General features: G+C 68.7%; 52 protein-coding genes and 1 pseudogene (1 of these 53 cut by a window edge). 33 read left to right on the forward strand and 20 right to left on the reverse strand.

From position 1 onward, the window contains the following. Positions 1-269 precede the first annotated feature (269 nt). Entirely contained in the window at positions 270-1,445 is a 1,176-nt protein-coding gene (locus tag ABD089_RS00860) for a MalY/PatB family protein (protein ID WP_343884254.1), read from the forward strand. A 45-nt stretch (positions 1,446-1,490) separates the two neighbouring features. Here the strand turns inward: ABD089_RS00860 and ABD089_RS13765 are convergent. Beyond that, positions 1,491-1,727, reverse strand: a pseudogene (locus ABD089_RS13765) (RNA polymerase sigma factor); the annotation flags it as partial. Positions 1,728-1,829: 102 nt separating this feature from the next. On the opposite strand from ABD089_RS13765, the gene ABD089_RS00865 reads away from it, so the two are divergent. From ABD089_RS00865 to ABD089_RS00875, 3 genes are read left to right on the forward strand one after another with little or no spacing between them, the layout of a single operon-like run. Next, on the forward strand, positions 1,830-2,441 hold the full coding sequence (locus ABD089_RS00865; RefSeq protein ID WP_343884255.1) for a biotin transporter BioY: 612 nt from the start codon (positions 1,830-1,832) through the stop codon (positions 2,439-2,441). Then, on the forward strand, positions 2,438-3,142 hold the full coding sequence (locus tag ABD089_RS00870) for an energy-coupling factor ABC transporter ATP-binding protein (protein WP_343884256.1): 705 nt from the start codon (positions 2,438-2,440) through the stop codon (positions 3,140-3,142). The genes ABD089_RS00865 and ABD089_RS00870 overlap by 4 nt, the downstream gene beginning before the upstream one ends. Further along, a complete protein-coding gene (locus ABD089_RS00875) occupies positions 3,139-3,759 on the forward strand; it encodes an energy-coupling factor transporter transmembrane component T family protein (RefSeq protein WP_343884258.1) in 621 nt (206 codons plus the stop codon). Before ABD089_RS00870 ends, ABD089_RS00875 begins: the two co-directional genes overlap by 4 nt. A 53-nt stretch (positions 3,760-3,812) precedes the next feature. Here ABD089_RS00875 and ABD089_RS00880 read toward each other — a convergent pair whose 3' ends face one another. Further along, a complete protein-coding gene (locus ABD089_RS00880) occupies positions 3,813-5,000 on the reverse strand; it encodes a zinc-dependent alcohol dehydrogenase (RefSeq protein ID WP_343884260.1) in 1,188 nt (395 codons plus the stop codon). Between the two features lie 141 nt (positions 5,001-5,141). On the opposite strand from ABD089_RS00880, the gene ABD089_RS00885 reads away from it, so the two are divergent. Together ABD089_RS00885 and ABD089_RS00890 are read left to right on the forward strand one after the other, a co-directional pair. Then, positions 5,142-5,858 carry an AIM24 family protein gene (locus tag ABD089_RS00885; RefSeq protein WP_343884262.1) on the forward strand — a complete coding sequence of 239 codons (717 nt, stop codon included), beginning with the start codon at positions 5,142-5,144 and terminating at the stop codon, positions 5,856-5,858. 546 nt (positions 5,859-6,404) lie between these two features. Beyond that, positions 6,405-6,878: a DUF559 domain-containing protein gene (locus ABD089_RS00890; protein ID WP_343884263.1), complete on the forward strand. Its 474-nt coding sequence runs from the start codon at positions 6,405-6,407 to the stop codon at positions 6,876-6,878. Between the two features lie 72 nt (positions 6,879-6,950). On the opposite strand, the gene argF is transcribed toward ABD089_RS00890, so the two are convergent. Further along, positions 6,951-7,934 (reverse strand): ornithine carbamoyltransferase, encoded by a 984-nt coding sequence (gene argF / locus ABD089_RS00895; protein WP_343884264.1) that lies wholly within the window; start codon positions 7,932-7,934, stop codon positions 6,951-6,953. Between the two features lie 43 nt (positions 7,935-7,977). Between argF and ABD089_RS00900 the strand changes: the two genes are divergently transcribed. From ABD089_RS00900 to ABD089_RS00925, 6 genes are all read left to right on the forward strand, one after another. Continuing rightward, entirely contained in the window at positions 7,978-8,343 is a 366-nt protein-coding gene (locus ABD089_RS00900; protein ID WP_343884265.1) for a phage holin family protein, read from the forward strand. A gap of 38 nt (positions 8,344-8,381) precedes the next feature. Then, entirely contained in the window at positions 8,382-8,843 is a 462-nt protein-coding gene (locus ABD089_RS00905; protein ID WP_343884266.1) for a low molecular weight protein-tyrosine-phosphatase, read from the forward strand. Between the two features lie 61 nt (positions 8,844-8,904). Continuing rightward, on the forward strand, positions 8,905-9,801 hold the full coding sequence (locus ABD089_RS00910; RefSeq protein ID WP_343884267.1) for a Type 1 glutamine amidotransferase-like domain-containing protein: 897 nt from the start codon (positions 8,905-8,907) through the stop codon (positions 9,799-9,801). Next, a complete protein-coding gene (locus ABD089_RS00915) occupies positions 9,798-11,036 on the forward strand; it encodes an MFS transporter (protein WP_343884268.1) in 1,239 nt (412 codons plus the stop codon). Before ABD089_RS00910 ends, ABD089_RS00915 begins: the two co-directional genes overlap by 4 nt. Positions 11,037-11,082: 46 nt before the next feature. After that, positions 11,083-11,769, forward strand: a complete 687-nt coding sequence (locus tag ABD089_RS00920; protein ID WP_343884269.1) for a response regulator transcription factor — start codon at positions 11,083-11,085, stop codon at positions 11,767-11,769. Continuing rightward, positions 11,766-13,214 (forward strand): ATP-binding protein, encoded by a 1,449-nt coding sequence (locus ABD089_RS00925; protein WP_343884270.1) that lies wholly within the window; start codon positions 11,766-11,768, stop codon positions 13,212-13,214. The genes ABD089_RS00920 and ABD089_RS00925 overlap by 4 nt, the downstream gene beginning before the upstream one ends. 12 nt (positions 13,215-13,226) lie before the next feature. Here ABD089_RS00925 and ABD089_RS00930 read toward each other — a convergent pair whose 3' ends face one another. After that, positions 13,227-14,189 carry a DNA-3-methyladenine glycosylase family protein gene (locus tag ABD089_RS00930; RefSeq protein ID WP_343884272.1) on the reverse strand — a complete coding sequence of 321 codons (963 nt, stop codon included), beginning with the start codon at positions 14,187-14,189 and terminating at the stop codon, positions 13,227-13,229. Between the two features lie 25 nt (positions 14,190-14,214). On the opposite strand from ABD089_RS00930, the gene ABD089_RS00935 reads away from it, so the two are divergent. The 6 genes from ABD089_RS00935 (at position 14,215) to ABD089_RS00960 (ending at position 18,124) form a co-directional block, all read left to right on the forward strand. Further along, positions 14,215-15,462, forward strand: coding sequence for a YibE/F family protein (locus ABD089_RS00935; RefSeq protein ID WP_343884273.1), 1,248 nt, complete (start codon positions 14,215-14,217; stop codon positions 15,460-15,462). Positions 15,463-15,628: 166 nt separating this feature from the next. Continuing rightward, complete coding sequence (locus ABD089_RS00940) at positions 15,629-16,255, forward strand: sensor histidine kinase (RefSeq protein WP_343884274.1); 627 nt, start codon at positions 15,629-15,631, stop codon at positions 16,253-16,255. 6 nt (positions 16,256-16,261) lie between these two features. Beyond that, the gene (locus tag ABD089_RS00945) at positions 16,262-16,537 is read left to right on the forward strand and encodes a sensor histidine kinase (RefSeq protein WP_343884389.1); all 276 of its coding nucleotides are present in this window, start codon (positions 16,262-16,264) and stop codon (positions 16,535-16,537) included. Next, positions 16,534-17,214: a response regulator gene (locus ABD089_RS00950; RefSeq protein WP_343884276.1), complete on the forward strand. Its 681-nt coding sequence runs from the start codon at positions 16,534-16,536 to the stop codon at positions 17,212-17,214. The genes ABD089_RS00945 and ABD089_RS00950 overlap by 4 nt, the downstream gene beginning before the upstream one ends. Before the next feature lie 173 nt (positions 17,215-17,387). Beyond that, positions 17,388-17,594 (forward strand): hypothetical protein, encoded by a 207-nt coding sequence (locus ABD089_RS00955; protein ID WP_343884277.1) that lies wholly within the window; start codon positions 17,388-17,390, stop codon positions 17,592-17,594. Continuing rightward, positions 17,570-18,124, forward strand: a complete 555-nt coding sequence (locus tag ABD089_RS00960) for a TlpA family protein disulfide reductase (protein WP_343884278.1) — start codon at positions 17,570-17,572, stop codon at positions 18,122-18,124. Before ABD089_RS00955 ends, ABD089_RS00960 begins: the two co-directional genes overlap by 25 nt. 33 nt (positions 18,125-18,157) lie before the next feature. On the opposite strand, the gene ABD089_RS00965 is transcribed toward ABD089_RS00960, so the two are convergent. Continuing rightward, positions 18,158-18,793, reverse strand: coding sequence for a DUF3267 domain-containing protein (locus tag ABD089_RS00965; protein ID WP_343884279.1), 636 nt, complete (start codon positions 18,791-18,793; stop codon positions 18,158-18,160). Between the two features lie 60 nt (positions 18,794-18,853). Here ABD089_RS00965 and ABD089_RS00970 point away from each other — a divergent pair, with 60 nt between their 5' ends. The 3 genes from ABD089_RS00970 (at position 18,854) to ABD089_RS00980 (ending at position 24,105) form a co-directional block, all read left to right on the forward strand. Then, the gene (locus ABD089_RS00970) at positions 18,854-19,456 is read left to right on the forward strand and encodes a phosphoribosylanthranilate isomerase (RefSeq protein WP_343884280.1); all 603 of its coding nucleotides are present in this window, start codon (positions 18,854-18,856) and stop codon (positions 19,454-19,456) included. 111 nt (positions 19,457-19,567) lie between these two features. Then, positions 19,568-20,845, forward strand: coding sequence for an LssY C-terminal domain-containing protein (locus ABD089_RS00975; protein ID WP_343884282.1), 1,278 nt, complete (start codon positions 19,568-19,570; stop codon positions 20,843-20,845). 131 nt (positions 20,846-20,976) lie between these two features. Continuing rightward, the gene (locus tag ABD089_RS00980) at positions 20,977-24,105 is read left to right on the forward strand and encodes an efflux RND transporter permease subunit (RefSeq protein ID WP_343884283.1); all 3,129 of its coding nucleotides are present in this window, start codon (positions 20,977-20,979) and stop codon (positions 24,103-24,105) included. Positions 24,106-24,253: 148 nt separating this feature from the next. Here the strand turns inward: ABD089_RS00980 and ABD089_RS00985 are convergent, their stop codons facing one another. Then, positions 24,254-24,715 (reverse strand): GNAT family N-acetyltransferase, encoded by a 462-nt coding sequence (locus ABD089_RS00985; protein ID WP_343884285.1) that lies wholly within the window; start codon positions 24,713-24,715, stop codon positions 24,254-24,256. Between the two features lie 9 nt (positions 24,716-24,724). After that, positions 24,725-25,462, reverse strand: a complete 738-nt coding sequence (locus tag ABD089_RS00990) for a class I SAM-dependent methyltransferase (protein WP_343884287.1) — start codon at positions 25,460-25,462, stop codon at positions 24,725-24,727. An 844-nt stretch (positions 25,463-26,306) separates the two neighbouring features. Between ABD089_RS00990 and ABD089_RS00995 the strand changes: the two genes are divergently transcribed. Further along, positions 26,307-28,046: a cytochrome c oxidase assembly protein gene (locus ABD089_RS00995; protein WP_343884289.1), complete on the forward strand. Its 1,740-nt coding sequence runs from the start codon at positions 26,307-26,309 to the stop codon at positions 28,044-28,046. A gap of 236 nt (positions 28,047-28,282) precedes the next feature. Here ABD089_RS00995 and ABD089_RS01000 read toward each other — a convergent pair whose 3' ends face one another. From ABD089_RS01000 to ABD089_RS01010, 3 genes are all read right to left on the reverse strand, one after another. Then, positions 28,283-30,424, reverse strand: coding sequence for an MMPL family transporter (locus tag ABD089_RS01000; RefSeq protein WP_343884290.1), 2,142 nt, complete (start codon positions 30,422-30,424; stop codon positions 28,283-28,285). 65 nt (positions 30,425-30,489) lie between these two features. Further along, positions 30,490-32,910 (reverse strand): YhgE/Pip family protein, encoded by a 2,421-nt coding sequence (locus tag ABD089_RS01005; RefSeq protein ID WP_343884291.1) that lies wholly within the window; start codon positions 32,908-32,910, stop codon positions 30,490-30,492. Beyond that, positions 32,910-33,656, reverse strand: coding sequence for an ATP-binding cassette domain-containing protein (locus ABD089_RS01010; RefSeq protein WP_343884292.1), 747 nt, complete (start codon positions 33,654-33,656; stop codon positions 32,910-32,912). The genes ABD089_RS01005 and ABD089_RS01010 overlap by 1 nt, the downstream gene beginning before the upstream one ends. Positions 33,657-33,822: 166 nt before the next feature. On the opposite strand from ABD089_RS01010, the gene ABD089_RS01015 reads away from it, so the two are divergent. Genes ABD089_RS01015 through ABD089_RS01025 form a run of 3 tightly spaced genes read left to right on the forward strand, consistent with a single transcriptional unit; the run spans position 33,823 to position 37,779 of the window. After that, positions 33,823-34,857, forward strand: coding sequence for a hypothetical protein (locus tag ABD089_RS01015; protein WP_343884293.1), 1,035 nt, complete (start codon positions 33,823-33,825; stop codon positions 34,855-34,857). Further along, positions 34,854-35,483 carry a GNAT family N-acetyltransferase gene (locus ABD089_RS01020; protein WP_343884294.1) on the forward strand — a complete coding sequence of 210 codons (630 nt, stop codon included), beginning with the start codon at positions 34,854-34,856 and terminating at the stop codon, positions 35,481-35,483. The genes ABD089_RS01015 and ABD089_RS01020 overlap by 4 nt, the downstream gene beginning before the upstream one ends. A gap of 22 nt (positions 35,484-35,505) precedes the next feature. After that, positions 35,506-37,779, forward strand: a complete 2,274-nt coding sequence (locus ABD089_RS01025; RefSeq protein WP_343884296.1) for a heavy metal translocating P-type ATPase — start codon at positions 35,506-35,508, stop codon at positions 37,777-37,779. A gap of 161 nt (positions 37,780-37,940) precedes the next feature. Here ABD089_RS01025 and ABD089_RS01030 read toward each other — a convergent pair whose 3' ends face one another. Genes ABD089_RS01030 through ABD089_RS01040 form a run of 3 tightly spaced genes read right to left on the reverse strand, consistent with a single transcriptional unit; the run spans position 37,941 to position 39,858 of the window. Beyond that, positions 37,941-38,759, reverse strand: a complete 819-nt coding sequence (locus tag ABD089_RS01030; RefSeq protein ID WP_343884297.1) for a hypothetical protein — start codon at positions 38,757-38,759, stop codon at positions 37,941-37,943. Beyond that, on the reverse strand, positions 38,756-39,493 hold the full coding sequence (locus tag ABD089_RS01035) for an ABC transporter ATP-binding protein (RefSeq protein WP_343884298.1): 738 nt from the start codon (positions 39,491-39,493) through the stop codon (positions 38,756-38,758). Before ABD089_RS01035 ends, ABD089_RS01030 begins: the two co-directional genes overlap by 4 nt. Continuing rightward, positions 39,490-39,858, reverse strand: coding sequence for a GntR family transcriptional regulator (locus ABD089_RS01040; protein WP_343884299.1), 369 nt, complete (start codon positions 39,856-39,858; stop codon positions 39,490-39,492). Before ABD089_RS01040 ends, ABD089_RS01035 begins: the two co-directional genes overlap by 4 nt. 207 nt (positions 39,859-40,065) lie before the next feature. Between ABD089_RS01040 and sucC the strand changes: the two genes are divergently transcribed. Together sucC and sucD are read left to right on the forward strand one after the other, a co-directional pair. Next, on the forward strand, positions 40,066-41,250 hold the full coding sequence (gene sucC, locus ABD089_RS01045) for an ADP-forming succinate--CoA ligase subunit beta (RefSeq protein WP_343884300.1): 1,185 nt from the start codon (positions 40,066-40,068) through the stop codon (positions 41,248-41,250). A gap of 10 nt (positions 41,251-41,260) precedes the next feature. Beyond that, positions 41,261-42,145, forward strand: coding sequence for a succinate--CoA ligase subunit alpha (sucD, locus tag ABD089_RS01050; RefSeq protein ID WP_343884302.1), 885 nt, complete (start codon positions 41,261-41,263; stop codon positions 42,143-42,145). A 142-nt stretch (positions 42,146-42,287) separates the two neighbouring features. On the opposite strand, the gene rplI is transcribed toward sucD, so the two are convergent. From rplI to ABD089_RS01075, 5 genes are all read right to left on the reverse strand, one after another. Next, positions 42,288-42,737 carry a 50S ribosomal protein L9 gene (gene rplI / locus ABD089_RS01055; RefSeq protein WP_343884304.1) on the reverse strand — a complete coding sequence of 150 codons (450 nt, stop codon included), beginning with the start codon at positions 42,735-42,737 and terminating at the stop codon, positions 42,288-42,290. A gap of 17 nt (positions 42,738-42,754) precedes the next feature. Continuing rightward, positions 42,755-42,994, reverse strand: a complete 240-nt coding sequence (gene rpsR / locus ABD089_RS01060) for a 30S ribosomal protein S18 (protein WP_343884306.1) — start codon at positions 42,992-42,994, stop codon at positions 42,755-42,757. Positions 42,995-43,108: 114 nt separating this feature from the next. Continuing rightward, positions 43,109-43,681, reverse strand: a complete 573-nt coding sequence (locus tag ABD089_RS01065) for a single-stranded DNA-binding protein (protein WP_343884308.1) — start codon at positions 43,679-43,681, stop codon at positions 43,109-43,111. 148 nt (positions 43,682-43,829) lie between these two features. Further along, positions 43,830-44,120 (reverse strand): 30S ribosomal protein S6, encoded by a 291-nt coding sequence (rpsF, locus tag ABD089_RS01070; RefSeq protein ID WP_343884309.1) that lies wholly within the window; start codon positions 44,118-44,120, stop codon positions 43,830-43,832. Positions 44,121-44,222: 102 nt separating this feature from the next. Next, positions 44,223-44,489, reverse strand: a complete 267-nt coding sequence (locus ABD089_RS01075) for a hypothetical protein (RefSeq protein ID WP_343884310.1) — start codon at positions 44,487-44,489, stop codon at positions 44,223-44,225. Positions 44,490-44,613: 124 nt separating this feature from the next. Here ABD089_RS01075 and ABD089_RS01080 point away from each other — a divergent pair, with 124 nt between their 5' ends. After that, entirely contained in the window at positions 44,614-45,240 is a 627-nt protein-coding gene (locus ABD089_RS01080) for a GNAT family N-acetyltransferase (protein WP_343884311.1), read from the forward strand. 25 nt (positions 45,241-45,265) lie between these two features. On the opposite strand, the gene ABD089_RS01085 is transcribed toward ABD089_RS01080, so the two are convergent. Beyond that, positions 45,266-46,681 (reverse strand): GH1 family beta-glucosidase, encoded by a 1,416-nt coding sequence (locus tag ABD089_RS01085; RefSeq protein WP_343884312.1) that lies wholly within the window; start codon positions 46,679-46,681, stop codon positions 45,266-45,268. 224 nt (positions 46,682-46,905) lie between these two features. On the opposite strand from ABD089_RS01085, the gene ABD089_RS01090 reads away from it, so the two are divergent. The 4 genes from ABD089_RS01090 to ABD089_RS01105 all read left to right on the forward strand — a co-directional run bounded on the left by ABD089_RS01090 (position 46,906) and on the right by ABD089_RS01105 (position 51,230). Further along, the gene (locus ABD089_RS01090) at positions 46,906-48,216 is read left to right on the forward strand and encodes an ABC transporter substrate-binding protein (protein WP_343884313.1); all 1,311 of its coding nucleotides are present in this window, start codon (positions 46,906-46,908) and stop codon (positions 48,214-48,216) included. A gap of 79 nt (positions 48,217-48,295) precedes the next feature. Beyond that, positions 48,296-49,303, forward strand: coding sequence for a carbohydrate ABC transporter permease (locus ABD089_RS01095; protein ID WP_343884314.1), 1,008 nt, complete (start codon positions 48,296-48,298; stop codon positions 49,301-49,303). Further along, the gene (locus ABD089_RS01100; protein WP_343884315.1) at positions 49,300-50,220 is read left to right on the forward strand and encodes a carbohydrate ABC transporter permease; all 921 of its coding nucleotides are present in this window, start codon (positions 49,300-49,302) and stop codon (positions 50,218-50,220) included. The genes ABD089_RS01095 and ABD089_RS01100 overlap by 4 nt, the downstream gene beginning before the upstream one ends. Beyond that, positions 50,217-51,230, forward strand: a complete 1,014-nt coding sequence (locus tag ABD089_RS01105; RefSeq protein ID WP_343884317.1) for a LacI family DNA-binding transcriptional regulator — start codon at positions 50,217-50,219, stop codon at positions 51,228-51,230. The genes ABD089_RS01100 and ABD089_RS01105 overlap by 4 nt, the downstream gene beginning before the upstream one ends. Before the next feature lie 20 nt (positions 51,231-51,250). On the opposite strand, the gene ABD089_RS01110 is transcribed toward ABD089_RS01105, so the two are convergent. Next, positions 51,251-51,634: a rhodanese-like domain-containing protein gene (locus ABD089_RS01110; protein ID WP_343884318.1), complete on the reverse strand. Its 384-nt coding sequence runs from the start codon at positions 51,632-51,634 to the stop codon at positions 51,251-51,253. A 226-nt stretch (positions 51,635-51,860) separates the two neighbouring features. Here ABD089_RS01110 and pulA point away from each other — a divergent pair, with 226 nt between their 5' ends. Beyond that, on the forward strand, positions 51,861-57,122 hold the 5' portion of the coding sequence (gene pulA, locus ABD089_RS01115) for a pullulanase-type alpha-1,6-glucosidase (protein ID WP_343884319.1). The gene runs 480 nt beyond the window's last position; only the first 5,262 of its 5,742 coding nucleotides appear in the window; it begins with the start codon at positions 51,861-51,863; its stop codon lies beyond the right edge, outside the window.

Below are 57,122 nucleotides of genomic sequence, written 5' to 3' on the forward strand. Positions count from 1 at the left end.
CTTTTGCGGCCGTGCCTGCGCGTCCGAATGAGCGTCAACCGGGGTGCGATCGCCAACGCATCCCGCACCCGGTGAACGCGCCCGGTGCACGGGTGGCGTTGACGAGCTGCCGGCGGCGTTGACCGTCTCGACGGCATGGCCTCAAGGCTGAAGGCGCTCAGGCTGATGGCGTTCAGGGGTCGGAGTTCAGGGGTCGGAGTTCAGGGGTCGGAGTTCAGGAAGTGGACCCCCGACCGACCTCCGGCGAGCCAGCTGCGCAGAATGGGACGGTGACCGACTTCACCTCGATGACCCCTGACCAGCTGCGCGCCCGTGGTTCGCAGAAGTGGAACAACTACCCCGCCGACGTGATCCCGCTGTGGGTCGCGGAGATGGACTTTCCGATGGCGCCCGCGGTCACCGAGGCGATCAACGCGACTGTCGCTGCCGACGCCTTCGGCTATGCCGTGAAGACTCAGGAACTGCCCTCGGCCTTTGCCGCCTTCGCCGCCCGTCGTCTGGACCAGCAGATCGACCCGCAGCTGACCACGATCATCCCGGACGTGCTGACCGGCGTCGTACTCGCGATCCAGGCCCACTCCCCCGCTGGCAGCCCGGTCGTCGTCCCCACCCCGAGCTACATGCCCTTCCTTGCCATCCCGGGTGAGCTGGGCCGCGACCTCGTCCCGGTGCCGCTGGTCGAGCACACCGAGGCCTCCGATGCCCACCTCCGCTGGACCCTCGACCTGGCCGGCATCGACGCCGCCTTCGCCGCCGGTGCCCGGACGCTGATCCTTTGCCAGCCCTACAACCCGGTTGGGCGGATGTTCACTCCCGACGAGCTGCGGGCACTGGCAGAGGTCGTCGACCGGCACGGGGCCTGGGTGGTCTCGGACGAGATCCACGCCCCGCTGACGATGCCCGGGGTGCGCCACGTCGGATACGCGGGGGTCAGCGACATCGCCGCCAGCCACTGCTCGACCATCACCAGCGCGTCCAAGAGCTTCACGATGCCGGGCCTGCCCTGCGCCACCATCACCCACCACACCGAACAGGCGAACGAGCAGTGGACGACCAATGCCCCGGCCGGACGGATCTACGGCGCCACCACGCTGGGCATCAACGCGAACATCGCCGCCTTCACCCGGGGCGACGAGTGGTTGGACGGCGCGATGGCGCAGGTGGCGGAGAACTCCGCGACATTGTCGGCCTGGCTGGCCGAGCACGCGCCCCAGGCCCGCTACCTCCCCGGAGAGGCGACCTACTTCGCGTGGATCGACTGGCGTGAGTGCGGGCTGGGCGATGCCCCGGCCGAATGGTTCCTGGAGCACGCCAGGGTGTGGATGAACTCCGGACCGGCCTTCGGCGAGGTGGGCAAGGGCTTCAGCCGGCTGAACCTGGCAACGACCCCGGCCATCCTGTCCGACGCTCTCGGACGGATGGCCGGGGCCCTCGCCTCCCGCTGAGCCCTCGACGGGCCCGAGGCCAGCGGAAAGGGTGCGAAGTTTGGCGAGTGCCCAGTGCACATGTGACCGGGCCGCCGCCTCGGGAATCGCGAGGGTGCGCGCGACGTCCGCGAAGGAGCAGTCCTCCCGAAAGCGCAGCACCTCACACGCGCGCTGCTGCGGGGCAAGGGCCTCGCACAGGCGCCACGCCGGGTCGGCGTCGTCGTGGGCGACGGTGAAGTCGGGGACGGGATCACCCACCGGACGACTCCTTCGTTGCAGTTTCCGGCCAGCGGAACCCATCCTTGCGTCCACCTGCGCCTCCCTGGTGCGAAAACCGCCGTCGGGGCACTAGGCTCGCCCCGAATTGAACACTGTTCAAGCCCACTCCAGGAAGCAGAAACAATGAGCCGCCGCAGCCCCGCCACCGACCTCGCCCTCATCGCTGTCTTCGCGGCACTGATCGCCGCCGTCACGGTCTTCGTGCCGGGCTTCAACGTGGCCGGCAGCACCGTCCCGATCACACTGCAGACCCTGGTGATCGGTCTGACCGGCCTGGTGCTCGGCCCCTGGCGCGGTTTCCTCGCCACCCTGCTCTACCTGGTGATCGGCTTCGCTGGCCTGCCTGTATTCGCCCAGGGCGCCGCAGGGCTGTCGGTGCTGCGCAGGGGTTCAGCCGGCTACCTGCTCTCGTTCCCGATCTACGCCCTGGTCGTCGGCGCCCTGGCCTACGCCTACCTGCGCCGCGGCCGCGCCGGAAACCCCGTCCGGGCAGCCATTGCGCTCGTCCTGGCCGGGATCATCGGTTCGATCCTGATCGTGCACCCCATGGGCATCGTCGGCATGGACATGAACATCGCCAACATGAGCTTCGGCGCCGCCGTCAAGGCCGACCGCCTGTACTGGCCCGGCGACCTGGTCAAGACCGTCGTCGCCGCGCTGGTCGCCCTGGCCGTGCACCGCGCCTTCCCGTGGTTGAGCCTGGGCCGCTCCAGCGTGAGCGTGACCAACCGTTGATCGAGTTCAGGGCGGTCGATGTCGATGTCCCCGTCTGGGGCGAGGGCGGACGCCAAGCCACCAAGAGCCTGCTCAGCGGCGTGACCGTCACCCTGCCCGAGCAGCGCGTCGCCGTGCTCGGGGCCAATGGTTCGGGCAAGTCGACGCTGTTGCGGCTGCTGAACGGGCTGGTCGAGGCCTCGTCCGGGCAGGTGCTGGTGGACGGGATCGACGTCGGACGCGAGCCGAAGAAGGCGAGGGCCCACGTCGGATTCGTCTTCACCGACCCGTTGAGCCAGCTGGTGATGTCAACGCCCGCGGACGACATCGAGCTGAGCCTGCGCAAGCACGTCAAGGGACGCAATGAGCGGCGCGCCCAGGCTGTTGGGCTGCTCACCGAGCGTGGGCTGGGTGAACTGGCCGACCGTTCCATCTATGACCTCTCCGGTGGGGAGCGCCAGCTGGTGTCCCTCACCACCGTGTTGGCCGTCGAACCATCCGTCGTCGTCGCGGACGAGCCCACCACGCTGCTGGACCTGCGCAACCGCGGCGAAGTCACCCGGGCGCTGATGTCGCTGGAACAGCAGGTCGTCATCGCGACGCATGATCTTGAGCTGGCCGCCGCCTGTGATCGCGGCTTGGTCATCGACGAGGGACGGCTCGTCTTCGACGACGGCGCTCCCGAGGCGGTCGCCCACTATCGGGAGCTGATGGGCGCATGAGCGCGCATGACCAGCTCTTCGGCGCGTACATCCCGGGGCATTCCGTGATCCACCGGTTGCCCGTGGGAGCCAAGTACCTGCTGGTTCTGGCGGGAACGATCCCGGCCTTCTTCACCCGGTCGTGGATCGCCTCGCTGGTGCTGCTGGCTTGCTCGGTGGCGCTGTTGATGCTGACCCGGCTGCCGTTCGGCCGGGCGGTCGGCCTGGGCGGCGGCATCTGGATCCTGGTGGTGATCCTGATGGCGTGGAACACCTTCGTTGGGCGTCCGCTCGACGGCGTGATGAACATCGCCACGATCGTCGCCTGCATCTACCTGAGCCGGCTGCTGACCCTCACCACTCCCGCCCCGGTGCTGGTGGACGCGCTGGTCGCGGCCGCCCGCCCCTTGGACCGCGTCGGTTTCAACTCCGAGCGATTCGGTCTGTCGGTGGCGCTGGTGCTGCGCTCGATCCCCTACCTGGTGTCGCTGTCGTCGGACGTCCGCACCGCCGCCCGGGCGCGGGGGCTGGAGCGCAACTGGTTCGCGAACCTCACCCCGGTCGTGATCGGGGCCGTCGCCTACGCCCAGCGCACGGGCGACGCGCTGGTGGCCCGTGGGCTGGGCGAGGACGACTGATCGAAGGGACGCTTGAACGAGGGGGCTGGCCGGTGGGGCCCCCTCGTCACGGGTCAGGGCTTGAGGACCACCTTGAGGCACTCGTCCTGCTTGGTCTGGAAGGTCTTGTAGGCCTCGGGTGCTGCCTCGAGCGGCAGGCGGTGCGTGGCCAGGGTCTCGAGCCCGAGTTCGTCGTCCGGGCGGTTCGCGATCTCGAACAGCTCGTCAGTCCAGCGCTTGACGTGGCACTGGCCCATCCGCACCGTGATGCCCTTGTCGAACATCGTCATCAAGGGCATCGGGTCTGCCGCGCCGCCATAGAGGCCGCTGATGGAGACGGTCCCTCCGCGACGGACCAGGTCGATGGACGTGTGCAGCGCCGCCAGCCGATCGATGCCGACATTCTCGAACGCGGCTCGCGCCACCGGCTTGGGCAGCTTCGAGGTGAGTCCGATGACCCCCTCCGCGACCGGGTTGCCGTGGGCCTCCATGCCGACCGCGTCCATCACGCCATCAGCGCCACGCCCGTCGGTCAGGTCGAGGACGGCCTTCTTCAGGTCCTTGGTCTTGGAGATGTCGATGGTGGTCGCCCCAGCAGCCTCCGCCTTGCGCAGACGGTCGCCGACCAGGTCGAGCGCGATCACCTGCTCGATGCCGCGCAGCTTTGCCGAGCGGACCGCCAGCTGGCCCACCGGGCCGAGGCCGACGACCACCAGCGATCCCCCCTCGGGGACGTCGGCGTAGTCGACACCCTGCCAAGCCGTCGGGAGGATGTCGGAGAGGTAGAGGTAGCGCTCGTCCGGATGCCCGTCATGGGGCAGCTTCACCGGGCCGAAGCCGGCGTGCGGAACGCGCACGAGCTCGGCCTGGCCACCGGGCACCTGCCCGTAGAGCTTCGTGAAGCCGAACAGCGCGGCGCCCATGTCCTGCTCGCGCACCTGGGTGGTCTCGCACGCCGCAAACAGGCCACGCTGACACATCCAGCAGTGGCCGCAGGAGATGGTGAAGGGGACGACGACGCGGTCGCCGGGCGCCAGGTTCCCGACGCCGGAGCCGACCTCCTCGACGATGCCCATGAACTCGTGCCCGAGCACATCGCCAGGGGACAGGAAGGGCGCAAGCACCTTGTACAGGTGCAGATCGGAGCCGCAGATCGCGGTCGACGTCACGCGGACGATCGCGTCGGTGGGCTCTTGGATTTGTGGGTCGGGGACCTCGGTGATGCGAACGTCCTCGATGCCGTGCCAGGTGAGTGCCTTCATGGGATGCCACGCTATGCAGCACCGGTCGGGTTCGTCCTCCCCCGCAGGGGGGGTGTGGGCGGTGGCGGCACGATGACCCGGTTCTTCATAGTCTGGGGGTGTGCGTCCGATGAGGGGCGCCGATGACCGGGAGGCCACGCCATGCCGCTGTACGGACCGCTGTTCCAGGACTACGCCGAGAAGGAGTCCAAGCACCAGTTCTCACTGCAGAGCAAGAAGATGCTGAAGGTCGAGATGTCGCAGGGCCCGGTGTGGGCGCGGCAGGGCTCGATGGTGGCCTACCAGGGGCAGGTGCAGTTCATGAACAAGGGCGCCGGTGGTCTGGGCAAGCTGTTCAAGCAGGCCGTCACCGGTGAGGGCGTGAACCTGATGCAGGCATCGGGAAGCGGCGAGCTCTTCCTCGCCGACGAGGCGGCGGACGTCCAGATCATGTACCTGGAGAACGACACCATCAGCGTCAACGGCGGCAATGTACTTGCCTTCAGCCAGTCGATCTCCTGGGACGTGAAGCGGATCCAGGCGCGCGGAGCCATGATGACCGGCGGACTCTACAACGTGGTGCTCTCCGGAACGGGCTTCGTTGCGATCACCACCAAGGGTGAGCCGGTGGCCCTTGACGTGGCGCAGGCCCCCACCTTCGCTGACGCCCAGGCCGTGGTGATGTGGACCGATGGCGTGCAGATGGACATCAAGGTCGACACGGGTGGTTTGAAGTCCATGGTCAGGGGCGGCACCGGCGAGATGCTGCAGATGGCCTTCCAGGGCCAGGGTCACGTGGTGGTCCAGCCCTGCGAGAACGTGATCGCCACCCCGAACGGTGACGGCGTCGGCGGGACGATCGGCAGCTTCTTCAGCTGACCGACGACCTCCTGCCGCTGAGAATCGGACGAAACGGCTGGTTTGCACGATCCAGACGCGGAACGGTCCCGTTGACGTCCGATTCTCGGCGGCACCTTCGGTTCCACAGCCGGCGGGTCTTGGAGGAGTTGTCCACAAGGCTCGGCCAACGGTGGCAGAGGATGCTTCGGGATTCCTATTGGTATTGGTGTGAGTTTCGACATCAGAGGGGCCGGGGTGGTCAGCCGCAGGCAGCTGATCGCGTGGGGCGACACCGATACAGACATCAGGCGCCGGACGCGGACCGGTGATCTTCGCCGCCTGCGTCCGGGTTGGTTTGCGCTCCCCCAAGCGGACGAACGGGTGGCACAGGCAGTGGCGGCCGGCGGGACTCTTGGCTGCGCGTCCGCCCTGCGCTGGTATGGGATCTGGGTACTGGACCGTCGCTGGCACGTCCGCGCTCCGAGGGACGGCTTGAAGCGTGTTCCTCCGGGAGCCACCGTCTGCCGCTGCCCCGCCTCCCGTCAGGTACCCAGAGCCCCGATCGACGACCTGGGAACTGCCCTGGTGACCGCATCCAGATGCCTCGCCGGAGAGGAGTTCGTCGCGGCACTCGACTCGGTGGTCAACCTTGGGCTCATGCATCCTGAACAGGTGGCGCTGCTCTTCGCCAACGCTCCCGTCCGTGTTGGAAGGCTCGTGGCCATGATGGACCGTGCCGAATCGGGAACCGAGACCCTGGTGCGCCTCCGGCTACGTGCGCTGGGGATCGCTGTGCGAACCCAAGCACAGATCGACGGCGTTGGTCGGGTGGACCTGCTGGTCGGCGACTCGCTCGTCATCGAGGTGGACAGTGTCCAGCACCACACGTCCGCGTCGGCCTATCAGGCTGATCGCCTGCGCGACCGTCGGCTCCGCGCTCGCGGCTACGTACCAATCCGGCTCACCTTCGAGCAGGTCATCCACGACTGGGGCTCGGCCGAGGCCGACATCCGCGCGGCGATGGCCCGCCGGGACCACCGCCGCCGGGTGTTCCGCTGAAAACCGGACGCCAGCGGCACGGATCGGCGATTCGACCGTTCAAAGGGCCCGATTCGTCCGGTTTTCAGCAGCTCAGGCGAGGCAGTCGACCAGCACCGCCTTGATGGTGTGCATCCGGTTCTCCGCCTGGTCGAAGACGACCGACGCGGGGCCCTCGAAGACCTCGTCGGTGACCTCCACTCCGTCCAGGCCGAAGTCGGCGAAGATGCTCTCGCCCACGGTGGTGTTGCGGTCGTGGAAAGCGGGCAGGCAGTGCAGGAACTTGACGTCGGGGTTCCCGGTCGCGGCGAGCACGGGCGCGTTCACCTGATAGGGCGTGAGGTCGGCAACCCGCTCGGCCCAGACCTCCTTCGGCTCCCCCATCGACACCCACACGTCGGTGGAGACGAAGTCGCAGCCCGCGACACCAGCCGTGACGTCGTCGGTGATGGTGATCCGTGCTCCCGAGACCGCGGCCAGCGCCTGGGCCGCCTCGACCACCGAGGCCTCCGGCTGGTACTTGGCCGGCGCGACGATTCGGATGTCCATCCCGACCAACGCCCCCGAGACCAGGCAGGAGTTGCCCATGTTGTACCGGGCGTCACCGAGGTAGGCGTGCGCGACCTGCTCGAGCGGCTTCGGGCTTTGCTCGCGCATCGTCAGCTGGTCGGCCAGCATCTGGGTTGGGTGCCACTCGTTGGTCAGTCCGTTGAACACCGGGACCCCGGCGTGATGGGCCAACTCCTCCACCTTGACCTGCTCGAAACCGCGGTATTCGATACCGTCGAACATCCGTCCGAGGACGCGCGCGGTGTCGGCGATCGACTCCTTGTGCCCGATCTGGGACCCGGCGGGGTCGAGGTAGGTGGTGTGGGCGCCTTGGTCGGCAGCTGCCACCTCGAAGGCGCACCGGGTGCGGGTGGAGGTCTTCTCGAAGATCAGCGCGATATTGCGTCCCCGCAGGCGCTGCTCCTCACGCCCTTCCTTTTTCGCCGTCTTCAATTCGGCGGCCAGGTCGAGCAGGCGCAGCCACTCGTCGGTGCCGAAGTCGAGTTCCTTGAGGAAGTGGCGGGTCATGGGTGCCTCCGGGGATGCCAGCGCCGCGTGGCAGGCTGGATGTGTGATCAAACGCTTCGTCGCCAATGCCGCGGCCCTGGGGCTCGCCACCTGGCTCTTGTCCGGAATCACTCTAGGGGCCGACACCTGGCTGGACGCGGTGGTGACCATGCTCGTGGTCGCCGCCTTCTTCGGGCTGGTGAATGCCCTGGTGCGCCCCGTGGTGAAGTTCTTCTCCCTCCCCTTCATCGTGCTCACCCTGGGCGCCTTTGTCTGGGTGATCAACGCGGGGATGCTGATGCTGACGAGTTGGCTTGCCGGACGATTCGGCTGGCCCTGGCACGTCGACGGCTGGATCCCTGCCCTCCTGGGTGCGCTGATCGTCACGATCATCGGCGGCACGGCCGGTCACCTCCTGGAGCACCAGTGAAGCCTGTTGGAGCACCAGTGAAGCCTGTTGGAGCACCAGTGAAGAGGGTCGTCTTCGTCTGCCACGGCAACATCTGTCGCTCCCCCATGCTCGAGCGGGTGGCCCGTCGCGAAGGTGTTGGGATGGACGTCGAGTTCACCTCCGCCGGCGTCAGCGCCGAGGAGCTGGGCAACCCGATCGACCCGCGCGCGGTGCGCGTGATGCGCGCTGCCGGTTACGAGACCGACGACCACCGCGCCCACCAGATCAGCGCACGGGAGATCCGGGACGCCGACCTGGTCATCGCCGCCGAGACCCACCACCTGGACCGGATGCGTCGGCTGGTTCCCGACGCGACCAACCTGCGCCTTTTCAGCGAATTCGACCCGCAGGCCAGTCCGGGCGATCCGCTGCCCGACCCCTGGTACGGGGGCTCGGAGGGTTTCGTGACCACCTTGGCCGCGATCGAGCGGGCGATGCCGAACATCCTCGCCGAGGTGGACGACGCGTCCACCCGCTGACCGCCGCTTGAGTCAACCCGGCGCAACTGGCGCCAGCCACGATCCTGACTAGGCTGACGCCATGACCATGTTCTTGGTGGGTGGAGGTCCCTCGGACGGCTTGGGCGTCGTCCACGACGAGTTCGTCGCTGCTGCACGCAAGCGCGGAACCCGCATCGGCATCGCACTGCTGGGCAGCGCGGACGAGGTTTCGGAGTTCCTGGACGAGTACGCCGAGCCGATCAGGTCCCGCTTCGCGGAGGCTGAGCTGGTGCCGATCTACCTGGACGACGAACCGGAGCCGGCCCAGAACGCGACCGTCTGGCCGGATGACCTGGAGCGGCTGGCAGGCCTGGTGGTGGCCGGTGGTTGGACCCCCGGTTACCTGACCGCCCTGCTGCCGCGACGCGACGCGATCGCCCGCCTGGTGCGCGGCGGCGCTCCCTACCTCGGTTTCTCGGCCGGCTCGATGGTCGTCTCCAAGCACGCCCTGGTCGGGGGTTGGCAGTTCCGCGGCCGCCAGGTCGCCCCCGAGGTCTGGGGCGAGGGCCTGGAGGAGGTTGAACTGCGCGACGGCCTTGGCCTGGTCGGCATCACCGTGGACGTCCACACCAATGTCCTGCACCTGGACCGGATGGTCGCCGCGCTCGAGCAGGGACGGATCCATCACGGCATCACCATCGACGAGGACACCTGTCTGGTCGTCGATGTGCCTGACGGACGCACCCGCGTCGAGGGCAGCCAGCGCATCCACTGGCTCTCCCGCGAGGGCGGCGCCACCGTGATCAGGCACGAATCGACCGCCGCCGAGAAGGGCCGGCACGCCCAGTTCGTCAGGGACGAAGCCGAGCGTCGCGCCGCCGAGCAGGCGCAGGCCGAGGCCTCCGCCGTCGTCGAGGTGCGGGCCAGCGACGCCGTGACCGGGCCGGTCGATGGCACCACCCAGGCGATCGACGCCACGCTGCCCCCGCAGGAGTGACTGCCCGCGCACACGACGACCGAAGCCGGGGACTCACCCCGGGCGACCCAGCTCTGCGCCGGGTCACTGCCGCGCTCTTCCTGGCCGGTCTGGTGACTTTTGCGGCGCTCTACGCCACCCAACCCCTGCTGCCCCTGCTCGGTGCCGCCTTCGCCAAGACACCCGCCGAGACCACGCTGACCGTTTCCGCCGCCACCATCTCGCTGGGTCTTGCGCTGCTCTTCCTGGGACCCGTCTCGGATGCCCACGGCCGGACGAACATCATCGTGGCCAGCCTGTTCGCGTCCTCGGCCGTCACCCTGGCCTGCGCCGTGGCACCCACCTGGCACCTGCTGCTGGCCCTGCGAGCGCTGCTGGGCATCAGCGTGGCGGGGCTACCGGCGGTGGCCGTCGCCTACCTGCGCGAAGAGGTTCATCCCGCCGCGGCCGGACGCGCGACCGGCACGTACATCGGTGGCACCGCGCTGGGCGGGATGGCCGGACGACTGGTCGCGGGCGGCATCGCGGACGTCCTCGACTGGCGGTGGGCTCTGGCCGGCATCGGTCTGCTCTGTCTGGCCTGCGCGGTGGCGGTGCGGGCGCTGCTGCCCGCATCCTCCCACTTCATCGCCCAGCCCCTGCGCCCGAGCGAACTCACCCAGCGCACCCTCCGACTCCTGGCCGACCCCACCCAGCTGGCACTGATGACCCTGTCCTTCTGCGCGATGGGCGCCTTCGTCGCCACCTTCAATGCGATGGGCTACCGCCTGGAGGCTCCGCCCTACGAACTCTCGGTCGGCGTCGCCGGGCTGGTCTTCCTCGTCTATGCCCTCGGCTCTTGGAGCTCCACCCGCGCCGGTCGGGCCACCGACCGCCGCGGGCCCGGACCCGTGGCCGTGGTCGGCCTGGTGATCACCCTGGGCGGCATCGCGCTCGCAGCAATGCGTCCGCTGCCACTGATCGTCGCCGGCCTGTCGCTGGTGACGGTCGGCTTCTTCGCCGCGCACGCTGTTGCGTCCGGATGGGTGGCAGCGAACTCCGTCCGGCGCGGTCTGGGCACCGGGCAGGCGGCCTCGCTGTACCTGTTCGCCTACTATCTGGGCAGTTCGCTGGCCGGAACCGCGGCTGGCTCGGCGTGGAGCGCGCACGGCTGGACGGGTGTCACGTGGCTCACGGGATCGCTGGTGGCGCTGGCATCCCTCGCCGCCCTCGCGGCCAGCAGCCGCGAGCCACGCCCGTCGCGCATCCCTGGCTGAGGCTCCGGGGCGCGCATTGTCAGCGGCAGGTGGCAAGCTATGGGGCATGCACATCCTCGTGGTTGACGACGACCAGGCCGTCCGCGACTCCCTCGCCCGCTCGATGCAGTACAGCGGGTACGAGGTGAGCACCGCCGCCGACGGCCTCGAGGCGCTTGCGAAGCTGTCCGCGATCAAGGCCGAGGCCGTGATCATGGACGTGATGATGCCGCGCCTGGATGGTCTGGAGACCACCCGCATGCTGCGCCAGACCGGCAACGACGTGCCGATCCTGATCCTGACCGCCCGCGACGCCGTCGGCGACCGCGTCGACGGTCTGGACGCGGGGGCGGACGACTACATGGTCAAGCCCTTCGCCCTGGACGAGTTGCTGGCGCGTCTGCGAGCGCTCACCCGGCGCAGCCGTCCCGAGCGCGATGCCGGCTCCGAGACCCTCGTCTTCGACGATCTGATCCTCGACACCCAGACCCGCGAGGTCACCCGCGGTGGCCGTCGGATCTCGCTCACCCGCACCGAGTTCGCCCTGCTGCAGGTCTTCATGGAACACCCGCGCCGGGTGCTGGAGCGTGGCTGGCTGCTCAACGAGGTCTGGGGCTTCGACTTCCCGACCACCGCCAACTCCCTCGAGGTCTACATCGGCTACCTGCGCCGCAAGACCGAGGCGGAGGGCGAGACCCGCCTGATCCACACCGTCCGCGGCATCGGCTACGTGCTGCGCGAAACCACCCCGTGAGCCTCGCGGACCGTCTGTCGCGGCTGTTCTCCCGGCAACGGCCGCGTCGCGGGTCCCTGGCCCGAGGCATCGTCACCCTCACGGTGATCTCGGTCAGTGTCGCCGTGCTGCTGGTCGGTCTGGGCGCCTACTGGATGACGCGCTGGAGCCTGTACGACCAGCTCGACACCGAGCTCACCGACGTCGCCCAGTACACCGCGGGGCCGATCTCCAACGACCTGGAGAACATGGGCGGTCTCGACGCCCAGGCCCTGCGCACCGTCAATGCAACGCTGTTGCTGGTGGGCGCCGACTCGAAGGTGATCCGGGTTCCGGGCGAGACGATCAGCCTCGAACCCGGCGCCGCCGAGGTCGCCGTCGCCCGCACCGCCAGCGGATCCTCGGCCCGGACGACGACCGACGCCGACGGGGTGCGCTACCGGATGGTCGCGGTGCCGCAGGAGATCAACTCCCGCAGGTATGCCTTGGTCATCGCCCGTCCGCTGGCTCCCACCGAGCACACCCTGCGCGCCCTGACCATCACCAGTGTGCTGCTGGGCGGCGTCGGCCTGCTGCTGGCCCTGTTGTCGGGGTGGTTCGCGATGAGCTCCGGGCTGCGCCCGCTGCGTCGCCTTTCGGCAGCCGTGACGCGGGTGACCGAGACCGACGACCTGGCCCCGATCGAGATCACCGGCGACGACGAACTGGGCGACCTCACCCGCTCGTTCAACACCATGTTGAACTCCCTGAACTCATCGCGAGAGCGGCAGAAGCGGCTGATCGCCGACGCCGGCCACGAACTGCGCACGCCCCTGACCAGCATGCGCACAAACATCGAGTTGCTGGTCGCCGACGACAAGACCGGGATGCTGCCCGAGGGCGCGCGGTCGGAGATCCTGCACGACATCGCGGCCGCCCTGGGCGAGTTCAGCTCGCTGGTCGGTGACCTGGTGCAGCTGTCGCGCGAGGACAGGGTGACCGCGAACCCGGTACCGCTGGACTTCGCGGAGGTCGTCGAGGCCGCCGTCACCCGCGCCCGCCGCCGCGGCCCGAACCTGCACTTCGACGTGCAACTGAACCCGCTCTTCCTGGTGGGCGAGCCCGACACCCTCGAGCGTGCGGTCACCAACCTGCTCGACAATGCCGTGAAGTTCTCCCCGCCGGAGGGCACCGTCACCATCCAACTGTCCGGGGACACGCTGACGATCGCGGACGAGGGTCCGGGCATCACCGACGAGGACCTGCCGCACGTCTTCGACCGCTTCTACCGCTCCGACCGCGCGCGCAACACCCCCGGCACGGGGCTCGGCCTGTCGATCGTGGCGCACACCATCACGTCCCACGGCGGCCAGGTCACCGCTCAGCGGGCGGCTTGCGGTGGTGCGGAGTTCATCGTCCGGTTGCCCGGTTCCCTCACCGAGGACGGGGACGAGGACACCATCACGATGCCGGCCATCCAGACCTGAGCCCCCGTCCGGTCAGGGCAGGTGCGTGGGCAGCGACTTCCGCGGCCCGTGCCGCTCCGGTGAGATCCCTGACAGCCAGACCAGCAACTCCACTCGATAACGGTGCCCGGTGAAGCCCGCCAGCACCTCCTCCGCATCGTCCTGGCCGAGCTTCTCCCCGACCAGCGCGTGGGTGATGAGACCGGGCACGTGGTAGTCGCCGGTGCTCCACGCGTCCGGGTCGCCGTGAGCGGCCTGCAGGGTGCGGGCGGCGGTCCAGGGACCGATCCCCGGCAGGCTGCGCAAGGCAGCACCGGGATCGGGGCGGTGCAAGCTGGCCTCCAGCGCCCGCGCCCGCTGCGCGGCCCCGACGAGCGGCCGGGAGCGCGCCTGCTCCACCCCCACCCCGAGGTACTCCCAGCTGGGGATCAACGCCCACTCCCGCGCCGATGGCGGGACGACCATGCCGTGCGCAGGGTGTCCCGGTTGCGCTGCGGGGCCGGGGGCCGGGCGTCCATGCCGGCGCACGAGCAAGCGGTGCGAGCGGAAGGCCTCGGCACCGGTGACCCGCTGCTCCAGCACGCTGGGCAGCAGCGCCTCGGCGACCAGGTCCGTTGCACCCACCCGCAGCCAGGGGTGACGCCGTGCCAGGACGGTCACGACGGGATGATCGGTGTGGAACTCGTCCGGATGGTCGTCGGCGCCCAGCAGCCGAGGCGCCTGGTCCAGTGCCCAGACCGAGCCCTCGCCCCAGGCCCGCACCCGTACGTCCGCACCCTCGGGAACGAACTGCACCAGCGCCGCACCGGCCGGGGTCAGGCTGGCGCGCCACCACACACGTCCCATCCGACGCATCGTCGGATCACCGGGGCCGCGGTGCAGGCGTCCGAGCAGCAGGTCAAGCCCCGCAGCCAGCCCGGGCACCAGGCGTTCCGCCGGTCGGGTGCCAGCGGGTAGGTTCGAAGTCGCTGCCCCACCCTGCTGCTCGCCAGTCACCCGACCCAGAGTAGGTGTCATCCTCGTGGCCCACACCCACGCACCCAACTCCGCCAAGCAACCCGCCGATCCCGCGCTGGCCCGGCAGCGGCAGCGGGCGCTGTCGGTGATGGTCGCAGTGCTGATCCCAGTGGCGGTGTGGACCATCGCCGCCATGGTCTGGCTGTGGCCCCATGACCTGGCCGCCCACGTGAAGTCAGACCCGGCGACCTGGCAGGTTGCCGGTGTCACCACGCCGAAGGGGACCATCTCTCAGGTGAACCGCATCCCCTGCGAGGGAGTTGCGAGCGGCACGACCCCCAGCTCGACCACGGCCGGTTCCGGCTCCTGCGGCCAGCTCACCGTCCGTCTGGACGAGGGTCCCGAAGCCGGCCAGACCCAGACGGTCCAGCTCACCCAGGCAGTCTTCGAGTCCGGTGTCGAACCCGGCCAGGAGGTGCTGCTCTACCGCATCCCACCGGCCGGGACGGACGCCGCCAGCTACCAGTTCGCCGAGTTCGAGCGCAGCATCCCGATCGCCTTCCTGGCCCTGCTGCTGCTCGTGGTGGTGGTCGCCGTGGCGCGGCTGCGGGGATTGCTGGCCCTTTTCGGGCTCGGATTCGCCGCGCTGATCATGGCCAAGTTCATGTTCCCGGCGCTGGTCGTGGGCCACGATCCCCTGCTGGTGGGGCTGGTCGGCTCGTCCGCCATCATGTTCGTCGCCCTCTACTGCGCCCACGGCTTCAGCACCCGCACCACCACTGCGCTCGTGGGCACGCTGGCAGGTCTGGTGATCACCGCCGCGCTGGGGTGGTGGGCCACCGACTGGGCCCACCTGACCGGCGTCGGCAGCGAGGACGACCACCTGCTCGCCGCCACCGCGCCTGACCTGCAGCTGCGCTCCCTGGTGCTGTGCGGCATCATCGTCGCCGGCCTGGGCGTGCTGAACGACGTCACGATCACCCAGGCCTCCGCGGTCTGGGAGCTGGCCTCGACCGAGAGCCGGCGCGGGCGGCTGTTCGCCTCCGCCATGCGGATCGGACGCGACCACATCGCGTCAACCGTCTACACCACCGCCTTCGCCTCGGCGGGTGCCGCGATGGGGGTGCTCGCGCTGTTGACGATCAACCGCCGGCCGCCGTGGCAGGCGCTGACCAGCGAGATGTTCGCGGGCGAGGTGGTGCGCACCCTGGTCGGCTCGATCGGGCTGGTGCTGGCGGTGCCGATCACCACCGCCATCGCGGTGGCGGCGGTCAGCGTGGGCGCCCCACGACGGGCGCTGGCGGACTCCTGACATCTGCTCCACTGCCGACGGTTTGCGGCCGACCACGGCCCGCGGCATGTATCCGGGGGTAGGTACAGCGTCCACATCTACCCATTGGTAGTGTGCGATTCCCGAGGCCCGGTTGGGCCCGGGCTCATGCTGGGCCGACACCCGGTCCGGGGCCGAGGGGGTGCACGTGCAGGCCGATCGTGACATCGCGGGTTGGCAGCGACGTTTCCTGCTGCTCGGCGTCGTCGTCCCGCTCGTGAGCGTCATCGCCCTGCACCTGCTGATGTCCCTCATCGTCGAACCCCGTTGGCCGCAACACACGGTGGTCTTCGGTTGGGTGGTCGGCGCGATCGGCCTGGTGGCCTTCGCGCTGGCGATGATCTGGGTGATCGACCGCGGACGCGAGGCGATGCAGGCACAGAGCACGGCCCGGCTCGAGGCAGAACGGCGTCTGGCTGTCGTCGAGGAGCGCGAGCGGATCGCCCGCGAGATGCACGATTCGCTCGCCCAGGTGCTCGGCGCCTCCCACCTGCGACTGCGCGCCGCCCAGGCTGCACCCGAACTCAGCCCCGAGACCCGCACCGAGCTCGGTGACATCGCCGAGGGCTGCCACGAAGCCTATGCCGACGTGCGCGAGGCGATCCTCGGCCTGCGGGAGGGATCGCGCGCCGACCGCACCTTCATGGACTCCTTGCGCGCCTATTTGCGCGGCTTCCAGCACCGCAGTGGCATCGAGACCCTTTTCGTCAACGAGTCGGACGACGACCCTGCCCTCGACCCCACCGTCGAGGTGCAGGTGATCCGCGTGATCTAGGAGGCCCTGACCAATGTCCGCAAGCACGCGGGTGCCCGGCATGCCGTGGTGGAGCTGCACCGCACCGGTGGCGGGGTGCGCTTCCTGGTCACCGACGACGGACGAGGTTTCGTCCCCGGCGCCAGCACCGTGTCCAGTGACGGTGGCTACGGTCTGCACACCATGCGCGAGCGCACCGAGATGGTGGGCGGGGAGCTGAGCGTCGAGTCCGAGCCGGGTCGTGGCACCCGCGTCGTGATCGACCTGCCCTCGAAACCGCAGAAGATCGGGGTGGACGCGTGAGCGCGGGCGACGGGCCGATCCGCGTGCTCCTGGTCGACGACCAGCCGCTGTTTCGTCGCGCCATCGCCTCCCTGCTCGACGCACGGGACGACTTCACGGTCGTCGGGCAGGGAGACAACGGGCTGCAGGGGGTCGAACTGGCCCTCGAACTGCGTCCGGACGTGATGCTGTGCGACGTCGAGATGCCGGTGATGACCGGCGTCGAGGCAGCGACGCGGGTGCTGGCCGAGCTGCCGGCCACCAAGGTCGTGCTGCTCACCGTCAGCGAGGACGACGACTACCTGATCCCCGCGATCCGCGCGGGGGTGCACGGTTACCTTCTCAAGGACATGCACCCCGACCAGCTCTTCCAGACCCTGCGTGGCGTCGCCCACGGCGAGAGCCCGCTCGCACCCAAGCTAGTCGGACGATTGATGGCCGAACTGCGCGGAAGCCACCAGCCCGCCCCGGCCGACGAAGAACCTGCCCAGGCAGAACTCAGCGCCCGGGAGCTGGAGATCATGCGTCTGGTCGCCGACGGGCTCAGCAACCGCGAGATCGGGCGCCGGCTCTCGATCACCGAGGGCACCGTGAAGAACCACGTGCACAACGCCCTCGGCAAGCTCGGGATGGAGAACCGCATCCAGGCGGCGGCCTTCATCGTCCGGCGTGGCCTCGGCGGCCCGGGCACGCACTGAACGCCCCACCGCGCACCCTCCTCACCCCCGCTGGGTATACCCCCGAACCCCCGGCTGACTTGGCAGGTTGTACCCCAGCTGTACCTCGCGATGGATGGTCGCACAGGCTCAGCACAGCTTGGATGGTGCCAATGGGTGATTTCTCTGCTCGCCCATGGAATCGGACGAGAGGGGTGAGTGACGTGCTGGAGCGCATCGGGGGCATGAAGACGCTGGTCTATGGCGCGCTGGCCATCCTTGCTGGAGCACTGCTCGGCCTGGTGATCTTCACCTTCGGCTACGCGAAGGGCTATGCCTACTTCAGCCACGACTCCTCACCAAGCCCAGCTGGCAGCAGCAGGTCAGGCGCAGCAAGTTGCCGCTGGCCGGGCTGGTACTGACACTGCTGGCGCTGGCGATCTTCGGCTGGTGGTTGGCCACGCGTCCGAACCAGACCGAGAACCGCGGCGCGACGGCCGTGGAGCTCACGGGTGACACCTCCGGCAAGGCCCCTGCGGTCGGGCAGGTGCCGCCGGACTTCACGGCCACCACCCTGGACGGCAAGAGGGTGCGCCTCAGTGAGCTGAAGGGCAAGCCGGTCTGGCTGAACTTCGGCGCCACCTGGTGCACCGCCTGCCGGGCCGAGGCCCCCGATGTCCAGGCCGTCTACGACAAGGCCAAGGCCAACGGCACCGTCGTCCTGGGCCTCTATCTGGACGAGGACGACGCGACCATCAGCTCCTATGCGCAGCGTCTGGGCCTCACCTACCCCCAGGCCAATGACCCGGGTACCGCGATCTCCTCGCGCTACCGCACGGTTGGCATCCCGACCCACTTCTTCATCGACTCCGACGGCGTGCTGCGCCAGGTGATCGTCGGTGGCGTCACCGTCGATTCTGCCGTCCAGGCCCTGGCGGTCATCGGCGGCTGACCGGGCCTGTTCGATCCGGTCCTGTTCGCTGGATCAGCTGGCCGGGTCGGCGCCAGGACGATCCGGCCGCACTTCCAAGCGGTGGACGCGCACTCCCCCACGCAGGTCCTCGATGAGAGTCCCGGGGCGTTCGTGGGCCGCGGCCCAACACAGCCAGGCGTCTCCCACGCAGCCGGACAGGTGGAAGGCCAGCGGCACCACCCACCACGACGGATGCGGGCCCCACAGCAGCAGCAGTGCCAGCGCGGAGTTCACCAGCAGGCTCGGCAGCGCCGCGATCACCAAGAACTGGGCCCGGGTGAACAGGTGCCCCTCCGAAGTGGTGAACAGGTAGGGCAGGCCGGTGTGCATCACGCCGGCGCCGAAACGGGGCCGTGCCCCGCAGGCCAGCATTCCCAGCCCGTGCAGGGCCTCGTGCAGCACCATCGTCAGGGCCGTGAAGCCGACCGTCGCCAAACTGGTGCCAAGCACCTTGCTGGGCGTCAGGGTGAGGATGACATTGTTGCCGTGCCAGGTGGCCGCGAAGGTGCCCAGCGTCAGACCGGCCACCATCATCACGGCGCTGATCATGCCCATCCAGCGCTGGGAGCGCTCGCCGGGATCCATCGTCTCCACCTGGGCGCAATGATCACCGGGACACGCGTCGTCCGGCGCCGGGGGAGTGGACATGGGTCGATGGTAGGTCTGGTCGGCGGCCGATGGCGCGGGTGCAGTGGGTATCTTCGTGGAATGTTCATCAAGGTGTGCGGGCTCAAGACCCCCGACGACGTCAGGGTGGCCACCGACGCGGGCGCCGACGCGGTGGGTTTCGTGCACAACACCGCCAGCGTGCGCTCCATCCCGCTCGAGCAGGTGGCGGCCCTGGCTGCCCTGGTGCCCGCCGGGGTGGCATCGGTGCTGGTCGTCAACGATCTGCCCGTCGCGGACGCGATCGATGCAGCACGCGCCAGCGGCGTCGACGTGCTGCAGTTGCACGGCCCCGGCTATGGCCGCGAGCACGTTGCCCGGGCCGTCGCGAGTGGGTTGCGGGTCTGGCGGGCGACCTCCCTGGCAGATGGCGACGACCTGCGGGTGGGCGCCTTCGGAGAGGAGGCGCTGCTGTTGGACTCCTCCGTCCCCGGGTCGGGTGAGACCTGGGACCTGTCGGGCCTGGCCGAGCCCCCGCATGGCCACTGGCTCTTGGCGGGCGGTCTGTCCCCCGTCAACGTCGCGGACGCCATCCGCGCCGTCCGTCCGTGGGGCGTGGACGTCAGCTCTGGTGTCGAGGTCACCCGTGGCACCAAGGGGCACGACCTGATCCGCACCTTCGTCGCCGCCGCGCGGGAAGCCTGAGCATTCGGGCGGCCGAGCCCACCGGAATGCTTGTCCCGCGCGGGGGTGCAGAGGGACCCTTGGCGCGGACCCTCGACGCACTCGCCCGTGCGGCTCGGCGATGATGGACGGGTGAACGCGCGTTACCCGGTTCCCCAGGAACCGCCCAGCTACACAGAACGCACCCGACCGGCGCGTCCGCGTCGTCGGATGCCCCTGTTCACCCTGATCGCCACTTCGGCCACCGTGGGCGCGCTGGGACTGGCCGTCTGGCTGGCCGGGCTGTTGGTCTCGCGAGCCTTCACCGGCTTCTCCTGGTGGTGGCTGAACCTTCTGCTGTTCTGGGGTGTCGTCGCCTACCTCGCACTCCCCCGGCTGCACCAACTGGTGTCCACGGTCTACGTCCCCAACTACTTCATCGGACGGGCGCGCACCGCGGACGGGATGCTGGGCGACCCGATCAACCTCGCTCTGAATGGGTCGGAAGAGGACGTCTGCACGGCCCTGGAGGCCGCCGGCTGGACCCGCGCCGACGAGCTGACCATCGGCTCTGGCGTGGGAATGGTGCGCTCCGCCGTGCTGCGTACGTCGTATCCAGCGGCGCCGGTCTCCGGGCTGTACGTCTTCGACCGGCTGCAGGATTTCGCCTACCAGCAGGAAGTCGACGGCAATCCCTCACAGCGCCACCACGTCCGCTTCTGGAAGACCCCCAAGGGCTGGCTGCTGCCCGGTGGTGAGCGGGTCGACTGGGTCGCCGCGGCCACCTATGACCGGGCCGTCGGCCTGTCGAGCTTCACCTTCCAGATCACGCACAAGGTGGATGAGGACACCGACCTCGAGCGTGACTACGTCGTCGACACGATCAGGTATGCCGACCCGTCCGTGACCGTCGACGTGATCGAGAACTTCTCCACCGCCTACCACTCACGCAATGGCGGCGGTGACCAGGTGATGACCGATGGTGACCTGCCCGTCGTCCAGACCAGCGGTGTTGCCCTGCGCCGGCACATGCCCCGTCCGCCGCAGCCCAAGACCATCGTCGACCACCACCTGCCCCCGGTGCCGCTGATCTTCACCGGCGCCATGAACCTCTTCTCCTTGGTTGCGGCGGTCGGTGCGATCATCTTCGGGCAGGGCCACAACCTGGCCCTGGTGGTGTTGCCGATGATCCTCACGGTGTTGTGGTGGACCGTGCTGGCGCGGCGCCGCTGGGCCTGGGTGGCGATGGTCGGGTTGCTGGTCGCGACCGCGATCGAGGCGCTCAGCCAGGTGGGCGTGGACGCCGGCGAGGTCGAACTGCTGCTGGCCAGCTGGAATGTGCTCGCGGTGCTGGCCGCGACGGCCGAGACGGTTCGCCAGTGGGTGGGCGGGGACGCCGACGTGGACGACGACGTCACCACCCCCGAATAGCGGTCTGCCCCGAATGCGGAATTGTCGGTGGGCACGGGTAGCCTCGTGCGCGAAACCGCCGTAAGAAACCCCCCGGGGCGCAATGGCCTCGGCCCGGTCGCCTGAACGCACGATTCCAGCACGGAGCACCCATGGACAGTCTCGCCCGCATCAGCCTCAAGAACCGGGCGCTGATCGCGCTCATCACGATCTTCGTGATGCTCTTCGGTGGCCTGACCGCGACCACCTTGAAGCAGGAGCTGATCCCGAGCCTGCAGATCCCCAGCGCCTTCGTGATGACCAGCTACCCGGGCGCCTCCCCGCAGGTGGTCGAGGAGCGGGTGACCACCCCGATCGAACAGGCCGTGCTCTCGCTGCAGGGGCTGGACGGCTACACGTCCACCTCGTCGGCGGGTGTCTCGACGGTCACCGTCAACGTGAAGTACGGCGCCGACATGGCGCAGGTGCAGCAGCAGTTGCAGGCGGCGATCAGCCGGATCAAGTCGATGCTGCCCGACGAGGCCGACGCGCAGGTGTTCACCGGATCGCTCGACGACCTACCCGTCCAGACGCTGTCGGTCAGCGACGACGACTCGGCCTCCGGCGGCGCCGGCGACGACCTCGCCCAGCGGCTGCAGTCCATCGCCGTCCCCGAGCTGGAAAAGCTGGACGGCGTGCGGCAGGTCACCGTCTCCGGCGCACGCACCCAGCAGGTGCAGGTGACCGCCGACCGGGCCAAGCTGGCCGCCGCGGGGCTGACGCTGGCCCAGGTGCAGCAGTCGCTGCAGGCCTCCGGCAGCCTCGTCTCGGGTGGCTCGCTGGCCGATGGCGACCGCGAGCTCACCGTCACCGTCGGCAAGAACTTCGCCTCCGCGGACGACGTCGCCAAGGTCGTGCTCGTCGCGCAGGGCGCGGACGCGACCGGGAAGGCGACCTCCAAGGCGGTCCGGCTGGACCAGGTCGCCACCGTCAAGCAGTCGCTGGCCCCGGCCACCTCCATCTCCCGCACCAACGGCAAACCCTCGCTGTCGCTGTCGATCACCAAGACCCCCGATACCTCGACGGTGCAGGTCTCGCACGCCGTCTCGGACAAGCTGCCCGAGATCGCGTCCAGCCTCGGCAAGAATGCGAAGTTCACCACCGTCTTCGACCAGGCCCCCTTCATCACCCAGTCGATCCACGACCTGCTCGTCGAGGGCGGCCTGGGCCTGGTGATGGCGATCGTGGTGATCCTGCTCTTCCTGCGCAGCATCCGCTCCACCCTGGTGACCGCGGTGTCGATCCCGGTCTCGGTGCTGCTCACCCTGATCGGGCTGCGCGTCGCCGGCTTCAGCCTCAACATCCTCACCCTGGGTGCGCTGACGATCGCCGTCGGACGCGTCGTCGACGACTCGATCGTCGTCGTAGAGAACGTGAAGCGGCACCTGTCCTATGGTGAGCCGAAGGGACGCGCGATCCTGACAGCCGTCAAGGAGGTCGCCACCGCGATCACCGCCGCGACGATCACGACCGTCGCCGTCTTCGCACCGATCGGTTTCGTGTCCGGCCAGACCGGCGAGCTCTTCCGGCCCTTCGCCTTCACCGTGACGATGGCGCTGCTGAGCTCACTGCTGGTGTCACTGACGATCGTCCCGGTGCTGTGTTACTGGTTCCTCAAGCCCGTCGAGGGCGACGTCGACCGCGACGAAGTGGGGGCCGCGGCCCACGAGGCTGAGAAGTCCGGTTTCCTGCAGCGCATCTACCTGCCCGCGCTGAACTGGTCGCTGCTGCACCCGATCGCCTCACTGCTGCTGGCGCTCGCGCTGCTGGGTGGCACCGTCGGCGCGTCCACCCTGCTCAAGACCGACTTCCTCGGCAACGCCGGGATGAACACCCTCAGCGTCACCCAGCACTACCCGCCCGCGTTGTCGCTGGCGGAGAAGTCGGCGCGCGCGGCCAAGGTCGAGAAGGCGCTGCTCAACATCGAGGGCATCGAGACGGTGCAGACCACGCTCGGCGGCTCGGGCATCGAGGCGCTGTTCACCGGCGGCGGCGCCGACAGCGCCACCTTCCAGGTCACGCTGGCCGATGATGCCGAGGCGACACTGGTCACCGAGATGGCCCGACAAGACCTGGCCGAGCTGAAGGCAGATGGCGACGCCGTCGTCTCGGCATCGCAGAGCATGGGCAGCAGCGACGTGCAGGTCGTGCTGACCGCGCCCGACGCGCCCACCCTGAAGGCCGCCAGCGACACCTTGGTCAAGGAACTGTCGACCATCCCGGACACCACAAACTTGAAGTCCAGCCTCGCCTCCGATCGTCCGACCGTCCAGGTCAGCGTCGACCCAGCCAAGGCGGCGGCGCTCGGGCTGTCGGAGTACACCGTCGGGCAGGCCATGCGCGGCGTGCTGACACCCTCGACGGTGGGCAAGGTCGAGCAGGCCGACGGACGCACCATCGACCTGGTGCTGCAGAGCACCGATGTCCCGGCCGGGCTCGCCGCGCTCAAGGCCATGCCGCTGATGAAGCTGCCAACCGGTGCGTCGGTGAAGGTCTCGGACGTCGCGGAGGTCACCGTGGCCAATGTCGCCACCCAGGTCGACCACACCGACGGCGAGCGCTCGGTGACCATCTCGCTGACTCCCACCGGCGACAACCTCAGCGCCGTCACCTCTGCGGTGAGCGACCGGATCGACGCCTTGGGCCTGCCCTCGGGCGCCCGGGCCGAGATCGGCGGCGTGGCACAGGAGCAGGGCGACGCCTTCCGCCAGCTCGGGCTCGCGTTGCTCGCGGCCATCGCGATCGTCTACGTGGTGATGGTGGCGACGTTCAAGTCGCTGGTGCAGCCGCTGATCCTGACCATCTCGATCCCCTTCGCCGCCGTCGGCGCGCTGGCCGCGCTGCTGGTGACCAACACCCCGCTGGGCGTCCCGGCGATGATCGGCCTGCTGATGCTGGTCGGCATCGTGGTCACGAATGCCATCGTCCTGATCGACCTGGTCAACCACTACCGCGAGCAGGGCGATGGCGTTGATGAGGCCCTGCGCGACGGTGCGCGCCAGCGCCTGCGTCCGATCCTGATGACGGCGGTCGCGACGATCTTCGCACTGATCCCAATGTCGCTGGGCCTGTCCGGTGGGGGCGTGTTCATCTCGAAGCCACTGGCGATCGTCGTGATCGGCGGCCTACTCAGCTCCACGCTGCTGACGCTGCTGCTGGTGCCGGTGCTCTATCACCTGGTGGAGGGACGCAAGGAGCGTCGTCGGCTTGCAGCTGGTGGGGCCACGCGTCGTCGAGGATGACCTCGACGCGGTCGACCAGACCTCGACCGCGCTGCCCCGCCGGGGGGCCTGACCCCTCCTGTGGGGGAGTTGGCCAGTCCCTTGTCATGCCCGCTTCATCACCGATCCCCGAGCAGTCCTTCAGCTTCCCCGAGGCTGTCGAGGGGCCTCACAGCGTGGCGCGCATGGCCGGACACTCGGTCAGCGTGAAGCCCGCCCTCTCGTACATGGGCCGTCCGGCCTCGGTCGCCATCAACTCCGCGCGCTGGATGCCTTGCGATCGCGCCCAGTCGAGCACCGCGTCGAAGGCCAGCCGGGCAAAGCCCCTGCCCCGGAACTCTGGGGAGGTGCACACGCTGCTCACCAGCACGTCGCGTCCGGCCGGGACCGACGGCGACGGCGCGCAGTCCCGGATCGCCCCGACAGCCGAGGCGACGACCTGCCCGTCCACCTCGACCACGAAAATCCCATGGTCAGGGTGGTCCAGACGCCCGTCGAACCACTGCCGCGAGGCGTCCTGCCAGGGGCCGTCCAGGTCATGCGTCCCCATCGAGCGGAACATCTCCACTCGCAACGCCACCAGGTCTGCCACGTCCTCGGCGCGCGCCCGCTTGACCACCCCAGCTGCCATGCGCCGAAGCTATCGGACCGCCTCGAACTCGAGGCGCACGTAGTCCACCAGCGGTTCGCCCATCGCCTCGGCGACGGCATCGACCGCTGCGGCGCGCTGCTGCGGCGCGATGCGGTGCAGGTGTGCCCCAAGCACGACGGTGGCCAGGTAGGGGCGATAAGCCTCCTCGCGCAGCACGAGGGGATCGGGCCACAATCGAGCGTCGACGACCGTGAACCCTTGCTCCCGCAGAGCCTCGGAGGTGGCCTCGGCGGTGGCGAAGTTCCACGTCTGATCCCCTGCGCCGAAGACGGACTCGATTGCCAGCGCGAGCCGAGCGAGATTTCCGTGACCACCAGCGTCGACGACGAAGCGTCCGCCGGATGCCAAAGCGCGTGCCACGCTGGCGAACAGAGGCTGATGGTCGGGCACCCAGTGCAGCGTGGCAACGCTCAAAGCGCCATCGATGGGCCCAAAGTCCTGTGGTTCGCGCAGGTCGACGCGACGCAAGCGCACGCGGTCGCCGAAGTGCGCCAAGGCCTCCCCGGCTGCAGCCAACATCTGCTCCGAGCCGTCCACCCCGAGATAGCGAACGTCCGGACGAGCCCCAAGCAGGCGGGCAGCATCGCGCCCAGTTCCGCATCCGACCTCAAGCACGCGTGCACCCGGCGACGGAGCCAGGCGGGCGAGTACGCCCTCACCCCAGGCGACGTGCGGCAACGGCAACTCGCCGTAGCGTTGGGCATCCCATTCGAAAGGGTCAGTCATGGGGCGAGCATCACTCGCTTCCGGGTACATGTCCAGGATCGACTGAAAACCGGACGCCAGCTGACCAGATCGGCGATTGGACCGTTCCAAGCTCTCATTCCGTCCGGTTTTCAGCCGATCCGGCCGGGGCGATCTCGGGTCGTGGGCGGCGGCTGACTTCCGATCTGGTGTCGAGACGAGGATCCGGGGCGCCCCCTTGAGGTGCAGGAGCGCGGCACCGACACGGGTGCCTCGAGGAGGTGGCGAGAGGAACGGCCCACATGGTCAACGCCAGAGGGCGGTCTGCGTCCCCCTCCTATGGCTTGCAGGGGCCGAGTGACCACCCGACGTCCGGCACCGATCCCACCAGGGTGTGCGCCAACAGCCTTTCCACGACAGCAGCCTGGCGCAATCAGCGTCATCGACAACCCTGCAACATCCATTTGACAAGGGATGCCGCTGCTGTCCACAGGGTTACTCACAGCTGTGGAATTTCGACGATGTCATTTGTCCCCAGAGGTGGACAAGTCTGTGGATAACCCTCCACCTCAGGTTGAGGTCTCTCCTGGGCGCCCACCCGCACAGACGTCGCCTGGTACGTCCGGCGCCTTGGCGGCGCCCGATCCGCTGGGTCATGGGCGTGGCGAGTCTCGCGGTTGGCCTGCAGGGCGCCGTCGCAGCCCCGCAGCAGGTGGTGGGACGGACTGCCCAAGGCCTTGGCGGCATTCCTGTCCGAGCGCGGGCCAACGGCCACTGTCGAACAGGTGCTGGAAGCCTGGAACGATACGGGCGTGATCCCGGGGGTGCTGGGCGCGGTGGGGACGCCCTTCCGGCCCGGTCAGCGGGCGGGATTAGGCTGGGCCGCGTGCAGTCGACCCTCTCCTCAATCCTGACCCTGCTGGCGTGGCTCGCCACGTCCGCCTCGATGGGAGCGTGGGTGGTGAGCGCGTTCATCCGCCCCCGGACGGGTGACCGACGCACCGGGTTGGCCGGGGACCCGCTGACCACCATCGGCGGCATCGCGTCGCTGATCGCGCTGGCCGCGGCCGTGGCGCATGTCGTCACCGGTCCCGGAACCGAGCACACCGCATGGATCGTCGCGGCCGTCTGTTCCGGTCTGGCCGCGCTGTTGTCGCTGTGGAAGGTGTGGGAGTCAGCGCTGTACGCCCTGCTGCTGCAGGCCATCGCGATCGTCGCGCCGGTTGCGGCCACGGAGGCGCTCGTCCCGCAGAACCACGACGTCACCGGCGACGCGGGCATGGTCGCCATCGTCGCGACAGCCGTACTGGCGGGGACGTGGGCCTTCATCCGGTTCGTCAGGGAAGGAGAGCACGAACACGTCGTCGGGTGGCGGCTGCGCTTCCTGTCCACCGTCGCCGGCGTCGTCATCGCCTTCTGCGACCTGTTGACCATTGCCCTGCAGCCCGGCGCGCGCTGGCCGCTGGACCAGCAGCCGACCTGGCACCTGATCCGCGCCATGGTTGCCCTCGCCATCGCCGCGCTCGCCTGGCTCCCCCGGCGCACCGCCAGCTGGCCCGCAGCGCTGGCCGGCCTACTGCTGATGGTCGCCAGTGTCGGCACCCACGTCGCGGGCGTCGCCCTGCCCGCGGCCATCCTCCCGATGGACGTGCGCACCTTCGGCTACTCGGTTGCACCGTGGCCGACCCTGCGCGCCCTGGCCCTCGACTGGCGGATCAACCTGTTCTTCTTCACCATCTCGATCCTGGCCGTCGCGGTGTACCTCTTCCTGGTCGCCAAGCTGCACCGCCAGGGCGACCACTGGCCACTCGGCCGCACCGTAGCCTGGATCATCGGCTGGACGCTGGTCTGCTGCCTCACCTCGTCCGGCGTTGGACGCTATGCGCCGGCCAGTTTCAGCGTCCACATGTTCATGAACCTCGGCCTCAACATGGCCGCGGCGATGATCCTGGCGCTGGGTGGCTTCATCACGCTTGTCCTGCGGGCCAACAAGGCCCACGGACGCAACCAACCCGCCGGCCTGCGCGAATGGGTCGCGGGGACGATGCACAGCCGCTACCTCGGCTTCATCTACAACCCACTGGTCGCGCTGGCCTTCATGACCGGCACCTACTACGTCTTCTACCTGACGCAGATCTACCCGGCCAGCCTGCACTGGCACTGGCTGCACCAGTTCGTGTACCTGCACTTCCTGGCCTCGGGCTACATCTTCTACGGCCTCATCATCGGCGTGGACCAGCCCCCGCACCCGCTACCCCACATCGGCAAGCTCGGCCTGATCATCGGCGCGATGCCCTTCCACGCCTTCTTCGGTGTGATCCTGATGAGCAAGACCGTCGTGTACGCCGAGGATTTCCTGGCCTCACTGGGCCACGAGTGGCTGTTCAAGCGCGGCCTGCAGCACGACCAGTGGGTCGGTGCGGCGATCGCCTGGGGTGGTGGTGAGTTCCCGCTGTTCATCGCCCTGATCGCGCTGCTCACCCAGTGGCAGCGCCAGGACACCACCGAGGCGCGTCGCACCGACCGTCACCTCGACTCGGGAACCGACCAGTCCTACGACGCCTACAACGAGATGATGGCCCGGCTGGCCGCGGCTGACCGGGCAGCCGAAAGGTCCCGCGACTGAGGCCCTGTCACGAGGTGTCCTGACGGTCCGGTGAATCCCCGTCCCGCAGACCGCCGCACCCAGATCCATGCCGTCGGGTGCCGCGAGCCGCTCCGCCGCTGCGACTACCTCGTCGTCCACATCAAGCGTGATGCTCATGAACGAATCGTGGCACCCCTACGAACCGGTCTGGTCCAATGCGCTGCGCATGTGGGAACTCTGGCCGCTGGAACGATCCAGGCGCCGATCTGCGCCGCTCAGCCCACGTTATCGGTGACATCGGCGTGCTCCGGGCTCCGGGACAGTGCCGAGGGCCACCAGAATGTCCGTCCGAGGTCATGGATGATCGCCGGAACCAACAGCGCGCGCACCAGCAGGGTGTCCATCAGCACGCCCAGGGCAACGATCACCGCCAGTTGCAGCAGGAAGACCAGCGGGATCACACCCAGCGCCGCGAAAGTGGCGGCCAGCACGATGCCTGCGGACGTGATGACGCCGCCGGTCACCACCAGGCCGCGCCGCAGGCCCTCGCGGGTGCCGTGTGTCAGGGACTCCTCCCGCACCCGGGTGACGAGGAAGATGTTGTAGTCCACGCCCAGCGCCACCAGGAAGACGAAGCCGTACAGCGGCACCGTCGGGTCGGCGCCCGGCAGGTGCAGCACGTGGTTGAACAGCAGGGACGACAACCCGAGCGCCGCCGCGAAGCTCAGCACCGTGGTCGCCGTCAGCACCAGCGGAGCCACGACGGCCCGCAGCAGCGCCGCCAGGATCAGCGTGATCACCACCAGCACCAGCGGCAGGATCACCGCCCGATCGTGCGCGCCGGTGGTGTTGGTGTCAAGGTCGGTCGCCGTCTCACCGCCCACCACGATCGCCGGGTCCACGGCATGCAGCGCATCGCGCAACTCGACGACCGTCTGCTCGGCCTCGAGGGAGTCGGCAGCCTTGGCCAAGGTCGCCTGCACCAGCACGTCACCGTCGCGGACCGTGGGCGCAGCCTGCGCCAATGGGCCCCGGGTGGGCACGGGCAGCGGGATCGTGCCGGACGGTGAATCGGCGCTGACCACGGCCGACGAGCTGACACCAGCAATGCTGGTGAGCACCGATGCGACGTCCGAGAGCTTGCCCTGCGGCACGATCACCTGGACAGGCGACCCGGACCCACCGGGAAAGTGTTCGGCAAGCACCTTCTGCCCGTCCCGGGCCTGGGAGGTGCCGAGCACCAGGTCTGACTGCGGCACGCCGTCCGCCTTGAGGCCCAGCAGACCGAGGCTGAACAGGGCCAGCAGCACGGTCATCCCGACCCACACCGGACGGGCCCGGCGCGCGACCAGCCCGGCAACCCGCGCCCAGATTCCGTGCTCCTTGGGCGCCCACGCCGGATCGTGTTGGGGCGGGCGGGGCCAGAAGGCGGCCCGTCCGACCAGCGCGAGCAGCGCGGGCAGCAGGGTCAACGCGCCCAGCACCGCGAACGCGATGCCGATCGCGGCCACCGGGCCCAGCGCCTTGTTGGAGTTCAGGTCGCTGGCCAACAGGCAGAGCAGGCCAGCGGCCACCGTCCCACCCGAAGCCAGCACGGGTTCCAGCACCCCGCGCCAGGCAACTGCCAGCGCCTCACGAGCGTCGCCGTGGCGGTGCAGTTCGTCGCGGTAGCGGCTCACCAGCAGCAGGCAGTAGTCGGTCGCGGCACCGATCACGAGGATGAACAAGATGCCCTGCACCTGGCCGTTGAGGGTCAGGACGCCGGCCTTGGCGAGCCAGAAGTTCACCAGGATCGCGCCGCACAGGGCACTGATGGCGGTCCAGAGCACCAGCAGCGGCAGCAACGGCGATCGGTAGACGGCCACCAGGATCACGAACACCGCGGCCAGGGCGACCCCGAGCAGGATCCCGTCGATGCCTCCGAAGGCCTCCGTGAGGTCGGCGGTGAGCCCGGCGGGTCCGGTGACCTGCACCTCGAGCCCGTCCGGACGTCCGTCCGCGAGCACGTCCTTCAACTCGTCCACCGTCTCGGACACCTCGCCGTCGGTCGAGAGGGGCACGAACATCTGCGCCGCCTGCCCGTCCTCGGACGTGATGGCGGGCGAACCCTGCGGCGAACCGGCCACCCCCGCGGTGACCTTGGCCGGGAGCGCCTTCAGCCAGGCCTGGTCGGCAGCCGTCAACGCATCGTCCCGGCTGGCGACGACGACCGCGGGGATCGAGTCGCCGCCCAGGAAGCTCGACAGCCGCTTCGCCACCTGGGTCGACTCGCTGCTGGCGGGCAGGAAGGTGGTCTGGTCATTGGACGAGACCTCGGAGATGCGTCCGAAGATCGGCCCGCCCACGCCGGCGACGGCGAGCCAGGTGATGACCAGGACAAGGGCGCCGGTGAGCCACCGGAGACGGGGGTGCGACATGGGTGCACAGTATCGGCCCGGACCAGCGCGGACGCAGCTGCACGGTTCTCCTGCCCGGTGACGAATCAGTGCTGCAACGGCGGGTGCATGTCGCTGATCCGGAAGCGCTGCCGCGCGGCGACCGCCAGCACGTCCAGCACAAGGACGACGACACCGATCAGCACCAGCACGGCCATGTCCGCGAGGAAGCGGCTGGTCAGCCCACCTGAGATCGCGTAGCGGAAGGCGTCGATCGTGTACGAGATGGGCATCAGCGGGTGGATCCAGCGGAAGAAGGCAGGCAGCACTTCGGCCGGGTAGGTGCCGCCGGTCGAGCTGAGCTGCAGAATCAGCCACACCAGCAACAACGCCGAGCCGGGCAGCCCAAGAGCCGTCCGGAAGAGGTGCGCGATCCCGCTGAAGACCAGCGCCGTCAGGGCAACCACCCCGACGAGGGCGACGCCGTGCACCGGGTCAAGTCCGAGGGTGAGCCACGTGGTTGCGAGCATCAGGCCCGCGCCAGCCAGCGCGACGGCCCCGAACGGGGTCCAGGCGGCAATCGCCAGCCGGAGCGGGTTCATCCGTCCCGCCAGCAGTCGTCCCGAGATCGGACGCATCACGAGGAAGCCTGAGATTCCGAAGACCCACATGGCGATCGAGAAGAACAGCGGCGCCAGTCCACGGCCGTAGACCCGGGCGGGATTGTCGATGACCGAATGGACGTCGGCAGGCTGGCTCAGCACCCAGGAGGCCTGGTCGGCGTTCGAGCCGGTGACCGATGGAATCTTCGCCACCGCATCGCTCAGCGACGTGGTCAACTTCGACGATCCGGACGCTAGCTTGGCGAGCCCGGCGTCGAGAGTGGTGGCGCCGTCGTGCAACTTGACCAAGCCGGTGTGCAAGGACTTGGCGCCGGTGTCGGCCTTCGCCAGGCCGGTGGCGAGGCTGTCGGCGCCCTCGGCGAGCTGGCCGGTGGCATCGGCCACCTGCACGGTGCCGGTGTGGAGCTTTCCAGCGCCGGTGTTCGCGCTGGTGATGCCGGCATTCAACTGGGTCGCGCCGGTGGCGACCTTCGTGGCCCCGGCTTGGGCGCTGGTGGCCCCGCTCGCAAGCTTTGCCGCCCCGGCCTGCGCGCTCTTGGCCCCGTCAGTCACCTTTGCTGCGCCGCTGGCAACCTGGTGTGCGCCCGTGTTGAGCGCGGTCAGCTGCTCGGAGAGCTTCGCCGGCGTTCCCTGTTCGGCGGCGTCCTGCACGGCCGCGTTGAGGGTGTCGGCGTCGGTGGCCAGGGCGTCCGCGTCGGAGGCAATCGCCTCCAGTCTGGTGCCGGCGGTCTCCAGCGCCTTCACCGCTGCTTGATATTGGTCGGTCTGCGCGACGGCCGGGTCGGCGGCAGCGAGCGCGGCGAGTTGGCTGCGGGCGGTCTCCAGCGCTCCGCTGGCCCGGTCGGGCGCGTCCGACAACCCGTCGTGGACGTCTTGGATTCCCTGGTTCACGGTCGCGACCGTGGTGGCGATCCTGGTCTGGTTCTTGGCGACCGCGTCCAGCACGGGGACGGCCTTGTCTGCGAGCTGCTGGGTTCCGTCGGCGACCTGCGTGGCGCCGTCGGCGACCTTCGCAGAGCCCGACGTCAACGTGTTCAGCCCGGTCGACAGGCTCGTCGCGCCGTCGGCGAGCTGGCCGACCCCGGACCCCAGCGCGGTGGCACCGTCGGCGAGCTTCGTCGATCCGGTCTGCAGTTGGTCCAGGCCAGAGTCCAGCTGGGCGGCGCCGTCGACCAGGGCGGGCATGTTGTCATTGAGGGTGTTGGCGCCGGACGCCAGTTTGGTTGCGCCGGTGCTGGCGCTGGTCAGACCGGTGGCCAAGGTGGCCGACCCCGTCTCGGCCGTCGCCAGCCCGCTGGCGAGCTGCGCGGAACCGGACTTGGCGCTTGTCAGACCGTCTGTCACCTGCTGCGAGCCATCGGCCGCGTCAGACAGCCCCGTCCGGATCGTCTGCAGGTTCTTGAAGACGGCCTGGAAGTAGGCGTCCACCGCGGCCTGGTCGACCGACCGCTCGATCTTCGACTGCGCCTGCCCGGTGACCGAGCCGATCACGAAGCCATTGGCGTCGTTGCGGCGCAGCGTGAGTTCTGCCCGCAGCGGCTTCTCGCTCGCGGCGCTGATCAGGTGCGCGCTGAAGTCGGACGGGATGTCCAGCACCAGGTAGTAGCGCCCCTCGGCCAGCCCAGCGTCCGCGTCCGCGGCGTCGGTGACGTGCCACTGGAAACTGTTTCCCTCCAGCAGTTCGTCGGTGATGTCCTTGCCGGCGGCGACGGTGCGTCCTTCGTAGTCGACGGGTTTGTCGGCGTTGACGATGGCGACCGGCAGGTTCTCCAGCCGACCGTAGGGGTCCCAGTTGGCGGCCAGGTAGACGGCGCCGTAGACCACCGGCACCAGCAGGACGAAAAGCAGCGCCAGGACGGGAAGCGGTCCGCGGAAGCGGCGCAGTTCGAAACGGGAGAGCAGCATCAGTTGGCCTCGATGGTGGTGCGACGGGGGCGGAGGTGGCCGAAGCGCAGCGCGAGCCGGTCGGCGCTCTCCGGTGGGATCAGGGTGATGGTGGCGGCGCCGCTGGGCACCGGGGAGGTCGACAGGGCGCTGACGATGAAGTGGTGGCCTCGCAGGGCGAGCACGTCCATCGCGGCGTAGACATCGGCGAGCTGGTCGCGGGTCAGGGAGTCGTCCACGTCGTCCAGCAGGACGAAGTCGGCCGGGCGTAGACAACCGAGCACCACCGACAGCAGCGTCCGCTGGACGGCGGGCAGGTCCTCCACGAGGCGGTCCAGTCCGAGTTCCAGGTCGAGGGCGCCCGCGAGCTCCTGGAAGGTGACCCGCCCAGCGCGGGAGCCGATGCCCTCCAGCAGGGAGTGCTCGTCGCGGGCTTCGCCGACGGTGAGCGTGGGTTCCAACTCCACCAGGTCGGTGATGCGGGCGACCGCGATGCGCTGCCGGAGCTTGCGGGGGTGGGCGATCCCGTCGACCTCGCCGAGCGTCAGCTGTCCGGAGACACCCTTGAGTCGCCCGCCAAGGGCCAGCAGCAGCGCTGAGCGTCCGCTGCCCTGCTCCCCCAGGATCGCCGCGTGGTGCCCCGCCGGGACGACGAGGTCGACCGGCCCGAAGACTGGACCTTGGGCGGTGCGCATGCTCAAACCCTTGGCCACCAGGGCGCTGGTGCTGTCGAGGTGGGCGGCGCGCGCGGGCGTGATCTGAGACACGGGAACCAACTTCACGTGGAGACAATTGACGGATCAGTCCAATTGTTCCCCGCGGGGACCGTATTCCCAACTCCACCGCCCACCCCCTCGGGACGGGGGCCAAGCTGGCGTAGTCAGCAGCTTCACCATCCAGTCCGCGGGGATCGGGTCGCCTAGGGTGGCCAGCATGGACCTCGGGAGTGCAGCCGACGAGCTGTACTCGATCGACCCGGACGCCTTCATCGCCCGCCGCGCACAGATCGTCAAGGAACTGCGCGCCGCCAGGCAACGGGAGGCCGCGAACCAGGTGGCCGCGCTGCGGCGCCCCACCCGTTCGGCATGGCTGGTGAACCTGCTCGCGCGCTGGCGAGGCGACGAACTGGGCGACCTGCTGGAACTCGGCCCGGCGCTCGCGCAGGCGCACACCGGCGGCTCCCCGGAGGAGCTGCGTTCGCTGACGACGCTGCGCCGCCGCGCGGTGAGCGGACTGGTGGACGCCGCCCTGACACTCGGGCGCAATGCGGGCTACCGGCCCAGCGACGCCGTGCGTGACGAGGTGTCCACCACCTTGGAGGCCGCGCTGGTGAATCCCGAGTTCGCCGAGGCCGTGCTGGCCGGGAGCCTCTCCACGGCAGCCGAGTCGGCCGCGAACTTTCCGACCGAGCTGTTCGCGGGGCTCGCGCTCCCCACCCGGCGGCCGCAACTGCACGTCGTCCGCGATCCCGAACCAGACCAGCCTGTCAAGCAAGCGCCAACACCTGAACCCCAGCCCGAACCCGACGAGCACGACGAGGTGGCCGAGGGCCTGCGTCGCGCCGAAATCGAGGCGCGCCAGCAGGCCTTGGAGTCCGCCGAGCAGAACCAGCGGGAGGCCGAGGCGATCGTCGGACACGCACAGCACGCCTTTGCCAGGGCCAGCGCTCGCGCCACCCAGGTCGAGGCGCACACCGAGGACGCCCGGAACCACACCAGCCAGGCGCGCGACCAGGTCGAGGAGCTGCGCGAAGCCCTCGCCCGGGCGCAGGCCGCGCTGGAACAGGGCCAGCACGAACTGGCCGAGGCCGAGGCCGCCCAGACCCGGGCCGAGGCCGAGCTCACCCAGGCCCAGCGGGCCGCCGAGGAGACCGAAAACCAAGTGACGAGCGCCCGCGCCGAGGCCGAGGACGCAGCACGGGCCGCCGAGCAGGCCCGCGCCCGCCTCGCCGAACTGGAGACCCCGTGACCAAGCCCTTGCCCGGACGATTCGTCCCCGAAGCCCTGGCCGCCAACCCGACCTTGGTCGGTGAACTCGTCGTCCTGCGGCCGTTCACCGCGGACGACGCCGAGGCAATGGCCCAGATCATGGCCGACCCCGAGGTCGTCCGCCTGACCGGGAGCGCCAACTCCTCGTCCGCCCACACTCCCGTCGACCTGCAGGGGGCACGCGAGTGGTATGGCACCCGGCAGGCCCAGACCGACCGCCTCGACCTGGCCGTCGTCGACGCCGCCACCGGCGAACTCGTCGGCGAGGTGGTGCTCAACGAGCTCGAGTCACCGAACCGCTCGATGAACTTCCGGACCCTGGTCGGGCCCGCGGGTCGCGGCCGCGGCCTGGGCACGGAGGCCTGCCGGCTGATCGTCGGTTACGGCTTCGATCAGGTGGGGCTGCACCGTGTTCGCCTCGACGTCTTCGACTTCAACCCACGCGCTCGCCGCGCCTACGAGAAGGTCGGTTTCGTGCACGAGGGCATCGTCCGGGACGAGGTGTTCTTCGACGGCGAGTGGATCGACTCACACCTGATGTCGATCCTCGAAAGCGAGTGGGCCGCCCACCAGGGCCGTCCCGGCACTTCCGGACAGGGCGCCTGAGCGACTCAACTAGGCTGTTCCCATGACCGACACAGCCAGGGCGGTGCCCCAGCTCGAGTTGGACATCAGCGGCATGACCTGCGCAGCCTGCGCGAATCGCATCGAACGCAAGCTCAACAAGCTCGACGGGGTGACCGCGATGGTCAACCTTGCAACGGAACGTGCGCTCGTCCAGGGGCTCGGGCCCGACCAGGCCGAGCTCGCGATCAGCACCGTCGAGAAGGCGGGCTATGGTGCGTTCGTCCATGATGACGAGGACGACACCTGGACCCAGCGCGCCGCCGAGGAACGTTCCACCTCGCTGCGCCGACGGCTGGCCGTCGCGAGCCTGATCACCGTCCCCCTGTGCGACATCACGATCCTGCTGGCGCTGGTGCCCGGGTGGCGTTTCCCGTACTGGCAGCTGTTCTGCGTGCTGCTGGCGGTGCCGATCGTCACCTGGTGCGCGTGGCCCTTCCACCGCGCCACCTGGCGCGGGCTCAAGCACCGCTCGCTCAGCATGGACACCCTCATCTCGCTGGGCGCCACCGTCAGCTTCGGCTGGGCCCTGTGGACCCTCTTCTTCCCCTCCCGCGATGCCGGCTACTGGCTCGGTTTCGGGCGCACCCCGGCCGGGGCGGACGCGATCTACCTCGACGTCGCCGCCGGCATGGTCACCTTCCAGCTGGCCGGACGCTACTTCGAGTCCCGCGCCCGACGCCAGGCCGGCGAGGTGCTGCACGCGTTGGGAAACCTGGCCGTCAAGGAGGTCCGACGACTGCTGCCGGACGGCTCCGCCGAGACGGTCCCCGCCGAGGCATTGGCCACCGGCGAGAGCTATGTCGTGCTGCCCGGTGAACGCTTCGTCGCGGACGGCAGGATCACCCAGGGCGCGTCGACCATCGACACCTCCGCGATGACCGGCGAGTCCGTGCCCGCAGAGGTCTGCACCGGGGACGCGGTGCTGGGTGGTACGACCAACCTGACCGGACGACTCGTCGTGCTCGCCGAGGCAGTCGGCGCCCGCACGCGGCTGGCACAGATGGCAGCGATCGCCGACGAGGCGCAGCGCCGCAAGTCACGCGTCCAGAAGCTCGCCGACCGCGTCACCCAGTACTTCGTCCCTGCCGTGATCGTGCTCGCGATCCTGGTGGGCATCGGCTGGTTCATCGCGTCCGGGTCGTCGGCGCGGGCCATCTCGATCGCCGTGGCCGTGCTGATCATCGCCTGCCCCTGCGCGCTCGGCCTGGCCACTCCGACCGCCCTGATGGTGGGCGTGGGACGCGCCGGCCAGATCGGCATCCTGGTCAAGGGCCAGGACGCGCTGGAGACCAGCGGACGCATCGACACCGTCGTCCTCGACAAGACCGGCACCCTGACCACCGGCGTGATGACCGTCACCGACGTCATCCCCATGCCCGGCCACTCCCCCGCGGACGTGCTGCTGCCCGCTGCCGCCATCGAGTCGCACTCGGAGCACCCGATCGCCGCCGCGATCGTCCGGCTGGCCGCCGACCTGCCCACCACCGCCGGTCGGGCCACCGGTGCCGTGACCGACTTCGCCGCCCTGCCCGGCTGGGGAGCACGGGCCAAGGTCGACGGCGTCGAGCACACGATTGGACGCGTCGAGCTCGGTGGACTCCCCGTGGTGGGCGACGAGCTGCCCGAGCAGGCCACCGCCGCACTGGAGGCCGCCGAGGCTGCTGGGGCCGTCGGTGTCGTCGTCCGCCGCGGCCAGGAGGTGCTGGGCGTGGTGCGGGTCGCCGACCAGGTGAAGGGATCCGCGAAGGCCGCCATCGACGCCCTGCGCGAGCTGGGCCTGCGCACCGTGCTGCTGACCGGAGACTCCCAGCGCGCCGCCGACGCGGTGGCAGCCGAGCTGGGGATCGACGAGGTCCGCGCCCGGGTGCTCCCGGACGAGAAGTCGGCCGCGGTCGACGCCCTGCGCGAGCAGGGACGCTGCGTCGCGATGGTTGGTGACGGCATCAACGACTCCGCCGCCCTCGCCACCGCCAATCTGGGCATCGCGATGGGACGCGGAACCGATATCGCCATGAAGTCGGCCGACCTGATCGTCGTCCGCGACGACCTGCGGGCCGTGGTCGACGCCGTGCACCTGAGCCGCAACACCCTGCGGACCATCAAGATGAACCTGGTCTGGGCCTTCGGCTACAACATCGCCGCCATCCCGATCGCGGCCGCCGGCCTGCTAAACCCCCTGATCGCCGCCGCAGCGATGGCGATGAGCTCGATTCTGGTGGTTTCGAACAGCCTGCGCCTGCGCACCTACGAGCCCCTGGCCGAACGCTCAGCCTGAGCGGTCCCCCAGCAGGCGTTCAACGAGCCTGTGGAGGGGTCCCTCCGGTCAGCTCCACCCCAAACCGGCGCGATCAATCCCCCAAGGGACAGATCAGTCCCCGTCGACGGGGACTGATCCGCGCCGACGGGGACTGATTGGGTCACCCACCACACCCGACCTCAGGGCAGTGAGACCTTCTGGTCCCAGGAGACCGCCGTGCGCCAGAGCAGCACGACCGGTAGCAGCACCAGCACCGGCAGGAAGCCCAGCGGCAGCACATTCTGCACATCGGCACGCAGCAGCTCGACGACGTTGACGGCGTGGACGTCGAAGGCATTGGCCCCGTCCATCTCCATGCCGAACGGGATCACCAGCATCGCCACCGTCATCAGTGCCTGGACGAGCATGTACAGCCCCGCGTAGACGACGAAGGGCCCCCAACCCGTACCAGACATCCGCCCCTCGCTGCCCACCGCGGCGGCGAACCAGATCATCGCCACGTAGCCGAGCAGCATCACCAGCAGCGACGCCAGGGCGACCACCAGCACCCAGCCCGGCACCTCCGAGCGCAGGCCACCCCACATCGCACCGATCTCATCGAAGACAGCCGATGCCGGGAGCCCCCCGACGCGCGCCACGGTCAGGGATGCGAGCACGGCCAACAGCAGCGTCACCATGGATGCCACCAGCGTCCAGAAGTAGCCGTGCGCGACCTTGGCCGCGAGCTGGGTTCGCCCGGGGACGGGTAGCGACTGCACCAGGTAGCCGCGCTCGGAGAAGCTGGACCGCCAGTGATCCGCGCCCAGCGCCAGCATCGTGACGGGCACCAGTGTCGCGGCGGCGACCACCGCGCAGATCTGGCCGACCAGCTCAAGGCCAGGCAGCCCCGTCATCGCCATCGCCCAACCACCGACGGCGACCAGCAGATGGATCCCGAAGAGCGCGGCGAGCAGGCCGCGGGTGCGCCCGAACTCGTGCTTCAACAACGTGGTGATCATTGGTAGACCTTTCGGAAGAGGTGGTCGATGCTCAGTTGGTGCTCCGCGCGCAGGTCGTCGACCTGGCCGGTCAACAGCACTCGGCCGTGGCGCATCATGACCACCTGGTCGAGCAGGGGCTCGAGGTCATGGACCAGGTGGGTGGCGATGATCACGAGTGACTTCTCGCCCAGCCCGCGCATCACGCCGGACAGGATCGCGTCGCGCGCGGTCGGGTCGACGCCTGAGATGGGCTCGTCCAGCAGCACCACCTGGGCGTCGCGGGCCAGCGTCAGGGCGATCTGCAGCTTCTCCCGCATGCCCTTGCTCATCTCGCGGGGCGTGCGGTGGGGGTCCAGCCCGAAGTACCCAATCAGGTCGAGCGCCTTGTCCCGGTCGAAGTCGGCGAAGAAGTCGACGTAGAGGTCGACGCTGTGGCGCACCGGCCGCCCACCGGGCAGGTAGTCGGCGTCCGGGAGGTAGGCCAGATGCGCCTTCGCCTCGGGTCCGGGAGCATGGCCCGCGACGCGGACGTCTCCGTTCCATCCGGCCATCACGCCCGCGAGGATCTTCATCAAGGTGGTCTTGCCGCAGCCGTTCTCCCCCAACAGACCGACGACCTGCCCGCCTGCCAGCGACAGGGCCAGGCCGTCGAGCGCGACGGTCGCGCCGAAGCGCTTGGTCAGCCCGCGCACCTCGATCGGGTTCGTGTTGGGCGCACCAAGTCGTCCGACCTGGACGGTGGATGTGGTCATTCCTGTTCCCTCCATCGAGAGTTCAACAACTGGGTGGCTTGGGCCAGGTCGAGCCGCAGGCCCTTCAGGCTGGCCGCGTAGACGTCCGCAAATGCGACGGCCTGTTGAGTACGCAGCCGGGTGATGAGCGTCTGGTCGTCGGTGACGAAACGTCCGCTGGTGCGCTCCGACCGGCAGAGTCCGTCGCGTTCCATCTCGGCCAGCGCTCGCTGGACGGTGTTGGGGTTGACGCCGAGTTCTGCGGCCAGCTCGCGCACACCGGGCATCCGGTCGCCCGCGCCCCATTCGCCGACGACGATCCGCCGCGAGAACTCCGCGACCAACTGCCTCCAGATCGGCTTGGCTGGGTCGAAGTCGATCGCCATCGGCACCCCCTTGCCCTTCTGATTGGGTTGCTGTACTAGGTGATTAATACAAGAGCATGACCCGTCAAGGCGCAGCAGGCCCAAGGCGCCTCCTGGGCCGACATCCCGCGAACGTGTCGGGCAAGCACCGGCTTACAGGGGGGTTCGAAGTGTTGCTAATGTCACCTGCGGTCAAAGCCGACCCCTCCCGACGACACGGAGCCACCTGTGGACCTCTACGAGTACCAAGCCCGAGACCTCTTCGAACGCCACGGCATCCCCGTGTTGCGCGGAATCACCGCCACGACCCCCGAACAGGCCGGCGAGGCAGCGGCCCAGCTGGGCACCGACGTCGTGGTGGTCAAGGCGCAGGTCAAGACCGGCGGACGCGGAAAGGCGGGCGGCGTCAAGATCGCCCGCTCGCCGCAGGAGGCCACCGAGAAGGCGCGCGAGATCCTCGGGCTCGACATTAAGGGCCACGTCGTGCGCAGGGTGATGGTCGCCGAGGGCGCCGACATCGCCGAGGAGTACTACTTCTCGTTGCTGCTCGACCGCGCCTCCCGCAACTACCTGGCCATGTGCTCCAAGGAGGGCGGCATGGACATCGAGCAGCTGGCCGTCGAGCGTCCGGACGCGCTGGCCCGGGTGGAGGTCGACCCGCTGGTCGGCATCGACGACGACAAGGCCGGCGAGATCCTCGAGACCGCGGGCTTCGGCACTCGGGACGCGGTGAAGATCGCGCCGGTGCTGAAGAAGCTCTGGCAGGCCTACCACGACGAGGACGCGACCCTGGTCGAGGTGAACCCCTTGGTCAAGACTGCCGACGGCAAGATCCTCGCCCTCGACGGCAAGGTGACGCTGGACGAGAACGCGGGCTTCCGCCACCCCGACCACGAGCAGCTGGTGGACCTCGAGTCGACCGACCCGCTGGAGCTGCGCGCCAAGGCCAAGGACCTGAACTACGTGAAGCTGGACGGCCAGGTCGGCGTGATCGGCAACGGGGCTGGGCTCGTGATGAGCACCCTGGACGTCGTCGCAGCCGCGGGTGAGGACCTGCCCGGCCAGCCGAAGCCCGCGAACTTCCTCGACATCGGCGGCGGCGCCAGCTCCGAGGTGATGGCCAACGGGCTGGACATCATCTTGTCCGACGAGCAGGTGCGCTCGGTCTTCGTGAACGTCTTCGGCGGCATCACCGCCTGCAATGAGGTCGCCAACGGCATCGTCGCAGCCTTGGAAACCTTGGGCGACAGGGCCACCAAGCCCCTGGTCGTCCGCCTGGACGGCAACTCGGTGGAGGTCGGGCGCCACATCCTGGCCGAGTACGCCCATCCGCTGGTCACCGTGGTCGACACCATGGACGACGCCGCGCGCAAGGCCGCCGAACTCGCATCGTCCACCCCTTCGGAAGCCTGAGGAGCAGCAGATGTCGATCTTCCTTGACCACCAGTCCCGCATCATCGTCCAGGGCATGACGGGCTCCGAGGGCCGCAAGCACACCCAGCGAATGTTGATGTCCGGCTCGCGCATCGTCGGCGGCGTCACCCCCGGCAAGGGTGGCGAGTCGGTGCGTTTCGAAGAGAACCCGATGCCGGTCTTCGGCTCGGTGCACGAGGCGAAGGACGCCACCGGCGCCAATGTCTCGGTGGTCTTCGTCCCGGCGAAGTACGCGAAGGACGCCGTCCTGGAGGCCGTGGATGCGCAGATGGAGCTCGTCGTGTGCATCACCGAGGGGATCCCGGTCGGTGACACCGCCGAGTTCTACGCCGCCATCCGCGATACCCAGACCCGGCTGATCGGCCCGAACTGCCCCGGCCTGATCTCCCCCGGCAGGTCGAACGCCGGCATCATCCCGGCCACGATCGCCGGCCCAGGGCGGATTGGCCTGGTGTCGAAGTCGGGCACCCTGACCTACCAGATGATGTACGAGCTGCGGGACTTCGGCTTCAGCACCGCGGTGGGCATCGGAGGCGACCCGATCGTCGGCACCACGCACATCGACTGCCTGCAGGCCTTCCAGAATGACCCGGAGACCGACGCGATCGTGATGATCGGCGAGATCGGCGGCGACGCCGAGGAGCGCGCCGCGGACTACATCCGCGAGCACGTCACCAAGCCCGTGGTCGGATACGTCGCGGGCTTCACCGCTCCCGAGGGCAAGACGATGGGCCACGCCGGCGCCATCGTGTCCGGCTCCGCAGGCACTGCCGCAGCGAAGAAGGAGGCGCTGGAGGCTGCCGGCGTGCAGGTGGGTCGGACCCCCTCGGGGACGGCCGCCCTGATGCGCGAGGTCATGCAGTCCCTGCGCTGATCCCGGCCGGACTGGGTGGATCTGCTGCCGTACCCAGCAGTTTCGCCACCCAGTCTGGAGCTCCAGACAGACGAAGGCCCGGGACGACGAATCGTCCCGGGCCCTTCGGCGTGCCTGTGTCAGTGCGTGACGTGTATCAGCGTCACTTGGCGGCGACGACGTTCACCGGGAGGTGGACGTTGACGGCGTCGTGCAGCTTGACGGCGACGTTGTGCGAACCCGTGGTCTTGATCGGCTTCGCGATCGAGACGGCGCGCTTGTCGACGGCGGGGCCACCGGCCTTCTTGATGGCAACGGCAATGTCGGCGGGGGTGACCGCGCCGAAGAGCTTGCCCTCGTCACCGGCGCGGGCGGCCAGCTCGACAGCCAGGCCCTCGAGCTGCGAGCGCAGCTCCTGGGCGTGCTCGAGACCGCGGACGGCCTTGGCGTCGCGAGCGCGCTGGATGCCCTCGACCTGCTTCTCGGTACCGCGGCTCCAGCGGATCGCCTTGCCGGCGGGCAGCAGGAAGTTGCGGCCGTAGCCGTCCTTGACCTCGACGATGTCGCCGGCAACGCCGAGCTTGTCAACGGGTGCGGTGAGAATGAGCTTCATCAGTCAGACTCCTATTCTCAGCGCGCGGTGGACGCGTAGGGCAGCAGGGCGAGCTCGCGAGCGTTCTTGATCGCCATGGCGACCTTGCGCTGGTCCTGGACCGAGAGGCCCGTGACACGGCGCGCACGGATCTTCCCGCGCTCCGAGATGAACTTCCGCAGGGTCGCGGCGTCCTTGTAGTCGACGTTGTCGATGCGAACCGACTTCATCGGAACGATCTTCTTCTTGTTCACAGGCTTGCGCTGTGGACCGGCCATTGTGGTGCTCCTTCGTGAGCCCGGCTCTCGCCGGAATGTGCCTGCCCCGGTCTGGCTACCCGGGGCGTGGTTGCTTCGTTACTGAGTGACGCGGACGTTGCCGCCCGCCACCGATCAGAAGGGGGGCTCGTCCGACTGGGCCTGGGCCCAGGGGTCGACGCCACCGCCACGGTTGTCACCCTGGCTGGACGGAGCCGACTGCGACCAACCGCCGCCGCCGGAGTTGCCGCCGCCGCTGGGCTGGTTGCCCCAGCCACCGCCGCCGGCGTTCCCGCCCTGACCACCCTGCTGCTGCCAGCCGCCGCCCTGGCCGCCACCGGACGAGGACGTCCGGGTGACCTTGGCAGTGGCGTAGCGCAGGGAGGGACCGACCTCGTCGACCTCAACCTCGAAGACGGTGCGCTTCTCGCCCTCGCGGGTTTCGTAGCTGCGCGACTTCAGCCGGCCGTTCACGATCACCCGCATGCCCTTGGTCAGGGACTCGGCGACGTGCTCGGCGGCCTGGCGCCACACCGAACAGTTGAGGAACATGGCCTCCCCGTCACGCCACTCATTGCTCTGGCGATCGAAGGTACGAGGCGTCGAGGCGACCGTGAAGGACGCGACGGCGGCACCCGAAGGGGTGAAACGCAGCTCGGGATCGGCGGTGAGGTTGCCGATCAACGTGATGGGAGTTTCGCCTGCCATGGAAGTCTCCGTAAGTCGGACGTGGGAATGTGGTGCCCCTCACTCAACCAGCTCGCGCTGACAGTTTCGAGGGGTCCGGCACTCCGAGTGCTCTGGTGGTGTTGTCCTGATGTTGTCTGATGCGTCACGGCGCTGGGCGCCGCGGCGTTCAGCGCATGTCGGGACGGATCACCTTGGTGCGCATGATGCGCTCGTCGATGGTCATCAGACGGTCCATTTCCTTCACGGCGGCCGGCTCAGCGGTCACGTTCAGGACGACGTAGATGCCTTCGGACTTCTTCTGGATGTCGTAGGCGAGCCGACGACGGCCCCAGACATCGGTGTTGTCGACGGTGCCACCACTGTTGGTGATGACCTCCAGGTGCTTCTCAACGAGCGGAGAAACCTGGCGCTCGTCAACATCGGGATCGATGATCACGACGATCTCGTACTTGCGCATCGCGTACTCCACCTCCTCTGGTCTCAGCGGCCATGGGACGCTCCCATGGCAGGAGGGCGAATGCCTGGCATGCCCACAGGTGCAGACAGCCAAGGGGAAACTCTACCGGCTCGCGGCGTCGCGACCCAATCGGCTGCCGCGCACCACCGGGACGACGAGGCGCGCCATCACACCCGTCCATTCAGGTCGGGCTGCCGCCCAACCCATCACCCCAGTGAGCCGCGCAGCGCCACCGCGAGGTGAGTACCAGCCAGCGATGACGGCGACGGCGGCCCAGGCCGCCCCCGAGTGGGCCAGTGCGACACAGACCTTGACGATCGGTCTCCAGTCGAGGATCTCATCGGCAACGGCCGCGAGCAGCTCTGCCATGGGCCAGAGGCTGTGGACGTGGGCATGCTGCGCGGCACCCACCCGGGACGCCCCATCGCCCGGCCCTAGATCGGTCCGTGATCGCAGTCGATGGCACCGCTGTTGCAGCGGTTACCGTGGCCGAATGAGCGCATCCCTCCCGTCCGCCGGGCCCCTGGTCGGGCCGAACCTCGTGGCCACCGGGCTGACCGCCGACGACCTGCCCGAGCTCGCGCAGATCGCCTCCGACGAGCGGGTCTACGCACATGGCTACCTGATGCACCACCGTCCCACCGACCCCGACGATGCGCTGACGGTGGCGCGGCGCTGGCTTGGTTCAGAACAGGACGGACGAGGACGCGGTCGCCGGGCCTATGCGCTGCGCCTGGTTGAGGGCTCCGCGCTGGGTGAGGCCGGACGACTTGTCGGCACCTCCTCGCTCGGCGAGACCCATCTGGAGCGCGAACAGACCCATCTGGGCTGGACGATCTATCACCCGGACTTCTGGGGCAGCGCCGCGAACCCAGAGGCGAAGTGGCTGTTGATGACGCACGCCTTCGAGGCCTGCGGCCTGGGTCGGGTGAAGATCCAGACCGACATCCTCAACGAGCGCAGCCTGGCCGCCATCGCCAAGCTCGGCGCCGTCCGGGAGGGCATCGTCCGCCGGGACCAGCCGCGCGAGGACGGCAGCTGGCGCGACACGGTGATGTTCTCCGTGCTCGTGGACGAGTGGCCGGCCGTCAAGGCTGGCCTCGAGGCGCGCTTCGCCTGAGGCCAGCCCACCGGTCGACAGGGCGTCAGGGGACGGCGACCCAGGCGTCGCCGACCGTCTCGAGGTCCCGGGTGCGCGACAGGTCGCGGTACCAGTAGGCGGAGTCCTTGGGCGTGCGCTGCTGCGTCTCGTAGTCGACGTGCACCATGCCGAATGTCTTGGAGTAGCCCCAGCTCCACTCGAAGTTGTCGAGCAGCGACCACAGGAAGTAGCCGGTGACATTCGCCCCGTCGGCGACCGCCCGCTCGACCGCACCGAGATGCCCGCGCAGGTAGTCGACCCGACGGATGTCGTGTACTCGTCCGCCGACCACCTCGTCATCGAAGCCGGCGCCGTTCTCGGTGATCATCATCTCCAGGCCCGGGTAGCGCTGCTCCACCTCCATCAGCAGGCGGTACAGGCCGTCCGGCTCGATGTTCCACCCCATCTGCGTGGTCGGGCCCTCGACGGGCAGGAAGGTGACGTCGTCGCAGCCCACCCAGGGGCTGGCTCCCGTCTCGCCGTGCCCGCCCGATGAGGCCAGCTCCCCCGCGTCCGCCTGCCGGGCCCTGGACGTCGAGTAGTAGTTGATGCCCAGCACGTCGGGCACCTGGTGGCAGAGCTCGAGGTCACCGTCCTGAACGAACGACCAGTCGGTGATGTCGCGGGTGATCTCGCGCAGCTCGTCGGGCAGCACGCCGTCCATCACCGGTCCCAGGAAGGCCTCGTTGCCCACCACGCGGATACGGCGGGCCGCGGCGACGTCCTCGGGGGCGTCGGACGCGGGGTCGACCACGTGCAGGTTCAGGGTCAGACAAACCGGGACGTCCTTGCCCAGCACCTCGCGCAGCGCACGCTGGCCCAGGCCGTGGGCCAGGTTCAGGTGGTGCACCGCCTGCAGGGCAGCGAGGTCGTCGGTCCGTCCGGGGGCGTGGACGCCGGACGCGTAGCCCAGGTAGCTGGAGCACCACGGCTCGTTCAGGGTGCTCCACATGTCGACCACGTCGCCGAGTTCGGTGGCCATCGCGCGGGCATAGTCGGCGAAGGCGAAGGCGGTCTCGCGGTTGGTCCAGCCGCCACGGTCCTCCAGCACCTGCGGCAGGTCCCAGTGGTAGAGCGTCGCGACGGCCTTGATGCCGCGGGAGTGCAGCTCCTCGCACAGCGCGCGGTAGTAGGCGACGCCCTCGGGGTTGATCGGCCCGACGGCGTCGGGGATGACCCGGCTCCAGGAGATGGAGAAGCGATAGGCGTCGACCTCGAGGTCGGCCATCAGCGCGACGTCGTCGCGGAAGAGGTGGTACTGGTCACAGGCCACGTCGCCCGTGTCACCGCCCAGGACCTTGCCGGGGGTGCGGCACATGGTGTCCCAGATGGACGGGGTGCGTCCGCCCTCGGCGACCGCCCCCTCAACCTGGTAGGACGCGGTGGCCGTCCCGAGGACGAACTGCTTGCTGAACGTCATGACCTCTCCTGAGATATGTGAGAGCGCTTTCACCCTGCTGCAAGCAGTAGCTTGCCCCCCGTTCGAGCGTGCGTCAATCGGAGCACAATCTGACCAATCGGTAGAGATGGGCTGGGCACTTGCGCACCCCTGAAACGGCGTGCTTGAATCCATGAGAGCGCTTTCACGCTCCCCGCACAGAGCTCGCGGCACAGTCGCCCGGGCAGCAAACCGAAGGAGTACTCGTGCGAACTGGCAAGTGGTTCCAGACGGCCGCCGTTGCGGTCACGATCGGCGCCGTGGTCGCCGGCTGCTCGTCGTCGTCCAGCGACAACGCGGCCAGCTCAGCTGCGCCCTCCGCGTCGTCCACCGAGAAGATCACCCTCACGGTGGCCACCTTCAATGAATTCGGCTACGACAACCTGTACGCCGAGTACATGAAGCTGCATCCGAACATCACCGTCAAGGCCAAGAAGGCGGCGACCTCCCAGGAGGCCCGCGACAACATGAACACCCGTCTGGCGGCCGGTTCCGGCCTGTCGGACATCGAGGCGGCCGAGGTCGACTGGATGCCCGAGATGATGCAGAACTCCGACAAGTTCATGGACCTCACCTCCGACGACGTCACCGGCCGGTGGCTGGAATGGAAGACGAAGGCTGCCACCACCGCCGACGGCAAGCTGATCGGCTATGGCACCGACATCGGCCCCGAGGCCGTCTGCTACCGATCCGACCTGTTCGCCAAGGCGGGCCTGCCCACCGACCGCGACGAGGTCGCGAAGCTGCTCACCGGTGACTGGAACACCTACTTCAACGTGGGCAAGCAGTTCGTCTCCAAGGTGCCGAATGTCGGCTGGTACGACTCCGCGAACGCGGTCTACGTCGCCAAGCTGAACCAGATGGAGAACCCCTACTCCTCGTCCGCCGAGGAAGAGGCGATCATCCCGCTGGATGAGAACACCCAGATCAAGGCCCTCTACGACGAGGTCATCACCCAGTCGGTCGACAACAAACTCGGCGCCGGCCTCAGCCAGTGGAGCGCGGACTGGACCAAGTCCTTCCAGACCGGCAAGTTCGCCACCATGCTGTGCCCGGGCTGGATGCTCGGTGTCGTCGAGGGCAATGCCGCCGGCGTCAAGGGTTGGGACATCGCCAATGTCTTCCCCGGCGGCGGTGGCAACTGGGGCGGTTCGTACCTGACCGTTCCCGAGCAGGGCAAGCACAAGGCTGAGGCCCGCGAGCTGGCCGCCTGGCTGACCGCCCCCGAGCAGCAGATCAAGGCCTTCAAGCTGAAGGGAACCTTCCCGAGCCAGGTGGAGGCGCTCAAGAGCACCGAGGTCACCGAGAACACGAACAAGTTCTTCAACGACGCCCCCGTCGGCAAGATCCTCGCCGACCGCGCCGCCGCGGTGACGGTGACCCCCTTCAAGGGCCCGAACTACTTCGCCGTCGACCAGGCAATCCAGGACGGCATCACGCGCGTCGCGACCGACAAGTCCACCGAGCGTGAGGCTTCGTGGAAGAAGGCCGTCGAAGAGGTCAAGTCAATCGGCTGACGCCAGTGACGGTGGTGTGCTCCCTGGGGCACACCACCGTCGCCCGTCACGGACGACGACGTCAGGGAAGAGGACGACGATGAGCAGCACCCCCACCACACAACCAGCACCGGCCAGCACCATGGGTTCCCAAGGCACCCAGCTGACCTTCCGCCAGCGGCTCGGCCGTTGGGACCAGAAAGCCTCGCCCTATGTCTACATCGCGCCCTTCTTCCTGATCTGGGCGATCACGGGCCTCTTCCCGCTCGTCTACACGGCCTTCGTCAGCGTCCACAAGTGGGGCCTGTTGCAGGGCAACAAGGGTTTCGTCGGGCTCGACAACTACACCTGGGTGCTCGGCCAGGAACGCTTCTGGAAGGGCATGCGCAACACCTTGAGCATCTTCCTGCTGTCGTCCGTGCCGCAGGTGGTGGCCGCGCTGCTGCTGGCCTGGGTGCTGGACGCGAACCTGCGGGCCCGCACCTTCTGGCGGATGGGCGTGCTGCTGCCCTATGTGGTGGCCCCCATCGCCGTCTCCTTGATCTTCGGCCAGCTCTTCGCCGACCAGAGCGGCGTCGTCAACGCCGTGCTCGCGAAGCTCGGCATGAGCCCGATCGGCTGGCACCGCGACGTGCTCGCCTCCCACTTCGCCATCGCGACCATGGTCAACTTCCGCTGGACCGGCTACAACACGCTGATCTTCCTGGCCGCCATGCAGGCCATCCCGCGCGAGACCATCGAGGCCGCGATCGTGGACGGCGCCTCCCGGGTGCGCACCTTCCTCAACGTGACGATCCCGATGCTGCGTCCCACGATCGTCTTCATCATCATCACCTCCACCATCGGTGGCCTGCAGATCTTCGACGAGCCGCGCATGTTCGACACCTCCGGCGGCGGCGGCGCCGACCGGCAGTGGATGACCGTCACGATGTACATGTACGAACTCGGCTGGGGCAGCCAGCGCAGCCTCGGACGAGCGTCGGCCGTCGCCTGGATCCTCTTCCTGGTCGTCGTGCTCTTCGCGCTGCTCAACTTCTATCTGACCCGCCGCATCGCCGGCACCGACTCCGCGCCGCACGCGCGCAAGCGCAAGGAGGCCCACCGATGAACACCACCACGATGTCGTCACCCGCCATCGAACAGTTCGCCGGCAAGGGCGCGGCCAGGGCCGCCCGTCGTCGCGGCGCCCGCATGGAGTCCGGCCAGCGCAAGCCCGGCCTGCGCTCCTACCTGGTGCTGGTAATCGTCCTGCTGGTCTCGGTGGCCCCGCTGTACTACGCCTTCCTGCTGGCCTCCAGCACGGCGACCAGCATCGCCCAGCACGCCATCCCCTCCCTGGTGCCGGAGGGCCACCTGCTGGAGAACATCCGCCGCGTGATGAACTCCGACATCGGCATCTGGCAGGCCTTCCGCAACTCGCTGGTCGTCGCCGTGCTGACGTCGCTCTCGGTGATGTTCTTCTCGACGCTGGCCGGTTTCGCCTTCGCGAAGCTGCGCTTTCGCGGCAAGGGCTTCCTGCTGGCCTTCATCATCGGGACGATGGCGATCCCGAGCCAGCTGGGCATCATCCCCCTGTTCATCGTGATGGCGAAGCTGGGCTGGACCGGCAAGCTGTCGGCGGTCATCGTCCCCGCGATGGTGAGCGCCTTCGGCGTCTTCTGGATGACGCAGTACCTCCAGGAGGCCCTGCCCTACGAGCTGATCGAGGCCGCCCGCGTGGACGGTTGCAACATGGCCCGCTCCTTCTGGCACGTGGCGCTGCCCGCCGCCCGTCCCGCGGCCGCGATGCTTGGCCTGTTCACCTTCGTGGGATCATGGACGAGCTTCTTCTGGCCCTTCATCGTGCTTGGATCGGCCAATCCCACCCTCCCGGTGGCCCTGCAGTTGCTGCAGGCCTCCTACTTCAAGGACATGGCCCTGATCATGGCTGGCGTGCTGCTCGCGACCCTGCCCCTCGTGCTCGTCTTCCTCTTCGCCGGGCGCCAGTTGGTCTCCGGCATCATGCAGGGGGCCGTGAAGGGATGACCGCTGGCCCGCGACGAAGTGGCACGCCAACGCTGGACGACGTGGCCCGGCTGGCCGGCGTCTCCCGCGCCACCGCCTCGAGGGTGCTGACCTCCAGCGTGACCGTCGCGGACGAGAAGCGGTTGGCCGTCGAGGATGCCGTCGCCAAACTCGGCTATGTGCCCAACACGATGGCCCGGGCCCTGGCCACGCGCACGGTGGGAGTGGTGGCGGTGCTCGTCCCCGAGACCAGCGAGCGGGTCTTCTCCGACCCCTTCTTCTCCCAGCTCTACCGCGGTGCGATCGAGGCCTTCGCGGACGCGTCGACGCGGGTGGTGCTGACGATGAGCCAGCCGGGCGAGTCACCTGACGACCTGGCCGGCTTCCTGGCCAGCGGACACATCGACGGAGCCATCGCTGCCTCGGTGCACGGACGCGAGATCGCTCAGCGGTTGCTGGCCGCCGGACGTCCGGTGGTCTTCATCGGCGACCCCGGGGTGCCAGGAGCGCCCTATGTGGACATGGACCAGGAGGGAGCGGTCAATCTGATCGCCGACCACCTGCTGGCCCGGGGAGCGAAGCGCATCGCGACCATCACCGGTCCACTGGACATGATGGCCGGCGTCCGGCGGCGGAATGCCCTTCGGGTGCGGCTTGGTGCCGCTGGCCAGCGGGTGGTCGCGGAGGCCGAGGGCGACTTCTCGATGGCTGGCGGCGAGGCGGCCGCGGAACAGCTGCTGGCCACCGGAGCGGAGTTCGACGCGCTGGTGTGCGCCTCCGACCTGACGGCGGTGGGTGCCCTGCGTGCCCTCCACCGCGCCGGGCTACGCGTACCGCAGGACCTGCTGCTCACCGGCTTCGACGACATCCCGCTGGCGGCGCACACCTCGCCCTCGCTGACCACGGCGACCAACCCCTCCGCGCAGATGGCCAACCGGGCGGGACGAATGCTGAGGGCGCTGCTGGACGGACGGGAGTTCGACAGCCCCCAGCTTCTGCAGTCGTCCCTGGTCGTGCGCGACTCGGCGTAGGGCCCAGCGCGTCCCAAACCTCAGCGACGTCGGGGCGGACCGGGGATGAGGATCTGGCCGTCGTCCACCCAGGCGCGCAGACCCCCGGCCACGAAGGCCGACTCGAAACCCTGCGCCGTCACCAGTTGGACAGCCTGCCCGGAGCGCAGCCCGGTGTCACAGATCAGGACGATCGGCTTGTCGGCCTCGGCGAAGGGGTCGCCCTCGTAGACCGCGTCCATCACGCTCTCGGACAGCGCGACGACGTCGACCAGACGGGCGCCAGGCGCGTGGCCCGCCTCGTACTCGGGCTGGGTGCGCACATCACACAGCACGCCGCCCTTGGCGAGCAGGCCCAGTGCCTCGTCAACGCTGATGCCGCCCTCGGGCACCAGGTGGTTGATCCAGCGGTCACGAAATCCCATGCCCGCCATCACACCACATGGTGTAAGCGGTCCAGACACCGCCCGTGCTCTCGGAACTGAGTGGTTCGCTCGTCCAAAGGTCACAGATTGGTGACTGGTCACCCACCTGCTCTTCAAATGTGTCCGCGGGCCGGTCTAGCCTGCTCGGTAGTCGCCTGACCCCACTTCGAGCCAGACCCAGGAGAACATCGTGGTTCACTCCATCCTCCGCCGAACGAGCGCCTTGGTGGCCACCACCTTGGCGCTCACCTTCGGCGCGACATCGACGCTGCCCAGGGCGGCAGCCGACGCCCGCGTCGCCACCTTGGTGGGCAGCTTGCAGAACGAGCTCGGCTGCTCCGACGACTGGCAACCCAGCTGTGAGAGCACCCAGCTCGTCCAAGAACCGAACTCGAGCATCTACTCGCAGACCTTCGAGCTGCCCGCCGGAAGCTATGAGTACAAGATCGCCCTCAACCAGGCGTGGGACGAGGCCTACGGCGACGGCAGCGGCAATGCCAAGCTGGTGCTCGAGGGCCCCGCGAAGGTGGTCGTCAGCTACGACGACACCTCGCACAGCTTTGGCGTCACCCCGCTCGGCCTGGCCGGCACGGTCGACGCGGCCGACAAGGCCGCCGCGGCCGACTCCCTGCGCAGTGCCCAGACGCGCGAGCGCTTCTACTTCCTGATGGCCGACCGCTTCGCCAATGGTTCCACTGCGAACGACAAGGGTGGCCTGTCCGGCGGGCGGCTGGAAACCGGCTATGACCCCACCGACAAGGGGTTCTACCACGGTGGCGACCTCAAGGGCGTCATTCGCAAGCTCGACTACATCAAGGGCATGGGCACCACCGCCATCTGGCTGACGCCCTCGTTCAAGAACCGTCCCGTGCAGGGCACCGGTGAGAATGCCTCGGCCGGCTACCACGGCTACTGGACCACCGACTTCACCCAGATCGACCCGCATCTGGGCACCAACCAGGACATGAAGGACCTGATCGCGGCGGCCCACGCCAAGGGCATGCGGGTCTACTTCGACATCATCACCAACCACACCGCGGACGTCCTCGACTACGCGCAGAAGCAGTACTCCTACATTTCACAGGCCGACCAGCCCTACAAGGACGCGAACGGCAACACCTTCAACGCGACCGAGCTGGCCAACCAGATCCCCGAGCTGAACCTGGACTCCTTCCCGTACACGCCGACCTACCCCACGGAGGCCGAGAAGACGGCCAAGACACCCGACTGGCTGAACGACCCGACGATGTACCACAACCGCGGCGACTCGACCTGGGCGGGTGAGTCGTCCACCTACGGCGACTTCCAGGGCTTGGACGACCTGTTCACCGAGCGGCCGGAGGTCGTCAAGGGAATGGGCGACATCTACTCCAGCTGGGTGGACTTCGGGGTCGACGGCTTCCGGATCGACACCGTCAAGCACGTGAACCTGGAGTTCTGGCAGCAGTTCATCCCGCGCATCCTCGACCAGGCCAAGAAGGCCGGCAACGACAAGTTCTTCGCCTTCGGCGAGGTCTACGACTCCACCCCCTCGGTCGAGTCGACCTACACCACCAAGGGAAAGCTCCAGGCCACCCTCGACTTCGGCTTCCAGTCGATGGCCGTCAACGCCGTCAGCGGCAAGCCGACCACGACGATCCGTGACTTCTACGCCTCGGACGACTGGTTCACCGACACCGACTCGAATGCCTACCAGCTGCCCACCTTCCTGGGGAACCACGACATGGGCCGCATCGGCATGATGCTGTCCAAGGCCGGTTACACCGGGGACGACCTGCTCGCCCGCACGAAGCTCGCGAACCAGATCATGTACCTGACGCGCGGCAACCCGATCAACTACTACGGGGACGAGCAGGGCTTCACCGGCACCGGTGGCGACAAGGACTCCCGTGAGGACATGTTCGGCACGAAGGTCTCCCAGTACGCATCCGAGACCCTGGTCGGCGGCGGCACCATGGGCACCGGTGACCACTACGACACCACGGCGCCGCTGTACAAGGCCATCGCCAAGCTGGCGCAGGTGCGCCAAGCCAACCCGGCCCTGGCCGACGGTGCCCAGATCCACCGCTACGCCTCCAGCGACGCGGGCATCTACGCCTTCAGCCGCATCGACCGTCGCACGGGCATCGAATACATCGTGGCCGTGAACAATGCGACCACCGCCAAGTCGGCCGCCTTCCAGACCTACACGGCGAACAACAAGTTCACCCCCGTGTACGGCACCAGCAAGACCCTCGCCTCCGGCAAGGACACCCGCGTCACCGCGTCCGTCCCTGCCCTGTCGGTGAGCGTCTGGAAGGCCCATTCCCCGATCAAGAAGCGCAAGGCCGCCCCCGCGATCCAGTTCGCCAGCCCCAGCGCGGGTGCCGTGGTCGGCGGCCGGGCCGAGATCGGCGCCTCGGTTCCCGAGAACACCTTCGCGCAGGTCACCTTCGAGTACCGACCCGTCGGCACCACCGAGTGGACCGTGCTCGGCACCGACGACAACGCGCCCTACCGCGTGTTCGCGGATGTCTCCGACCTGCCCAAGGGTGAGCTGCTGGAGTACCGAGCGATCGTCAAGGACATCTCCGGCAACGTGAACGCCACCTCCACCTACGCCATCACCGGTGCGGCCAGCGCCAGCACCGGTGGTTCCACCGGCGGCAACACCGGTTCGGTGGGCCCGGTCACGCAGCCCGAGAAGGTCGCCGTCGCCGGCAACCACAACTCGGAGATGGGCTGCTCGGACGACTGGCAGCCCGCCTGCGACCAGGCCCAGCTGACGCTCGACGCCAAGGACCAGGTCTGGAAGGGGACGTACACCATCCCCGCCGGTGACTACGAGTACAAGGCCGCGCTGAACGGCAGCTGGGACGAGAACTACGGCGCTGGTGGCGCCGCGGGCGGTTCCAACCTCGCCTACACCAGCCCCGGCCAGGTCACCTTCTACTACGACCACGCCACCCACTACGTCACCAGCGACGCGCAGGGCCCCATCGTCACCGCCCCAGGCAGCTTCCAGAGCGAGCTCGGCTGCACCGACGACTGGACGCCCGACTGCATGAAGCCGTGGCTCACCGACCCCGACGGTGACGGCACCTACTCGTGGAGCTCGACGGCCATCCCCGCAGGCAACTACGAGTTCAAGGTGGCCGTCGGCCAGAGCTGGGCCGAGAGCTACGGCGTCGGTGGCGCGAAGGACGGCTCCAACATCGCCGTCTCCGTGCCCAGCGACGGCACCGTGGTGACCATCACCTGGAACTCCACCACCCACGAGCCGAAGGTCACCACTTCCAAGGCTGGGGCCGCCCCCGACCTGAAGGGGGCCAAGGCGATCTGGGTCGACCAGGACACCATCGCGTGGCCGGCCTCGGCCGTCCCCACCGGCGTCGACCCCTCGACCCTCAAGTGGCGCCTGCACTGGTCGCCCAGCGGCACGCTGGCGATCGACGCCGAGTCCCTGGTCAGTGACGACATGGGCCAGGCCGACCTGACCCATGACGCAGCCGGGCTGGGTGACGCGGTCATCGCGGCACACCCGGAGCTCAAGGGCTACATCGCCCTGCAGCTGGACAGGACGACCACGAAGAAGGTCGCCCAGATCCTCACCGGCCAGGTCGCCGTGGCGATGTACTCCGGTGCGGGTGAACTGCTCGACGCCACCGGCGTCCAGGTGCCGCTGGTCCTCGACGCCCTGTACGCCAAGAAGGCTGCGGGCAAGAAGCTGGGCGTCACCTTCGGCGCCGCCAAGGCCACCTTCCGGGTCTGGGCACCGACGGCACGGTCGGCGACCCTGCTCACCTGGCCAGCGGGCAGCTCCGACGCCGACGCCTCGAAGGCCACCCGACGCGCGATGACCAAGGATGCCTCGGGCACGTGGACCTACTCCGGCCCGCGCTCGCTGGAGAACGTCCGGTACCTGTTCGAGGTGAAGGTCTTCGCCCCCAGCACCGGCAAGGTCGAGACCAACCAGGTCACCGACCCCTACTCGGTCGCGCTGACGGTGAACTCGACCCGCTCGGTTGCCGTCGACCTGACGAGCAGGGCCTGGCAGCCCACACAGTGGACGAAGACCGCTTCGCCGAAGCTGGCGCAGGCCGTCGACTCGACCATCTACGAGTTGCACGTGCGGGACTTCTCGATCACCGACACCACCGTGCCCGCCGAGGACCGCGGCTCCTACAAGGCGTTCACCGAGAACTCCGCGGGCACCAAGCACCTCAAGGCGCTCGCGAAGGCCGGCCTGAACACGGTGCACCTGCTACCCACCTTCGACATCGCCACCATCGAGGAGGACCCGTCCAAGCAGCAAAGCCCGCCATGTGACCTCGAGTCCTACCCGGCCGACAGCGAGGAGCAGCAAGCCTGCATCACCAAGATCGCCGATGCGGACGGATACAACTGGGGCTACGACCCGCTGCACTTCTTCGCCCCGGAGGGTTCCTACGCGTCCACCACGGCGACCGCGGACGGTGGCGCCCGGGTGGCCGAGTTCCGCTCCATGGTGGGCGGCCTGCACGCGGACGGTCTGCGCGTCGTCCTTGACCAGGTCTTCAACCACACAGCGGCCTCGGGACAGGCCAAGAACTCGGTGCTCGACAAGGTCGTGCCCGGGTACTACCAACGCCTCGATGCGTCCGGTGCGGTCTACACGTCCACCTGCTGCCAGAACACCGCCACCGAACACGCCATGATGAACAAGCTGATGGTCGACTCGGTCGTGATGTGGGCCAAGCAGTACAAGGTCGACGGCTTCCGCTTCGACCTGATGGGTCACCACTCGGTCGACAGCATGAAGGCCGTGCGATCCGCCCTGGACCAGTTGACGTTGAAGAAGGACGGAGTGGACGGCAAGTCGGTCTACCTCTACGGCGAGGGCTGGAACTTCGGTGAGGTCGCCGACAACGCGCTGTTCACCCAGGCCACGCAGGGCCAGTTGGACGGCACCGGGATCGGTACCTTCTCCGATCGGCTCCGTGACGCCGTACGAGGTGGCGGACCCTTCGACGACGACCCCCGCAAGCAGGGCTTCGGCTCTGGCGAGGCGACCGACCCGAATGGGGCGCCGATCAACGACCAGGCCACCACGAACCTGGCCCACGACACCGACCTGGTGCAGCTGGGCCTGGCTGGCAACCTGCGCGACTTCCTGTTCACCTCGACCAGCGGCCAGCCGGTGAAGGGTTCCGAGGTCGACTACAACGGGGCGCCCGCTGGTTATGCGTCCTCACCCGAGGAGGTGATCAGCTACGTTGACGCGCACGACAACGAGACGATCTGGGATTCGCTCACCATGAAGCTGCCGACCGACACGTCGATGGCTGATCGGGTGCGGATGAACACCATCTCGCTGTCGACCACCGCGCTGGCGCAGACGCCGTCGTTCTGGCACGCGGGTGCCGACCTGCTGCGCAGCAAGTCGCTGGACCGCAACTCGTACAACTCGGGCGACTGGTTCAACACGCTCGACTGGACGGGTGCCGACAATGGCTTCGGCCGCGGACTG

Source organism: Luteococcus sanguinis (assembly GCF_039527675.1).
GTDB lineage: Bacteria > Actinomycetota > Actinomycetes > Propionibacteriales > Propionibacteriaceae > Luteococcus > Luteococcus sanguinis.

Excerpts from the sequence above, each read along its gene's own strand:
- ABD089_RS00865 (WP_343884255.1), top strand. The coding sequence starts at position 1,830 with ATGAGCCGCCGCAGCCCCGCCACCGACCTCGCCCTCATCGCTGTCTTC.
- ABD089_RS00875 (WP_343884258.1), top strand. The coding sequence starts at position 3,139 with ATGAGCGCGCATGACCAGCTCTTCGGCGCGTACATCCCGGGGCATTCC.
- ABD089_RS00880 (WP_343884260.1), bottom strand. The coding sequence starts at position 5,000 with ATGAAGGCACTCACCTGGCACGGCATCGAGGACGTTCGCATCACCGAG.
- ABD089_RS00885 (WP_343884262.1), top strand. The coding sequence starts at position 5,142 with ATGCCGCTGTACGGACCGCTGTTCCAGGACTACGCCGAGAAGGAGTCC.
- argF (WP_343884264.1), bottom strand. The coding sequence starts at position 7,934 with ATGACCCGCCACTTCCTCAAGGAACTCGACTTCGGCACCGACGAGTGG.
- ABD089_RS00910 (WP_343884267.1), top strand. The coding sequence starts at position 8,905 with ATGACCATGTTCTTGGTGGGTGGAGGTCCCTCGGACGGCTTGGGCGTC.
- ABD089_RS00920 (WP_343884269.1), top strand. The coding sequence starts at position 11,083 with ATGCACATCCTCGTGGTTGACGACGACCAGGCCGTCCGCGACTCCCTC.
- ABD089_RS00965 (WP_343884279.1), bottom strand. The coding sequence starts at position 18,793 with ATGTCCACTCCCCCGGCGCCGGACGACGCGTGTCCCGGTGATCATTGC.
- ABD089_RS00970 (WP_343884280.1), top strand. The coding sequence starts at position 18,854 with ATGTTCATCAAGGTGTGCGGGCTCAAGACCCCCGACGACGTCAGGGTG.
- ABD089_RS00980 (WP_343884283.1), top strand. The coding sequence starts at position 20,977 with ATGGACAGTCTCGCCCGCATCAGCCTCAAGAACCGGGCGCTGATCGCG.
- ABD089_RS00985 (WP_343884285.1), bottom strand. The coding sequence starts at position 24,715 with ATGGCAGCTGGGGTGGTCAAGCGGGCGCGCGCCGAGGACGTGGCAGAC.
- ABD089_RS00990 (WP_343884287.1), bottom strand. The coding sequence starts at position 25,462 with ATGACTGACCCTTTCGAATGGGATGCCCAACGCTACGGCGAGTTGCCG.
- ABD089_RS01000 (WP_343884290.1), bottom strand. The coding sequence starts at position 30,424 with ATGTCGCACCCCCGTCTCCGGTGGCTCACCGGCGCCCTTGTCCTGGTC.
- ABD089_RS01005 (WP_343884291.1), bottom strand. The coding sequence starts at position 32,910 with ATGCTGCTCTCCCGTTTCGAACTGCGCCGCTTCCGCGGACCGCTTCCC.
- ABD089_RS01015 (WP_343884293.1), top strand. The coding sequence starts at position 33,823 with ATGGACCTCGGGAGTGCAGCCGACGAGCTGTACTCGATCGACCCGGAC.
- ABD089_RS01025 (WP_343884296.1), top strand. The coding sequence starts at position 35,506 with ATGACCGACACAGCCAGGGCGGTGCCCCAGCTCGAGTTGGACATCAGC.
- ABD089_RS01030 (WP_343884297.1), bottom strand. The coding sequence starts at position 38,759 with ATGATCACCACGTTGTTGAAGCACGAGTTCGGGCGCACCCGCGGCCTG.
- ABD089_RS01035 (WP_343884298.1), bottom strand. The coding sequence starts at position 39,493 with ATGACCACATCCACCGTCCAGGTCGGACGACTTGGTGCGCCCAACACG.
- ABD089_RS01040 (WP_343884299.1), bottom strand. The coding sequence starts at position 39,858 with ATGGCGATCGACTTCGACCCAGCCAAGCCGATCTGGAGGCAGTTGGTC.
- sucD (WP_343884302.1), top strand. The coding sequence starts at position 41,261 with ATGTCGATCTTCCTTGACCACCAGTCCCGCATCATCGTCCAGGGCATG.
- rplI (WP_343884304.1), bottom strand. The coding sequence starts at position 42,737 with ATGAAGCTCATTCTCACCGCACCCGTTGACAAGCTCGGCGTTGCCGGC.
- rpsR (WP_343884306.1), bottom strand. The coding sequence starts at position 42,994 with ATGGCCGGTCCACAGCGCAAGCCTGTGAACAAGAAGAAGATCGTTCCG.
- ABD089_RS01065 (WP_343884308.1), bottom strand. The coding sequence starts at position 43,681 with ATGGCAGGCGAAACTCCCATCACGTTGATCGGCAACCTCACCGCCGAT.
- rpsF (WP_343884309.1), bottom strand. The coding sequence starts at position 44,120 with ATGCGCAAGTACGAGATCGTCGTGATCATCGATCCCGATGTTGACGAG.
- ABD089_RS01075 (WP_343884310.1), bottom strand. The coding sequence starts at position 44,489 with ATGGCAGAGCTGCTCGCGGCCGTTGCCGATGAGATCCTCGACTGGAGA.
- ABD089_RS01080 (WP_343884311.1), top strand. The coding sequence starts at position 44,614 with ATGAGCGCATCCCTCCCGTCCGCCGGGCCCCTGGTCGGGCCGAACCTC.
- ABD089_RS01085 (WP_343884312.1), bottom strand. The coding sequence starts at position 46,681 with ATGACGTTCAGCAAGCAGTTCGTCCTCGGGACGGCCACCGCGTCCTAC.
- ABD089_RS01095 (WP_343884314.1), top strand. The coding sequence starts at position 48,296 with ATGAGCAGCACCCCCACCACACAACCAGCACCGGCCAGCACCATGGGT.
- ABD089_RS01100 (WP_343884315.1), top strand. The coding sequence starts at position 49,300 with ATGAACACCACCACGATGTCGTCACCCGCCATCGAACAGTTCGCCGGC.
- ABD089_RS01105 (WP_343884317.1), top strand. The coding sequence starts at position 50,217 with ATGACCGCTGGCCCGCGACGAAGTGGCACGCCAACGCTGGACGACGTG.
- ABD089_RS01110 (WP_343884318.1), bottom strand. The coding sequence starts at position 51,634 with ATGGGATTTCGTGACCGCTGGATCAACCACCTGGTGCCCGAGGGCGGC.